The following is a 57,671-nucleotide window of genomic DNA, read 5'->3' as shown; positions in this document are numbered from 1 at the left end:
TTCAGTAACTAAAACCCTTACCGATTCGGTAACTAAAACGGTTACTGATTCGGTAAGGGGCATAAAACAGACCATAGAACAGACCATAGAACAGACCAATAAAGAATATGTCGATCAAGCGGGATTGGCACCGTCAGCGGAAGAAGGGAAACGAGCAGCGAAAAAAGAATACTCTGATGAATTCAACAGCGCCTTTTCGATTTACCCAAAGCGACAAGGCGACAACCCAAAGGAAAAAGCTTTCAGCGCGTGGAAGGCAAGATTACGAGACGGGTCTACGGTAGACGAAATGACTTCAGGGGTTAAGCGTTACTTAGCGTTTTGCCAGGCAGAGGGCAATATTGGAACCCAATACGTCAAGCAAGCGGCGACGTTCTTCGGTCCTGACAGGGCTTTCTTAGAGACGTGGGAGGTTATGCAAAAAAGCCCTAGCTCTACACCACATAGAAATTCAGGTTTTGGAAAGCAACCCGCGACACGCCCTGTCTACACCTATCCGGGCGGTGATGCCGACGCAATAGACTCAACAGCAACAGAGGTTTTCGATGCACAAGCAAGACTTTAATAAATTTTCAGATGCCTGGGCGGATGCGCATGAGGCCATGGCGGCCGGAAAGATATTATCACCAAGAGCAATGGTGTCGATATTCGATGACTTTGAGGATTATTCGATTGAGTCTGTTCTGGCTGCGTTAAAACATCACAGAAAGACCGCCAAGTTTGCGCCAACTGCGAATGACATCATCGAACTGCTTGAGTCCGGCAATAAGCGCTTAACCGCCGATGAGGCTTGGGCAATGATGCCGAATGACGAATTTGAAACCGTCGTATGGACTTTGGAAATGTCCGAGGCATACGGCATTGCCAGCGGCATTCTTGCAGAAGGCGACAAGATAGCGGCAAGAATGGCTTTCAAGAGCGCCTATGATCGACTTTGCGCTGAAGCCGTGCTGATGCAAAGGCCCGTTTCGTGGAGTGTTTGTGTCGGCTTCGATAAATCGCGCATTGAACCCGCATTGCAAAAAGCCGTTGCTGCCGGGCGTATTTCTCAGGATCGAGCAAATAAGTTTTTGCCGGAACCAATGGATGCCGGACCTATTGCCGGACTGCTGACGGGTAAAGTCAGCGAGCCACCGAATAACGACGCAAAGCTAAAAGCAAAATGGGGGGATATTAAGCAAACCATAGCCGACGGGCAACGCAAATTAGCGGAAAAAGAACACAAAAAAGCTTTGGATCGTGAACAAAAGCGGCTTGATTTTGAGGCGCGCCGGCAGGAAATGCTTGATCGAGTTACTCAGAAATTGCAGGAGAAAGCTCAACCGATGGCAACCAGCGAATCAGGTTAATTAATAAGCAGCATCAAATAATCAACAATCACATCAACCAAAAGGAAATACAAAAATGAAGAAAATAGAATCAATGCTGCAAATTAAAAACGGCATGGCCGTAATAGCGGCCGAAGATTTAGCAGTTTTACTTGGCAGAAACCATCTAAGCGTTATCCGCGCTATCGATGCCATCCCTACGGAATACTTGGATGGGGACATGTTCTTTATGGCTGCCGGTGAAGTGTTTTTAACCCAAGCCGGTATCTGCATGGTCGACATGTCCAAAAGGCATTTGCGTATGCGCCGGAGAATCATGATGGCGTTAAGCATATTCGACGCCGACTATCGGGAGTCCCGCTGGGTAGAGTTTCATGCCGCTATGCCACCCAGAGCAATTATTAGACTACTCGCTTGGTTGGACAATGTCGGGCTAAAACGGCCGGCGCTATTGCTGTTCACAATTATGAGCCAATTAAAAAAATACGATCCGTCCAAGGGGTTAAACGTTCCCAAAGCAGTTCGATAAAAACTACCAAACAGGCGCGATGCAATTGTCAGCGCCTGTTTGGCACTCGGAAAACCTAACAAATCAGCCCCAATTCGTAATCCATCATAACCACAGGTTATTCAATTTAAATCAAAAGGCCATTTCAAAATGAAAAGTGTTAATAAATCCGAATTACAGAGAGCCCATCATATCAAGCAGCGGCTTAGCCCGGCGATTGCTGCTTTGCAGCAAGTCGACACTCAAGCGCTTAATTCTGATCCATATGCGCGGGAAAAAGTCGCCGCCTTTGTTGTTTGGTTAGAAAAATTCACATCTAAAGCCGATAGCGTCATAGAACGCGCCAAAGAGCAGATCGAAAATAAGCCAGAAGTGCTAATAAAGGCAGCAGGCTTGCGCTTTTTTATGATTCCGGCAGATATTAATTCACATCACAAAACGATTGGGCAAAAAATCGAAGAGCACAAATCTAAAACCGAAGAACTCCGCAAAAAAGGATTCGCACCTGCTGAAATTGAGATGCTTATTTCTTACCCTCAGCCTGAACTTGATGCTCACAAAGCCGCTATTGTCGAACTCGAGGCTGAACAAAAAAAGATCGAGCAGTTTCTCGCTGATTCGCCAAGATTCGATGTTGGCTTGCTGGATGGCGCCAAATTAGAGCCGTTTTTGCCCGCGTTAAACAGCCGGCAGGTTGGCGAGTAATTCGCATGTCAATGGCAACTACGTCTGTACAGCCAGAAAACAAAACCGAGGTCGCAGTCTTGAAAACCATTGTGGCCCGACTCAGGGAGGCGCGGGGACTGGCAGGAATTTATGACTACCAAGTAGTCAACTGGCTCGGTGTTTCGGCTACCAAGATTACCGAATTGGAAGAAGGCATTCACACCGCCCCTTTGAGCACAATAAAAAAGGCGGCGGAAATATTCGATGTGTCGATTGATTACCTTTTTGGTGAGGCCGAGGACTGGGAAAAGTGCCTGGAAGTTAGGAAGGAGCGAGATTTTTCAGTTCATTTGCAGGGTTTGCTCATAGCAGAGCAAACCAAAATTGCGGCGGAGATGGTCAAACAAAACGGCCAGATAGCCGCCTTATCCGAGGCCGTCATCGTACTGGCGCCAGCGATTAGAGCCGTTTATGACGCGATGCTTAGGTTTTGGGAATTAAATCCTGGCTTTGATGAGATGGTGGCCGGTGCTCCGGTCATTCACTACCTTGATCTAGCTGACAAGGCCGGGCATGAGGCAACTTGCAAAATGGTCCGGTACGGTATTTTGCCATTTGAGGAACTGAACAGCTATTCAATTCAAGAACCAACAAATCAAATGGTCAACCATGTCTAAGCCCCCAGAACACGCAAAGGAACTGGTCAAGACGTTCGGCATGAGAATGCGCGCTGCTCGAGAATTATGCGGCCTCAGCCAGATAGAAGCTGCAAAGCGGCTTGGTTATGCAAATTCAACCAAGCTGACCAAGATCGAACTTGCCAGCGATACCAATTCGATTCCATTTTGGGTGATTTCTATGGCCGCAAAAACCTATCAAGTCTCAACCGATTATCTGCTTGGCCTTACCGACGAGTGGCAATGTAACCACTCCGAGGCGCTGCAAAGCAAAATCGAGAAGACAGTAAGGCAATCCCAGTCAATCCAATACAACCCCATCCGGCAGCTATACGAGCATATTTCAGCCATTGAAAGCGCGGTTTCGATCAACCTGCAAAAAACAGCCGAATTTAAAGACCTGGTAACCCGGTTTCGCTCACTAAACCCAAGCTTCGATACCGAGCTAAGGCTTGGGGCAAAGCTACTCAGAATAGCCAATGAAACCACCCAGGAAGCCCGCAATATCGCCCAGCAGTTGGCTAAATCACGCGACTCGCTCAAGTCAGTAATCAATATTTAAAAAACAAGAATATGGGATTTCGGACTCCATAAAAAAGGAATACATAAATGAAAGCAGAGAAAACAGAAACAAACGAAAAAAATGCGGGCGGACGGCCTACAGCGTTCAAACAAGAATACATCGATCTTGCCTATAAATTTTGCTTACTCGGTGCGACTGATGAGCAGCTGGCCGAATTTTTTAACGTAGCCAAAAGCACTATCAATCTCTGGAAACAAAAGCAACCTAAGTTTTTAGATGCTTTGAAGCGCGGTAAGGTTGTAGCCGATGCCAATGTCGCTCAAGCCCTTTACCGCAGAGCAACCGGATATAGCCACCCAGAGACCCACGTTTCGAATTACCAAGGCCAGATAACCTTAACCGAAATAACTAAACACTATCCACCAGATACCGGGGCCGCCTGCTTCTGGCTGAAGAACCGTCAGCCTGACAAGTGGAGAAATAAGGTAGACGTTAGTGCTTCAGTAAAGCTCGATAAAGAGACTCTTGAAATGATCGAAAATCAATTCATCACCAAGATGGCCGAAGCCCATGAGCGGCAAAAAGAAGTACTCAAAGAACGCGGCATTGCAACTGAAGAATAACCGTGGCTAAAGCAACTATCTTCCATGATCCAAGGTATTTGGATTTCGTTGAGCGCTACCATGCAAACCCCTTGGGTTTTGCTGTTAGCGTATGCGGAATGTCGCCGTCTTTTGATCAGGAAGAATTGCTTCATGGAATTAGCCCGCCTGATGCCAAAGTATCAGTGGTTTCCGGCACCAGTACGGGTAAAACTGCTGGCTTTGGGCGGATAGCTTTATGGCATTTGCTTTGCCACCCGGTTGCCGTTTATGAGGGTAAGCTCGAGATAGGTTCGAATACTTATATCGGGGCGCCGCGCATCAATCAAGTTTCCGATGGTGTTTGGAAGGAAATGAATGATGTTTATTTAGCCATTGCGAACGGTCCTTATGCTTGGCTCAATGAATATTATGAAATCACTAAAACCAGAGTTGCCGTCAAAGGGTTTGCCGAGCAGTGGTTTATTAGCCAAGTAGCCATGCAACAAGGCCAGTCAATCGGCGTAGCGGGTAAGCACCGATACTGGCAGCTGATAATCATTGATGAAGCGGCGGGCGTTTCCGATGAACATTTTGACGTAATTGAGGGCACCCAGACTCAGCCGGGTAACCGTACCTTATTAGCATCACAGGGCGTGAAGAATGCCGGTCGATTTTATGAAACACACCACAACCTTGCTAAAGAAAACGGCGGGTCGTGGGCGGCGCTTAAATTCAGTTCTGAGCGGTCACCATTTGTAACAGCGAAGTGGCTTAAAGATAGATTGGATGAAACCGGCGGCAGGGATTCAATCGAATACCAAATACGTATTCTTGGGCTATTCGCTGAGAACTCTGGCAGCAACTTGTTGACCAGGGTCGAACTTGAAAAGGCATTCTTGCCGCGCAAGATAATTCAAGATGACGAGCCCTATGGTTTATTTGTCCTGGCCGACGTTGGCTTGGGTGAATACCGGGATGAGTCGGTCGCCGTGGTGGCAAAAGTCATTGGCATGGGCGATTTAGGCGCTGATGCCCGACGCGTTGAGTATATCGAGATACCGTACTGCACCAACGCCAAGAATGAAATCATTTTCGCCGGGGATCTGGTTAATTTGGTGGGTAAGTTGTCAAACGCAACACTGTTGGTCGATAACGGCGGCGTCGGGGCCACGATAAACAAATTGATTGAGGCGTCCGGGGTACCGGTGGTAAAGGTTGACTGGGGCAAGCCTTGCTTCAAGAAAGAATACCGGGACCGTTTTTATAATCGCCGGGCGTGTGCCATGGTTAGGTTTAGGGATGCAATAAGGTCTGGCCGGGTGGTTCTTCCGCAAAACATAGACAAAAAGCTGAAGAACAAAATATTACTGCAAGGGGCGCGATTGCCTTATCACTTTGCCGAGGCGGGCGGCCTTCGCTACGTCATGGAAAAGAAGGAGGAAATGCGCAAGAAAGGCATTAAATCGCCGGATATATTCGACGCCATGTCATTTGTTTGGCTTGAGGATGCTAATACTTACATGGTGGCCGAGAACAGCGGCCTGGGCGAAACAGCAACCGCAGCCGATACAGCCAAGGCCGAGGCCGAGAATATGTTTGCTGATGTGGCTTAACAAAATAAATTTAATAATCTGGAGCGGATAATGCAAAGCGAAGCACTAAACATAAAGTCAAAAAGAGGGGGTGTACGGCCTAATGCCGGGCGTCCAGTCGGTTACCAAGGACCTAAAGCCATTAAAAAGATTGCGATAAAGACGCTTCAAAAAATTATGCAGGATGAAACGGCTTCGGCTGAAGCAAGGGCATTGTCTGCGAGTAAGTTACTTGATGTCATGGGAGGTGAACAACATGGAATCTAAATCAATAACATGCTCCGATGATGACCTAGAGAACAGCCCCACGTTCCAAAAATTGGTCGTGCTGTCGCGCCTTGATCCGATCAACAGCTGCAATCAGACTGAAGTCGATCAAGCATTGGCTCAGGATCTTATAACGTTGGTCCGCGCGCTCGATAATAAAACCATTAAATTTGAAAACAGAGCTGATGAAGGGGCTTTTTTTCAACTAATGCTGACTTGCCGCACAATTGTTAGTCAGATCCCCCCTCCATCAAATACAAAACATTAATTAGGCTTAACCATGCCATTACAATCCGACTCACAAGGTTTTTTAACGGGCGATACCGTTACCGATATTCGCCGTGTATCAGACCATTTAAGGCGCATTAGAAACGATGTGTATGATATTAAGCGCGCTATGCTGAGTTCATCAACAAACAGCCGAGAAAGCGGCAATTCTCGCGCCTCCAGTGGCGGCAGTAATGCGCGGATCAGTAGCATGGTGGCAACTCCAACCGGGGCGCGGAGTGGCAATCAAGGTCCGGCACTCAGGCTCTTGTCGTCGGTAAGTTCAAGTGAAGTGGCTACGCCAGGCGGAAGAATCCGTGATGCTTCTGGAAGATTTATTGCAAACAGAAATGCTGGGGCGGATTCATCTGGAGCGCCAGGTGATGATCCCGAGGATAAAAATAAAAATAAAAATAAAGAAAAAGAACAGAGTCGCCTTTTGAATGGCTTCGCAAACAGGATTGCCACAGCCATAACCGCAACAACTGCTGGCGCCGAAGAAGCCGATCCAACCATCAAAGCATTTAAAGAAGTCGCTGAACCGCTTGCGCGCGGCTATCAGATATTTTCTGGTGGTATTGGTGGTGGCAAAAAGAAAGGTGATGGCAAAAAAGACGATGGAGAAAAAAAAGAGCGATGGTATAGAAGAATACTTAATTCGCTCGATAAGTTTAGAAGGGAGGAGTCTGCATTCAATCGCGTAGAAAATAGGATTCTTCGTAATATTGAGGGCAATTCAGGCGCAGGAAGCGGTAACGGCGGCGGTGGCTCAGGCGGAGGAATGATGCTGTTAATCAGTGGCATGCTCGCCCGTCTTGGGCCGCTATTGTTAACCGGAATTACCGGCGTATTGGGCTTTATATTCTCGCCGATTGGCTTGGCTATCGGCGCAGCGGCGGCGGTTGCCTGGGGATTATTTACCGAAGAAGGCCAAAAATTCTTTGGCGAGGTCGGCGCTAAGGTTATCGACGGATGGAATACGGTGGTTACCGCCTTCGCTCCAGTATCGGAATCGATCAGCAAGGGCTGGGAAACCGTAAAAGGCGGCTTTGATAGCCTGATTAGCGGCATGGTGTCTTCTTGGGAATCATTTACCGGATTCCTGAAGGATAAGTTTGGAATCGACATTCCGGCCATTTTTAAACCGGTGGTGGATGTTAGCAAAAAAGCGGTGGAAGCGGCCACTAATACAGTCAGCAAAGGGGCTGATGTCGCCAAGAAAACAGCCGAAGCGGGAATTGAGGCTGTTAAGAAAAGCTCTCCAAAGACAGCTGAGGCAGTCGGTAATTTGTGGGAAAAGGCTAAAGAAGGCGCTAAGAATATTTCTGACCGGGCAACTAATAATGATCTAGGCCTTGGTTATATTAGTTCCCGTTATGAGGGTAACATTGGTTCGGCACATAAAGACAATATCGGCTCCGCCTACGGAAGGTATCAATTCAACACTGAAGGCGGCTTGCCGCAATTTCTAAAAGACAACCCGCAATACGCCGCCCAACTCGCAGAAGGTGGCGCGCCAGGTAGTGCCGGATTCAATAAAAAATGGGAGCAAATTGCAAAGGATGATCCAAGTGGATTTTTGGCTGCGCAGGAAGCATCAGGGAGAAAACAATATTATGATCCGGCTATAAAAAAAGCGGGCTCATTGGGATTTAATACCGAGGACCGTGGCATTCAAGAGGCTATGTTTAGTGGGGCTGTTCAACATGGTGGATGGAACTCTAAGGTATTACCTCGTATAGCCCAAAACTACGACCTTAAATCTATGTCGGCACCAGATCAGTTAAAAGCTATTTACGCTGAAAGGCGCAAGTATGCATCTGAAAACCTAAAGGGTGCTGACTTAAAGAATGTTTTATCTCGCTACGACAGCGAAGAAAACAACACGGTCGATTTATCAGTGGCATCCAAGGGTGAAGCGCCTAGTTCTGTTCCAGAATCGCCAGCACCTGAATCATCTACGCCTACCGCAACAGCATCCATATCCGACGATCCAACCCAGAGCGGCCGCTACAAATACGAACCCCTTGAAGGCGGAAATGCTCAAGTCACCGATAACCAAAGCGGAACAATGGAGCTTGCCAGCGACGAGCAAGCCAATGCCTATAGAAAGCAGCAGGGCAAGCAGTATTTAGATGCGTTTGCGGCGGCAAATAACCCGGATCCTTATAGGTCGCTTAATAGCTTTGTATCGGGCCCAGGAAAAGCAGCCCAAGTACAAGTCGCCTCAGCACCGCCCGTAAAGCCGCCGGTATTCGCGCCGCCTCCGCCAATCGCCGAAGCGCCGCCGATAATAGAGCCGCTGGCCAGTAACTCAAGCCGGAGTATGACGGTATCAATGCCCGCACAGGACGTTGGGCAGGATGTTAAGGATAGGGGGATTGCGCATATTGTGACTGGCGGGTATTCGAGCCGGGGTTAAATGTTAAATGTGGGAAAATCCCACATTCAAAAAGCGTAAAGGTAGACGCTGACCACCTTTACAAAAGGTGGCAGCGGACCATATTTAAAATCAGTGCCTGGAGTGGTTTAAAGCAATTTAACCAATGTCGCGATCAATCCCAACTCCCACTCGCGCCGCCGCCACCGAAATTACCACCTCCAGAATAACTACTACTCGAATCGATTGAGCCGCTTGAATCCGATTCAAATGATGGGGAAATAATCGCATCGCTGCCAAACGAAACTTTCCTTGCTTCCGGCGAGTCGCAACGACTACAGCTTGGACCGTCTCGGTAGATAGATGTTTTAGTACAACCGCTTCTTTTGCATTTGTATGGCATGGGCTGCCTCGATAGTAGAAATAGATTATCAAATCTTGCCGGTCAGCCTAAACAACAGTCCCGCAATAATCGTTATTTGCAGCAAGCCAACACCCACTACCCATCGGATTAGGTCGGCCTTGGATTCAGCAATGTCCTTTGCAACTTTTAGTTCCAATTCTTTCGTGTCCCGCCTTAATAATGCCTCCAGTTCTTTCAAGTCCCGCTTAGTGGCTAGATCATCAAGCTCATAATCATGCCGGGCTTGTTCCAGCGTATTTGAAACAGTAGCCTTTTGTAAGTCGGTCAGCACCTCGGCTTGTTCTTCACTAAAGCCGACACCTTTCAGCTTTTTAACGAAATCATGGGTATCGAAAGTAACGGTGGTCATTGGCATAGGTTCCTATCTTTAATTTCTTTCAAATTAGCCTTATGGCTTATCTTTGTCAAGCGGATCGCCGCCCTTGGTCTAGCGCAATCCTTAAATTGGGTACGCTGATTTGACGTACCCTGTATATTTCAACGATTTGGCCTTTTTGCATTGCGCTGTAATCGCCTGCCCAATGGGGGTGGTGAAACGCCACCCCTTTCCATTCGTTCCGACCTGTAAATGTCACCCGCGTTTACATTTAAAATTCTTCAATAAAATGGGGTAAATCCCCCGTTTTAAATGTCCCCTCAGAGGACATTTAAAAAATCCAATTGTGGGCGCAGCGCACGTTTATAAAGTGTAAAGGTGAACGCATCTCACCTTTACAAAAGCGGCCGCAGACCGTATTTAGATTGGGTAGGGTTCGTCGTAATGATGAGCGTTAACGACGACGTTGATACCTTCTTCATATTGGTTTATAGTCGGGGCAAGAACTCGCCTTGCTGGTTCTTGTGGGGCTAATTCGTCCTCGGCTCTTGACCGGGGCGGCGGGTTAGCCCTTTTCTATTTGCCACCGCTCACCTCAAGGGTGAACCCCTACAAATCCCCCTCTCTGGCCTTCATATTTTCTGCTATATTGAATCCGGAGCTTAACGTTCTGCTGTGGGGGATATTCCCGTAACCGGTTAATCCGGCTTCGATAACGGGGGTGTATTCCTCACAGGCTTTTTTTAAGCCTTCCTGGCCTTCGGCTCTTGACCGGGGATTATCTGGAAGGCTTTTTTATGAAAAGGCGGGTACGGGTGGCTCTTGACCACCCGCTAACAACCCCGCCTTTTTGCTTTTGTGAAACACCTCAAAGCGTTTTTTTTGTAGGGCTGTCTATAATCCCGGCTTAAGCTTGGTTTGTGGGTAAAGTTGTTGATTTGTATGGACGGTATGGTTTATACCGTCTATATCAATCAATGACTTAGCTTTTTTGCAATAAGTTGAAATAGCCCTCGCTTTATCTGCATAATCCAACCTCAGCCGCTACCACCAGGACGCTACACATGCTCTCACAGGAAGAAAAAGAACAGCTCCAGCGCATCATCGCCGAACAGAACAAAATCCTTGCAGGAGCGCCCACATTCGCGGAAAAACGGACCGCCCAGAAAGCTAAGCTGGAGGCTATGACCAAGTTGGGCATGATCCAAAAACCGGCTTCACCTCACACCGAAGAATAAGTTTTAGTTGCCAATTTTTTGAATGCGGGGTTATACTTTTGGCGCACTCACACATTTGAGTGTCGAGATTGGCGTCTCGGAAATACAACAGCGCACAAAGCCGCTTCTTGCGGTATTTTTTTGTGCAAAATTCAGCACGTCTTTATGTCGGGCTGGGTGGAGCAGTCGCAAGACTGGCCGGTTCTGTTGTTCCGGAACGCCAACTTCGTCCAGCCCGGCGCCCGCTCAAAATCATGGTGCCGGCTTATAATCTATAACCGAGATAATGCCATGACTAAACAACACCCTCAATCCATCCAAAATTCAGGACCGAACAATTCCGCTCAAAATTCAGAGCAAAAATCCGAAAACACAACATCACGCGATCCGCATGCCAACTCGCCGCGACTTTTTATCGATGTAGGAAATAAGAGATTCCTCATTACTGATGAACATTTAGCCTTGTTTAGCGAAAATCACCACAAAAAAACGCTAGAAGTGTTATTGGCAGTCATCGAGCACTGGAGGCATAGAGCCATCCATGAAACTAAAGGGGGTGAAGTACCTGCATTTCGTGAACTAACTGGCGCTCTAATTCGAGATTTAAGTGATTATGTGACTCAATCGTGTTCGGTTCTGGCGACATACCCTTCAAGGACACAGGTCGACAATACCGAAGAAGTTACCGGAGGTGCGGCATGAACAGCACCGTTGCTCAAGCTCAATCCGAGCAAAACCAAACCGCCGATAGCTCGGCTCAGCTCTTAGACCAACTGCAACAAAGAATCAATAGCGTCAAAGAGCAGCTATCACCTCAGTACCTTGAACGCTTCTCTAATGCCTTAAACCACGCCAAAAAGGTCCATGATTTCTTTCGCAACGGCAAATCCCCAGAAGCCGAAATGTCACATGCGGTTAAGATAATCGAAAGCCAGCTTGAGGATATGTTGGAGGTAGCAAGTGTCCAACAAAGCATTGATGATGCGAAATCGGACTTCGGCATAGAGCTAACCACGAATGAGTTTTCCCCGCGCGCCAAGATTGGTCAAAGGTTAGCAATGCGTAGAGGATGCTTGGCCGAGGACGGCGACCTTGTAGCTATAAAGCTGGATGATAAATGGCGCGTTGAATGGTACAGCCCAGGCAAAGAATATTACGCTGTTTGTGTTGCGATTATGGCCAAGCGGCCTACGCAGCAAGCCGAGCTTCAAACATAAAAAAATGGCCAGCAGCCTTAACGGGTTGTCGGCTTTTTTGTGCGCAACATGGTGAGAATTAACCAAGACTTTAACCCCCCAGGTTCCGGAGAACTTCCCGCGCTGAGATTTGCAAAAGTGGGCTGCTGCCATGTTTAGATTTCTTCAATAAAATCAATCGAAGGAGGAAAATCCCCCGTTTTAAATGGCGCGCCTAATTGGTTGGTTGATTTTGTCCAATAGGCGGAATCCCGCCTATATCACTCCCGGTAATTAATTCAATGACTCGTTGAACTACCTGAATTGCGGTAGTTTGGCTTTTAATGTGCCAATTATCAAACCTGATTTTTGGCAAGCTGCTTAAAAGCGGGGCTGGTGCCCGTGCTAGTAACTCCACATTCGGTAGTAGCATAAGAGCACTTCAATGGATGCCCAGGCATTGTGCTTGGAGGCTGACCGTAAACAGTTACTGAACTTCGTGGTTCAAGACGTCGTGGCCAGCCTTTCCCATCAATTAGTATTGGTTGGACATATGCTCCACGCCGGTCGGTACCTTTGTAAAAAACACCAGTTTCATAAACTGTCACAGCGAACGCGCTTAAATTTGTGATTTCAATGCAGAATGTTAGATCTGGATCGGCAGCGCCAACAGGTATGGCTTGTTTCGGACGCACTCGGAGCTTTACGCGAGACTTATCAATTGCATGCCAAGTGTTGATAACACCAAGAACCGCACCAAGTAGGGCAATAGCTAGAGTCATAGCTTGAACGATAGTCATAGAGCGTTTGGATACTTATAAAAATTTCTTATCATCCACCAATTTCTAACGCTAGGCAATATAATCAGTATTTTTAAGATCAAAAAATCTCATGAATCCTCAGTTGGTCGTCAGGGAATGGTTTAAGACCTTATAGTAAGGATAGGCGCGAGAACCCGTTTTTAGAACAGGCGACAAGTCACCACTTTTGCCAGCGCCTGAATTCCAGGCAATAAAAAACCCACTCAGAGTGGGTTTAGTTAGAAGTTTACAGGATGATTTAAGAATAATGCCCTTTACAAGCGACAATTTGAATAATGTCATTGTCAACTGTATAAATTATTCTGTTTGAGTCATCAATACGCCTTGACCAAAATCCAGATAAATTCCCCTTTAATGGCTCTGGCTTTCCGATACCAGTGAAGTAATTTCGCAGAATATCTTGAATTAATAGATTAATCCGCTTTAATGTCTTTTTGTCTTCAGTTTGCCATTCAATATATTGTTCCCATGCGGTTTCCGTAAAAGAAACCTCACTCATAGTTCAATTTATGTGTAGAGAAATTCCCGCGCCTTAGCTGAGCTATAGACCGCCCCAGCATTTCTTTATTTTCTGGACTATTTAATTCGGCCATAAGCTCATCTATCGGGAGTTCTGTATCGGGGATTCCTAATACTTTTGCGTCATGTTCAATAATAACCTTAACCAATAACTCGCAATTATCTATTGTTTTTTTCAAGAAATACCGGCACATAAATAAGCTACCGTTCATTTTATGACGCAGCTCTTTAACGGTACTTCGTATTTTATCAAGCCTGGCTATAAGATTAAATTTCTCATCAACCAATTGATCGGACAATGATATTTCCAGTGTAATGTCTTTTAGCATTATTTTTGAATCAAGATAAGCCGCAGCACAATGAGCGCTTATTACCCAGCTATTATGAACCAAGCCTTTGAATATGCTATTGATATTATTCGCGTCATTGTCAACCAGATTTAAATAATCTTGCGCAGTTACGCTCATTTTTTACCCCGATGATTTACTGATATTGCTTATTTACTTAGGTGCCAGTATAGCCTATTCAATTTCTCTCTGCCAAAAACAACCGACATAAAATTCACCGCCATAGCCTCCACAACAGAACCGTTATGTTCTCGACCCGATATAGCAGAAAATGAAGGACAAAAAACTTTCTAGGACCACTTTTAATTCAGTCACTGGGCAACACAAAGACCGGGTGACGGCGGTTTTTGTGCACCTGGAATTCCGGCAAGTGTTGCGGTCGAAATTAAAATTAATCTTACTCTACATTACCAAAAAATACTCTAGCTTTACTTTAAAAGTTGACCAGAGGTTGACCAGAAAAACAACAGGCAATAAAAAAGGCCTTAGGTTTGCACCTAAAGCCTTGATATTCTTGGAGCTGGCGATGGGAATCGAACCCGCGACCGGCTGATTACAAATCAGCTGCTCTACCGACTGAGCTACACCAGCGAAGAAGCGGGTATTATACACAACATTTTTTTCTTGGCTAGTATTTTTATCGATTATTTCGGCCTTTTTCCTAACTTGTTTTTGTTGGTCGAGTGAGGCTTGGTTTTCCCGGAACGAGTGTTGTCCAGTCCGGTATATTTGGTTTTAAAACGTTGAATTTTGTCGGGCGTTTCGACCGTACCTTTGGGCTGAAAGCTGGGGATCAAATGTTGCTTACCATTGCCGATTAAATCGCTGCGACCCATGTCTTTTAGAGCTTCGCGCAACAACGGCCAGTTCTTGGGGTCGTGATAACGCAGGAAGGCTTTGTGTAGGCGACGCTGTTTGACGCTTTTTGGTATGGCGATGTCCTCTGCATTTCGACTGACTTTACGCAACGTGTCTTTGCCGGAGTGATACATCGCGGTGGCGATCGACATCGGCGAGGGCAAGAATGCCTGCACCTGGTCGGCCCTAAAACCGTTGCGCTTTAGCCATAACGCGAGGTTGAGCATGTCTTTGTCGGTCGTGCCGGGATGTGCGGCGATAAAGTACGGGATCAGGTATTGCTCTTTACCGGCTTCCTTTGAATATTTATCGAACATTTCCTTGAAGCGGTCGTATGTGCCCATGCCCGGTTTCATCATTTTGGATAACACGCCTTGCTCGGTATGTTCCGGGGCGATTTTAAGGTAGCCGCCGACATGGTGGGTGACTAGTTCCTTGACATATTCCGGCGATTCCACGGCCAGATCGTAACGCAAGCCCGATGCGATAAAGATTTTTTTGATACCGGGCAAGGCGCGAGCTCTGCGGTAGAGTTTAATCAACGGGGTATGATCGGTATCCAGATTAGGGCAAATGCCGGGATAAACGCAGGATGGCTTGCGGCAGGCGGCCTCGATTTTCGGATCTTTACAGGCCAGCCGGTACATATTGGCGGTCGGGCCGCCCAAGTCGGAAATATGGCCGGTAAACGCAGGCGAGGTGTCGCGGATCGCTTCAATTTCTTTAATAATGGAATCTTCCGAGCGGCTTTGGATGATTCGTCCTTCATGCTCGGTGATCGAGCAGAATGTGCAACCGCCGAAGCAGCCGCGCATGATGTTGACCGAATGCTGAATCATTTCAAAGGCGGGCACGTTGGCGTTGCCGTATTCCTTGTGCGGTATGCGGGAGTAGGGCAGGTCGAACACGCCGTCCATTTCTTTGGTGGTCAGCGGAATAGGCGGCGGATTAATCCAGACCTGCCGCGTACCGTGCAATTGAATCAACGGTCGCGCATTGCCGGGGTTGGTTTCGCCGTGCATGACTCGCGAAGCGTGGGCATACAAAATCGGGTCGTCTTTTACCGTCTCATAGGCAGGCAGGCGGATAACGGTTTTCGCTCTTTGATCTTTGATGAGTTGCCTGTCGAAGCGAACTACTTTTTCGCCGGTATTATCATCAGGTTTTTTATCGCAAGCGGGCTCTTCCTGATAAGGATTTTGCGGCGGCATGATCGCTCCCGGATGATCGATATCGGTTGAATCTTTAACCGCAAAACCTTCCGGTATTTGTTTAACAAAATGCACCGTGCCGCGTATGCCTTTTAATTCTGATATGGCTTCGCCGTTAGCCAGACGATGGGCGATTTCCACAACTTGGCGCTCGGCGTTACCGTAAACCAACAGGTCGGCTTTGGAATCCAACAGCACGGATTTTCTGACTTTATCCGACCAGTAATCGTAATGCGCGATGCGGCGTAAGCTGGCTTCGATACCGCCGATAATAATAGGCACGTCCTTGTAAGCTTCGCGGCAGCGGTGCGAGTAGACGTTGACGGCGCGGTCAGGGCGTTTGCCTGCTGCACCATTCGGGGTGTAGGCGTCGTTGGAGCGGATTTTTTTGTCCGAAGTATAACGGTTGACCATCGAATCCATATTGCCTCCGGTCACGCCGAAAAACAGCTTCGGACGGCCCAGCTTGCCGAAATCTTGTGCGCTGGTCCAGTCGGGTTGGGAGATGATGCCGACTCTGAATCCCTGCGCTTCAAGCAGTCTTCCAATCAGCGCCATGCCAAAACTCGGGTGGTCGATATAAGCATCGCCGGTCACCAGAATTACGTCGCAGGCATCCCAGCCGAGTTCGTCCATTTCGGCCTTGCTCATCGGTAAAACAGGGGCGGTGCCAAAGCGCTGCGCCCAGTATTTCCGGTAGCTAAAAAGGTTGGGTTCGGTTTGCAAGACTGTAGACATTATTTTTGTATCGAGTTGTTGATGACGCTGGAATTGTGTTTAACGATCTCTTTTAAATAAGTGATAAATTCGATCTGGTAAAGCTGTTCAAGAATAATGGCACGGGTTCTCAAATCCTTCATGGAATGCAGCGGAGCCTCTTTATTGAAAGCCAGGCCGATAATATTGCCCCGGTCCGGAACCGGCAGAAACAGGGTTCTCCAGTCAAAAGTGCTTCCCAGCCACAAGGCAACCTGCTGGAATAGAGGATTGCTGACGCCGCCCCAAAGATTGATGACCAGCATGCCGTCTTTTTTTAATAACATTTTGCAGGCATCGAAAAAAGCATGATTACTGATTGATGGAGCCATGCCTTCATGATCGAACGCATCAATAAACATCAGGCTGTATTGTTCGCTTTGGCTCTCGGTTCGTTGACGTACATATTTCGCACCGTCATCGATTATCACTTTCAGGCGCGGGTCCAGAGGCAGGCCGAAATGACTGCGCGCGATCTTGACTACGCTTTCCCTGTATTCTATGACTTTCAAGCGGCATTCCGGAAAATGATGCAACAGATGCTTGGTTAATGAACCGCCGCCCAAGCCGATAACCAAAGCCTGATCATCGAGCGTGGGTTTGAATAACATCCAGCTGGTCATGGCTCGCACATAGTTTAAATACAGTTTGTCCGGATCGGTCAGCAGCATGCTGCTTTGCCGGGGGAACGAGCCAAAGTGCAGAGATCTTACGCCGTCACGCTCGATAACTTCCAAAATGCCGTCATCATCGTGGCTTTCGTAGATAAGCCGGCCTTTATATTTATACATAAACGCGGTAAGTTCTTAAAAGATTGGCTAAACATTATACAGTAGAATGCGGCATGCGTTGAGAACGGTAAATTTTAGACGCTGTTTTACAACCAGTAGAGGAGGTTTTTGCATGAGTCATATTGACTCCATTTCCAGCTGTAAGATTATTACAGTTTCATTGTAGGCTTGTTCCAGCGCATCCACCGTTATCGCGTCAATGACTTGTAATTCATTTTGGGCGGCCTGTTCCAAAGTGCGGGCGAGTTCGGAAAGCTTTGTTGCCCCGACGTTGGCCGCGGCTGACTTAATGCTGTGGGCGGCATGGCGTATCGTCTCCCTATCGCCTGCCAGCATACCGGTTGCAATCTTTTCCAGCTTTGACGGTGTGTCTGCAAAAAACAGCTGCAATACTTCCTGCACTAGGCTTGCCCCTCCCATATTACGCAGCATCTCCAAAGGCTCAGGATTCACGCGTGTATCGTTTATAAAAAGTGTCTTCGATAGCGAAGACTGCTGGTTAATGCTGGATGTGTCTATGAACTGATTGAGCAATGCTCGTAGCGCTTCGAGCCGGAAAGGTTTGGACAGATACTCATCCATGCCCATCGCCAGGCAGTGTTCTTTGTCGCCTTTAAGTGCGTTAGCCGTCAATGCTATGATGGGGGTGCGTTTTTGATCGAAACCGGCCTCTTCATCTCGAATACGCCGAGTGCTTTCATAGCCATCCATATCCGGCATCATGCAGTCCATCAAAATCAGGTCCATATCTTTCTGCCGCCAGCGTTCAAGCGCCTCCAGTCCATTATTAACCACGACTACAGTGCAACCCAGTTTTTCCAGCATCGCACGGCCGACTATCTGATTGACCGGATTATCTTCAGCCATGAGAACACGCAGGCTCAATTTTGAGGTTCCAATAGTGTTATGAGCAGCTGAGAACAGGTTCAACAGGGCGTTATACAACGCTCTTTTGCGCAAGGGCTTAGATAGATACAGATCACAACAGGCCTGTTCGCTTTCAAACGCACTGGAAGCAAGAATGATCACTTTCATTGGATTAAAGCGTTTATCGGCTCGGATATGGTTAATCAGCGCTACACCGGACATATCGGGCATTTCTATGTCCACCAGGGCCAGATCAAACAATTGTTCACACTGCATACTTTGTTCAAGAAGCTCCAGCGCTTGTGCGCTGTCCTCGACTATCCGCGGAAGCATACCGAATTCGAGCATATGTTTTTTAATAGTGAGTGGGTTGTCATCAACGATCAGCACCCGCTTGCCGTGTAGCTCGGAATACAACTGGGGTGCCGGCATTGGGATCAGTGCAGGCTGCAAACAAACTTTGAGACGGAATTCCGAACCCTCGCCCAACACGCTGCTCACCTCGATATCTCCTCCCATCAATACAGCCAGATCCTTACTGATGATCAGTCCCAAGCCGGTTCCCCCGTATTTGCGTGTGGTCGAACTATCCGCCTGACTGAAAGGTTTGAACAATTGCGACAGCGATTCGGATGAGATACCAATGCCGGTATCGCGTACATTGACGCATAAAACAATGTCCTGTTGATTGATATTGTTGCTTAGATCAAGGCTGACAAGGAGCTGAACGCTACCTTGAGCGGTAAACTTAATCGCATTGGTGATTAGATTGATCAGGATCTGCTGCAAGCGGTATGGATCGCCTCTTACTTCCAGCGGAACATCGTCAGCTATGTCGTATTTCAGAATAATGCCTTTGGCGTGAACCTGCTCATGGAAGAGTTCCGTCACTTGTTCGATCATATCTTCCAGATGAAAATCCAACGTTTCCAGTTCTATCTTACCGGCCTCAATCTTAGAAAAATCAAGGATGTCATTGATGATGGAAAGCAACGAGTCTGCAGAGCGATAGACGGTTTCTGCATATTGTTGTTGCAACGGTTTGAGTTCCGTTTCCAGCAACAGTTCGGTCATGCCCAGAACACCGTTCATCGGGGTGCGGATTTCATGGCTCATGTTGGCCAGAAACTGCGATTTTGCGATGTTGGCGGCCTGCGCTTGCAAGACTACATTACGCAAATCCGCCGTTCTGACCTCAACCTCAAGTTCAAGTTGATCGCGGTGATTTTCCAGTTCGGAATCGCGTTGCTGAATTTGTTCTATCATCTGATTGAAGCTGTTAACCAGTTGGCCGATCTCATCTTCACCTTCGCCTCTTGCTCTTAAGGTGTAATCTTTTTCTCGCGATACTTGCTGAGCCAGCTGGGCTAAACGTATCAGCGGTGCTGAAATCAGCGCTGCCAAGCGCTGCCCATAAAGTACACTCAGCAAAAAAGCCACCAGCATCACCAGCGAAATTTGGCCAAGACTACTGAAAATGCTCCACCACATGGGCCGTAAATTGATCACCAGGTATAAATAGCCCTCTATATCGCCTTTCTGACTGATAGGTTGAATGACTGTATGAGTCAGTAATACTATACGGTTCTGTTGCAGTTGGTTTTGGGCTTCAGATAATGAATTCGGGAAGGCGGCAATTTGATTGTCCGAGATATAGTGAGCAAATGGCGCTCCTTCGGTGGTATATAGCTGGGCAGCAATAACGTCGGATTTACTGCGCAATGCAGACAGAATATCGGTCGCTGACCGGCTATCGCCAAACAGCAGGGCTGCCGCAGCATTAAAGCCGATCATATTACCTGTCGATCGGGCATCGGCCAGCATTTCACGGTGTTGATGCCAGAGTTGTGTGACGCTGCTAATCAATAAGGTAAATACGAGCGCCAGACCAACCGTGATAGCTTGTAAACGACGTAGTTTGCTGGTTATAGGTAGATTGGCGAATTTTTGTTGTTTCATAAGACGCCCCTAATCATAACCGGTCATTTGGTAACATGGACTCGTTTCGCCAGTTTAAGCAGTTGGGCGCTGATATGGATACCTTCATTGTTGATCGCATCAAGATTAATCTCAAAACTGAGTCGATTATCAGTTTGCACCAAGCCTATCATGCCGCCTTGATCGACGAAGTTCGGTTTGTCGCTGACGGTGACTACCGGCAAACCTTTTAGCTCCCGGATAATTGCAGCCGCATTTATGGATGAGTCGATAAAAACCATGTGACAGTTTTTCAAGTCATTACCGTTGATAGCGCGATGTATATCCATGGGTTTGCCGCCGATGGTTTTGCTTTCCAGCACCAACAGGCTTTCGCCTAACTGATCGTTATCTGTTGTGCATAAGCGGTAAGACTTCTGGTTGGTGGCGGCCTCTGGCCAATCAATAAACTTGAAGAAGTTGTACAAAAAAGCGGTTTTTACCGCAGCCTCACTGCCGTACTCAGCCTGTGCCTGATCGGTAATAGCTATTGTGAGCAGCAGGGCCAGCATCAATCGGCTAAAGAACGAGGAAATATTTAACATGGCGTTAAACATTCCAGTTTCTGATGACCAAGGTTACCAGCAAAAGCATGGCTTTCAATTTGACCGGTAAAACAGTCGCGTATTAGATTCATAATTGACGGCTCAAATTAAAAGGTGACTTGTAATTTGAGCCGAAACTCGCGCCCGTTCATCGGCAGGATGTTTTGAGTGATATCGGCGGGACCGGTGCCGCCCAGCATTTGATAGTGAGTATTGAGCAGGTTATAAGCTCCAATCGAAACATACAGTCCTTGCATGATACGGTCAGAGCCGAGAGTCAGGTTGAGGAGATCATAGGCATCCGCAACGCCGCCTTGCAGGGCCCGGCGTTCGCCGATATAAATATTTTCAATGCCCAGATTGGCAAAGTTATTGAACAAAGGTTCGGCGTAATGCAATTTGAAGAGGTTCTTTGGCGAGCCGAAAGCCCATATGCCGCCATTGGTTTCGTCAGTCAGGCGGCTGTATGTGTAGGAAGCCTTGAAGAAACGTCCGCTATCCCAGCGCTTTTCAGCTTCCAATTCCCCGCCAATGGCGTGATAGCGCCCGATGTTGATAAATTGCCCGTTGGCGCCATAACCAGGATCAATGATTTGTTCCAACATTTGAGTCATATCGTTGTAAAACAGGTCGCCGATTAATTTCAGGCCGGTTGTTGAGTGCCACTCGATGACGCTTTCATAGCTTTTGATCCGCTCTTCGTAGTTATTGGGATTGGCAGTCACTGCGCTGAGGTTGTAGTCCTGCTCCCAGACATTGGGTGCACGGAATGTAGATCCGTACAGTAGTTTGAACGTGGTGCGTTCCAAAGGACTCCAAATCAACCCCAGGCGCGGGTTGAGTTGCAGGCGTTTCAGCATGTGGGTATAGTCCAGCCGCACGCCGGCACTGAAGATTAAATCGTCAAGAATCTGTATGTCGTCCTGGCCGTATAGCTGGGCGCGATTGCCCTGGCGATTGCTGTCTAGATAGTTTACATAGGGAGCAATGTCGTAATTGAATATGTGCTGGCGCTGGTCGTATTGATATTCCAATCCCAGCATCAAGCGGTGGCCTTTAACAACCGTGCTGGTCAGTTGCGCCTCGCCCCCCCACCAGCGGCCGCTGGCTCCGTCGTAATTGATAACCTGGCCGTTATTGTCATAGGGTTCGCTGGCGGAATAGTCGTAACCTTGGTAAGAGCCTTTTAGCATGACTGAGGTTTTATCGGTCAGGGCTTTTTGGTATTTAAGATTGCCGAAAAACTGCTGGTCATTAGTATGAAAATCCGGATCGTTAAACAGCGCTTGATAAGATGCCGTCGGCACCTGTTTGAATCGACCGACAAAACCGCCCATCAGGGTAAATTCTTGGAACTGAACCCTTCCAAACAAACGGTCTGCATGCTCGGCGTCCATGTTGCTGGCGAAGCCATTGTTGGTGGCCGGGTTGTTGAATTCCGGGTAATACAGGTTTGCTGCACCGGCACTGCCGTAATGTGATGCCGAAAATAGAATATCGGCCCCGTTATCCAGTTTTTTGCCGTAACTGACTCGACCTTTGTAAGTATTGAAGCTGCCCACTTCGCCGGCCAGTTGGGCGCCATTGATGGCGTGGCCTGTTTTGGTGACGACGTTGATTAAGCCCGAAAAGGCATTGGCGCCGTAAATCGACGAACCCGAACCGGGGATAAATTCGATGCGATCGACCAGATCCATATCCAGCATGAACTCCTGGCCCAAGAAGCCGCTGTCGAAGATATTTTCGTTCATGCGCTGCCCGTCGATCATGAACAGTACGCGGGAGTTATAATCGTTGGGGTGCATAAATCCCCGCACGCCCAGATAGCTGTAGTTGCGGTCGTTACTCGTGTATAACCCGCGTATGGCGTTTAATGCTTCAGACAGGGTGCGCCAGCCAAAGGTGCGAATATCCTTGGCGGTCAGCACTGACACCGAAGAGGGGGCCTGGCTGGCTTTTTGGCCCAACCGTGACGCGCTGATCACCTCGACATTCAGCAGCTCTTCGATGGAAAGAGCCGTTAAATCCTCAGTACTGGCTGCAACTTGAGTGCTGAGGGCTGTCAGGATGATAGTTATTATTAGACAGCGCATTGTTTTGATAGATGTTTCGGCCCTGTCATTATCTCTTTAATCAATGATGATCGGCGTTATATAAATAAAATTTCATAGAATCATTGATATACAAAGATATCTTTCGATATTTTTTGCTATAAACGCTTCATTTTTGCGATAGCAGTCTACACTGCGTTAAAAATAGAAAAATGTCATCTATTGATATAACAACGCCGACATAGTGAGGCTGCCCTTTGAGTTCCGGTTTTCTACCGGGGCAGTATCTCCCGTTTAAAATCTACTACAGAAAGGGGATAACTCAGGTAAAAACCTTGCACATTCTCACAGCCGAGTTGTACAAGTTGATCGAATTGGTCCTCCGTTTCAACACCTTCGGCTAGCACTTGAATGTTTAAGGTCTGTCCCAGCTGGACAATCGCCTGAATAATGGCTTTATCTTCCTGTCGTCCTTGCGATAGATCGCTGACAAATGACTGATCGATCTTGAGCTTGTCTACCATAAAGCGTTTGATGTAATTAAGAGAGGAATATCCGGTGCCAAAGTCGTCAATGGCAAATGTTACCCCCAGTTTTTTGAGCTCTGCCATGACTTTCGCAACGGCCTCGATATCCACCATCAGGGTGGTTTCGGTTAATTCCAGTTCCAGGTAATAGGGGTCGAGGCCGGATGATGCGAGAGCCGACCGAACCGATTCCACCATGTTGCCCTGCTTGAACTGTACGGCCGATACATTGACGTTGATGGTCAATTTTAATCCGGCATCATGCCAGATACGGTTCTGACGGCAAGCCTCGTGCAGCACCCAATCGCCTATCGGCACGATCAGGCCGATGTCCTCTGCCACAGGGACAAATTTGGCTGGAGGCACCTGCTCACCTGTAGGTTTTGTCCAGCGCAGCAAAGCCTCAGCCCCTACCAGTTGACGATCTTTAGTGGAATATTGCGGCTGATAATGTAGGCTCAGCTCACCTTTTTCGAGAGCGTGGCGCAGGCCATTCTCCATGTTTTGGCGATCTATTGAGGCGATATTCATGTCGCTTGAAAAGAAACGAAAAATATTGGACCGCTGTTTTTTGGCCACATACATGGCCGTATCCGCTTTATTGAGCAGCCCGTCGAAATTCATGCCGTCCACCGAATAAATACTAATGCCGATGCTGAATGAAGTGTTGAGATGCACGCCATCGATATCGAAGGGTTCATTAATTCGTTGCAAAATTTTCTCAGCGATCTGCGCCACTGCATTTCTATCATGCAAATCAGTCAGCATAATAATAAACTCATCCCCGCCCTGACGGCAGATACTATCACCCTCACGCAAGCACCTTACCAAGCGAGTTGCCACGCCCTGCAACAGACGATCGCCGATATCGTGCCCCATGGTGTCGTTGATCTGCTTGAATCGGTCGAGATCGAGAAAAAGCAATGCCACTAAGGTGTTATTGCGAACTGCGTGCACAACAGCCTGCTCAAAACGATCTCGCAACAAGGTACGATTGGGAAGCTGGGTCAACGCATCGTGGTGCGCCAGATATTCGATTTTAGCCGCCGCTGCCTTGCGTTCGGCGACATTGGAGAAGATGGCGATATAATGGGTCAGTCTGTTATGTGCATCACGTACTGTTGAAATGCCGAGCCAGACTGGAAAAAAATCACCGTCTTTGCGCCGGCTCCACATTTCTCCCTGCCAATAACCTGTTTCATTGAGCGTCTTCCTGATGCCGTTATAAAAAGCTGTGCTGTGACGATCTGATGCAAGTAATTTTGGATCTTTGCCGATCACTTCGTCTGAAAGATATCCGGTGATACTGGTGAAAGACTGATTAACTTCAATGATCTTATTGGAAGCAGTACACACCAGGATGCCTTCACCGCTGTTCTCAAAGACATTCGCCAGCAGCTTTAGACGTTCTTCATTCTGTTTCAAATGGTCAATGTCTGTGTATGTTCCCAACATGCGCACGGGCCTACCCGACGAATCCCGTTCAATGATGCTGCCGGTGGACAAAATCCATTTCCATGACCCTTCCGCACAGGCTTGACGAAACTCCGTTCGATATTCAGGCAGTTCCCCGGCTATATAGGATTGATAGGTTTTTTCCACGGTGTTCCGATCCTCCGGATGCAGCCGATCCAGCCAGGCTGCATTGGTTTCCTCAAATGTTCGAGGATCGTAGCCCAGCATATGAGCGTACTCATCATTGACGATCATTCGCCCTGTCCTGATATCTAGGTCATAGAACCCCTGATGAGCGGCGCGCATCGACAATCGCAAGCGTTCTTCGCTAATCCGCAGTTCATTGTTCCGCGCATAGGAATTCATTACGAATTGCAATCGATGAGCCAGCAACGGCCAAGTGATGGGTTTATGAATAAAATCAGCCGCACCCATCGCAAATATTCGCTCAATCGAGTCGCTGTCTTCCACCCCGGTGAGCATGACTACCGGCACTGTAATACAGCACCCCGGCAGACGTTCCCGTAAAACATCAAGACAGGCGAAACCGTCCATATCAGGCATGACGATATCAAGTAGCACCAGATCCGGGGCATGCTCAATCGCCAGCGCGACACCCGTTACGCCATCTTCCGCCTCAATAAGCTCGTAACCATGGGGAGACAGCGTTCTCTGGATCAACAGTCGCGTCATCGCATCATCGTCGATCACTAATATCCGCATTACATGTTTCCTTTTAAAAACATCCGTATAAACTGGCTAAACTTCGGACGGTATCTATACAAAATGACCCTGTCTTTATGGAATTTATGTTGCATTCAAGTTGGAGCGTTTAAAGGTAAAACAAAATCAATCATTTTGCCTTTGTGGAAGCAAAATAGCGGGGACTCAACATTTTGAACCCCCTGATTTATTAAAATAACCCGGTGATTTTGCCGTTATCATCAATATCGATTCTTTCCGCGGCAGGAACTTTGGGCAAGCCGGGCATGGTCATCATATCGCCTGCAATCGCTACAATAAAGCCGGCGCCGTTTGCCAGCCGAACGTCCCTGATTTCAATGACATGCCCGGAAGGCGCGCCTTTGGAATTAGGATTGGTTGAAAATGACATCTGGGTTTTCGCCATGCAAATAGGGAACTTGCCGTAATCCGCTTCCCATGCAGCCAGTTGCGCTTTGACCTTGGCGTTTGCAGTGACACTGCCTGCACCGTACAGCTTGGTGGCAATGGTTTCGATTTTTTCCCAAAGGCTCAGGTTTTCATCATAGACGTAGTTAAATCCGGGTTCGCGGTTATCGGCGATAGCGATGATTTCTCTGGCCAGTTCTTCGGCACCCGCGCCGCCTTCGGCCCAATGTTTGGAAACTACGCATTTTGCGCCCAAGGCTTCGCATTTTTTCTTCAGCAAGGCGATTTCCGCATCGGTGTCGAACGTGAAATGATTAATGCATACGACGCAAGGCAAGCCGTAATGGTGGGTGATGTTGTGTAAATGACGTTCAAGGTTTTCAAAACCTTGTTCAAGGGCCGCCAGATTCTCCTGGTTTAATTCTTCTTTAATCACGCCGCCGTGGAATTTAAGCGCTCTTACCGTAGCGACTAATACTACTGCCGATGGCTTGAGTCCGGCCATGCGGCATTTAATGTCGAGGAATTTTTCAGCGCCCAAATCGGCTCCGAAACCGGCTTCGGTCACCACATAATCGGCCAGTTTCAGCGCGGTTTTGGTCGCGGTTACGGTGTTGCAGCCGTGGGCGATATTGGCAAACGGTCCGCCGTGAATAATCGCGATATTGTTTTCCAGCGTTTGCACCAGATTCGGTTTGATTGCGTCTTTTAGCAGCGCCGCCATAGAACCTTGTGCGTTCAGGTCACGCGCATAAACCGGCGTTACCCGGTCGGATTTATAGCCGATTACGATGCGGCCCAGACGTTCTTTAAGATCCGCACGACTGGTCGCCAGACATAAAATCGCCATGACTTCGGACGCGACCACGATGTCGTAGCCGTCTTCACGCAAATAGCCGTTGGCGGGGCCGCCCATGCCGACCACAATGTTACGCAAGGCGCGGTCGTTCATGTCGACAACGCGTTTCCATTGGATGCGCCGTGGATCAATGTCCAACTCGTTGCCGTGATTGATATGGTTATCGATCAACGCCGACAGCAGGTTATGCGCGACGCCGATCGCGTGAAAATCGCCGGTAAAATGCAGGTTGATGTCTTCCATCGGCACCACTTGCGAATAACCGCCGCCCGCCGCACCGCCTTTGACGCCAAAGCATGGGCCGAGTGAAGGTTCACGCAGGCACATCATGGTTTTTTTGCCGATGCGGTTCATCGCATCGCCGAGGCCCACCGTGGTGGTGGTTTTGCCTTCACCGGCCGGGGTGGGGCTGATCGCGGTGACCAGAATTAACTTGCCGTCCTGTTTATCGGACAGGCTGTTGACGTATTCCAGCGACATCTTGGCTTTATAATGGCCGTAAGGGTCAAGGTGTTCGGCATCAATGCCGTATTGTTCTTTAACCAAACCGATGATCGGTTTCATATTGGCTTGTTGGGCGATTTCTATGTCTGACATATGGTTGTTTTTCAAAAAAGGAGTTGGTTGAATTTTGGCTATTGACCATCTTTTAGGATTTGTAAGATGGCGCTTATTACTTTTTTATGTGAAGCATTTGTAAGTGCGGCTATGTTTTTATTGATCAGCGCTATATTGGCAGTGAATAGTTTGCCGGGGCGAACAAAACTGACCATGTTCAGGCCACCGTTTTTATAATCGACTTCATCAATGCGTATAGCCTTATCGTCGTTATATGATTTACTGGCGATTTGACACAATATCCAATCATCTCGTTGGGCATAGGCCAGCACTAACGCAGGTCTTAATTTCGCGTGGCTTAAATCCGAAAATGGAAATGAGACAAAAACAATATCGGCTACTGATAACTCGCCCATGCCTCATCCTCTTCAGGCCGGTTCCAGTCGATTGCTAGTGCTTGTTCGCTTAACAAGGCGGATTCATGTTTGGATAGCAATGCTTGGCGAGCGACTTTGGCTTGCATGAACTCAATAAAATCGAACACTTCTTGCTGCATAGGCTCAGGGAGTGCGCTGATTTTTGCGGTTATTTCTTGAATAGAATGTGTCATCAAATTTCCCCTGTTCAAGTCTTCGGGTATTTAAAGTTACGCAGGTGAGATATATCAATGGATTAAATAGTTATGACAGCTTGATCGGATTTGAATATTAATTCTGTTTTTTTCTTTTTGGACATTTCATCTATCAATTTCTGTCTTGCTGCTCTGGCTCTTGGCACACTTGATGCCGCAATGTAACATTCTTTTTTACAATCGCGATGGTCAACAATAATAGGTCAATAGCTGGGTCGGGCATGCTGTCTATGCCCGACATTCCAATGTTTCAATATAACGGTGAATATTTGTAATTTTCGGCTAGCCAAAATGCCGGGCAACGAAAAGCAGTTGCCCGACCTACCCATTAACTATAAACCGGAAAGCGCGCGCACAGATTGCTGACTTTCTCGCGTACCGCTGCAAGCACATTTTCGTCTTCCATATTTTCCATCACATCGCACATCATATTGGCGATTTCGATCATTTCTGCTTCCTTGAAGCCGCGTGTGGTTGGTGCAGGCGTGCCGACGCGAATGCCGCTGGTTACGAACGGCGATTGCGGATCGTTAGGCACGGCGTTTTTGTTGACAGTGATATGCGCTTTGCTCAGCGCCGCATCTGCCGCTTTACCGGTGATGCCTTTGGCAATCAGCGAAACCAGCATTAAATGGTCATCCGTGCCGCCGGACACTACGTCAAAGCCGCGTTTCATAAACACTGCCGCCATGGCTTGGGCGTTTTTAATCACCTGTTGCTGATAAACGCGAAACTCGGGCTGCATAGCTTCTTTAAAAGCAACGGCTTTCGCAGCAATAATGTGCATCGAAGGGCCGCCTTGTATGCCCGGAAAAATATTGGAATCGATTTTTTTCTCCAGTTCCGGGTTGCTTTTGCACAGAATGAGACCGCCGCGCGGGCCGCGTAAGGATTTGTGCGTGGTACTGGTAACAACGTCCGCAAAGGGTACCGGATTAGGATATAAACCGGCTGCGATTAAACCGGCGACGTGCGCCATATCAACCACAAAATAAGCGCCCACTTTATCGGCAATGTCGCGGAATCGTTGCCAATCCCAAATACGTGAATAAGCGGAAAAGCCCGCAATAATCACTTTGGGTTTATGTTCCAGGGCCAACGCTTCAACTTGCTGGTAATTAATTTCACCTGTTTCAGGGTTTAAACCGTATTGAACAGCATTGTAGATTTTGCCGGAGAAATTGGGTTTAGCCCCGTGTGTTAAGTGACCGCCGTCAGCCAGACTTAATCCCAATATAGTATCGCCCGGTTGAATCAGCGCCATGAATACCGCCATATTGGCCTGTGAACCTGAGTGTGCCTGTACATTAGCGTAATCGGCGCCAAACAATGCTTTGGCGCGGTCGATGGCTAATTGCTCGACTTTATCAACAAATTCGCAACCGCCATAATAACGTTTGCCGGGATAGCCTTCGGCATATTTGTTGGTCAGTTGCGAGCCTTGCGCTTCCATGACCCGTGGACTGGCGTAGTTTTCAGAAGCAATCAGTTCGATGTGATCTTCCTGGCGTTGACGCTCTTCTTCCATTGCCTGGAATAATTCGTCATCGAAGCCTTGGATGGACATTGATTTTTTAAACATGGTGTTCTCCTGGAGTAATGTTTTTTTGTTTAAGGTGCAGGCTGGATCAGCACTATTTGCAGATCGGCGACATTGGTGCCAGTCGCGCCGGTATTCAGTAAGTCGTCGGATGCTTTTAAAGCGGTGTATGAGTCGTTATTTTCAAGCAGCTCGGCCGGATTTACGCCTGCCTGGGTCATACGTTTGATCGTGTTCGGATCAACGATGCCTCCGGCCGCATCGGTCGGTCCGTCGCGGCCGTCGGTGCCGCCGCTCAGGAAGATCCAGTTGCCGGTTAAGTCGTATTTTTCAGCGGCAAGCGCAAAAGCCAACGCCATTTCCTGATTGCGGCCGCCGCGTCCATTACCTTTTAAGGTGACCGTGGTTTCGCCGCCAGCCAACAGGGCTATGGGTTGGTTTGGTCGCTTTTCGGCGCACAGGGCGACTAAAGCCGCTGCTACAGTCCTGGCTTCGCCGCATAAATGATCGCTGTATAATTCGGTTTCGTAACCCAGTTTTTGCGCCGTTTGCATCATTGCATTGAGGCTGATGGTGTTGCTGCCGATCAGCGTATATGCGCTATGTTTAAATGCATCATCGCTCGGCTTGGGTGTTTCTGCAATATTGCCCAGTTTACCTTGTTCCAGATACTGCCGTATATTTGGTGGCACCTGATCCCAAATGCCTTTGGTTTTAAAAATATCGATTGCATCGGCGTAAGTGGTGCTGTCGGCTACAGTAGGGCCGCTGGCAATGGAGCTAAGATCATCGCCCAGCACATCGGACAAAATAAGCGCATGCAAATGGGCGGGCGCAGCCATTCGGGCCAAGCCGCCGCCTTTTAATTGCGACAAATGTTTGCGCACGCAGTTGATCTGGTTGATGGTCGCACCGGAGGCCAGCAGCAGATCGGTAGTGGCAATCTTTTCCTGTAAGGTGATTTGATCGGCAGGGTAGGGGATCAGCGCAGAACCACCGCCGCTGACCAGTACCAGCACCAGCTCATTTTCTTGCGCATTACGAACCCGTTCGGCAATGAGTTTCGCGCCGTTAAGCCCGGCTGTATCGGGCAGCGGATGCGACGCGCCGATCACGTTAACATTATCGATGCTTGTTACATTCTCATAATTGGTAACGGCTATGCCTCTGCCCGCCATCTGTCCGGCAGGAATGATTTCTTGCGCCGCATTTGCCATCGCACAGGCGGCCTTGCCGAACGCGATAAGATGGATTTTCGAATAGCCTTTAAGAAGTTCGGGCGTCAAATAGTGTTTAACAGCCTGGTAAGGATCAGCCGCAGCTATGCCTGCCTGAAAAATGCCGACGGCATCCTGCCTTATTGATGCCAGGGCGGCTTGATCTGCTAAAGGGTTCATTTCAGGTTCTGGGGCGTGCTTAGGCCATTTCCTTGGCTAACGCAAAGATATTTTCGGCATCGAAAACCTGCTTGTTGTCTTCGAATAACTTTGCGATACAGGCGCGATGTAGGGATAGTTTTAACGCTCCAAAACCGATAGCGCCCCAGATGATTTTGCCGTTACGAAGGTTGCCTTTGTCCATTACATCGGTGCCGCCGATGCCCAGCGGTGGAGTAGCGTTGGCATCGGCGATCATTTCGATGTTGGTATTGTGCTGCCATTGATCGGCCGAGAGCAATTCCACGCCTGCGGCACCGGTTGCAAAAACAATGTTGGCATATTCGATGGCCTTGGCGCGGGCATCGTTATCGAATGCTTCAATAGGGGTCAGGTTTACGCCAAAACGTGCTTTCATATTATCGCAGGCTTGAACGACGCGCTCCATTTTACGACCGGTCAATGTGACCTCTGCGCCTTCTTTAGCCAGCATCGCCGCAGCACGCTGACCTACCGGGCCGGTACCGGCCAGCACTACCGCTTTTTTACCGGCCAAAGTTCCGCTTGACGCCAGTTTGGCGACAGCGGCCGCGGCTGTGGTATTGCTGCCGTTGCTGTCGAGCATGACCGAAACCTGGAAGCCGGGAAAGAAGTGTTTTTGTACTGCGGCAAATAATGCCTGGCCGGCAATCATGTCGCTGCCGCCGACAAAAATGGCGGTGTTTTTCTTATCTTTGGGTGCACGGGTAAAGATCGTGCCTTCTACCAGAGCCGAGATATTTTCAGGCGTCAGTCCTCCGTGTCCGATAACATGATCTGCACCGCCATCATAGGCTACAACAGTATCGAAAACTGAAGGGTGAGTGTCTGTATCGAATTGGAATAACAGTTTTTTCATTAACTTACTCGTGATGGGTTGTTCTGGTATATGTCAATACGGTTATTAAACCGGCCTATTATACTCAATAAACAAAACACTGCCTTATTTAGCCGACTTCCTGTTCAGGCACGGTTTGAATTGCTGGCGTGTTTTTTGGATATGCTTGCTTGTAGAGGCTTATCTTCGTTATTATCTGCAAAAATGGATTTATGCTGTGGTTGTTGTGCGTTGTCGGCAAATTGCTCCGCATTGCTCTACCTCCCCTATCCGTGGGGTTGTGCCTCCGGCATCCATGCAGTCGTCGGGAATGGGCTTAGTTGTAATATTTTCCAGGATCTTGGTGGCTTTACCGAAATAGGCTCAGGAAAAAATATAAAATTAAAGGAAAAACAGATGAAATCACCCATTCATATCGCTGTAACAGGTGCCGCAGGCCAAATCAGTTATTCTTTGCTGTTTCGATTGGCAGCCGGTGCATTGCTGGGCAAAGACCAGCCGATCGTATTGCATTTGCTTGAAATTACTCCTGCAATGAACGCCTTGCAAGGCGTGGTCATGGAGTTAAAAGACTGCGCTTTCCCTTTACTGCATCGCATCGAAGTTACCGATGATCCCAGAGTAGCCTTTAAGAATGTCGACTACGCATTTTTGGTTGGCGCGCGGCCAAGAGGGCCGGGTATGGAACGCAAGGATTTACTGGAAGTCAATGCAGAGATTTTTGCAGTTCAGGGTAAAGCCTTGAATGATGTCGCAAGTAGAAGAGTAAAGGTCTTGGTGACGGGTAATCCGGCCAACACCAATGCCCTGATTGCGTTGAGCAATGCGCCGGATTTGAAGCCGGAGAATTTTTCTGCAATGACACGCTTGGATCATAACCGGTCGCTAAGCCAATTGGCTGAAAAATGCGGCGTGTTGCCGGTTGATGTAAAAAATATGACGGTTTGGGGCAATCATTCAACGACACAGTACCCCGACATCCATCATGCCAAAGTCAAGGGGCAAGATGCGTTGTCTTTGGTCGACAATGATTGGTACGTCAATGAGTTTATTCCTATTGTTCAACAGCGGGGAGCAGAAATCATTAAAGCCAGGGGCCAATCCAGCGCCGCATCGGCTGCAAATGCGGCAATAGGCCAGATGAAAACCTGGGCTTTAGGCACCGAGCCGGGCGATTGGGTCAGCATGGCGGTGTTATCGGACGGCATTTACAGCATTGAACCCGGACTGGTTTACTCTTTTCCGGTAACAATAGTTAACGGTGAGGTTAATATTGTCAGGGGTTTGGATATTAATGATTTCAGTCGGCAAAGAATGCGTATTACTGAGGTTGAATTAAAAGAAGAAAGGGATGCGGTTAAGCATTTGCTGGGATAAAAGGGCGGTATCCTATCATTCACCTGAAAGTGCATAATGGCTTCGTTACATGAATACGAAGAAAAAACACAGGCTTCGCGTTCTCCGGTAGATAAAGAAGCCAAGCCGATATGAGGGCATGCTTCCGAATCGTTCATATAGCTGTTGTACAAATCAGGGGATACTTAGGAATCATCTGGAAACTCACAATTGCTTAGTGGCATTGCCGCAGCGAACTCAATTAAGGACAGTCAGTTAATGTCCCCTATCATTCGATTCGACTGCGTATCGGTCACCGCGCACGAAAAAACGATTTTATCCGGTATCAGCTTTGAGATATTCCCCGGAGAAAAGGCCGTGTTATCCGGCAAATCCGGTTCCGGTAAAAGTAGCGTACTGAAAACCTTGCTGGGACTCCATCCTATAAAGTCGGGTACGGTTTACTTTCAGGAACAACCGCTAACCTCATCATCCATTCAGGTTATTCGAACCTGCACTGCTTACATTGGGCAAGAACCGATGCTGGGTGCGGAAAATGTGCGAGACGCCCTACTCTTGCCTTTTCAGTTCAAAGCACATCGCGATCATCGCCCAACGGAAGCGCAACTGATTGAGGTGTTGCAACGGCTGCAATTACCCGCGGGCATTTTATGTCAGGAAAGCAGTCGGATTTCCGGCGGCGAGAAACAGCGGATTGCGCTGGCTCGAGGCTTGCTATTGGGTAAAAAACTGTATCTGCTTGACGAGGTGACTAGTGCTCTGGATACGGAAAGCAAACAAGTCGTGTTCGATGTTTTCTCCGATCCGCACCTGACCGTTCTTTCAGTGGCTCACGACCCTGACTGGCTGGAACGTTGCGACATTGCTATTGAACTGGAAGCGGGTCGATTGATTCAGGTAAAGCGTCATGGAAACACTTGATATTGAACTGCCGCGGATGGCGCTACTTTATGGCCTCTGTTTGTTGCCCTGGTTGCTGCTCTGGCTGATTGGCTTGCGTTTGAGCCGCGATATCGGCATCAGCATCCTGCGCATGAGCATTCAGCTGGCGCTGGTTGGGATTTATCTGAAAATGTTGTTCGATCTTAACCATCCCTGGCTCAACGGCTTATGGATATTGGTGATGTTGCTGGTCGCCGATTTAAGTATTTTGCGGCGAGCAGGGCTTAAAGTGCGTTATTTCGTCCTGGCTACTTTTATGGCGATTGCTTCCAGCATACTGTTCTCGACCGCTTATCTGGTGGTTCTGGTCATACAGCCGACTCATTTTTACGACGCCCGTTATATCGTGCCTTTGGCGGGTATGATTCTCGGCAACTGCCTGCAAGGAAACGTCATCGCGTTGGAGCGCTTCTATTCGGCGCTAAGCAAGAACGAAAACGAATACGCGACCTTCCTGATGCTGGGTGCGACGCGTTGGGAAGCCGTGAGGCCGTATTTTCGGGATGCCGTTAAAGCCGCGATAAACCCGACCATTGCCGGTATGGCGACAATGGGCCTGGTCTCTTTACCCGGCATGATGACCGGGCAAATTCTGGGCGGCAGTGAGCCTTGGGTAGCGGTGAAATATCAAATCGCTATCATGATCTGTATTTTTACCAGTACCACAATCGCCTGCATTATCAATTTGAAATTCAGCCTGAATATTGCGTTCAACGCATTTGATGTGTTGAGGGATGAAGTGATTGATAAACCTTGATGGGTAGAAATTCTACCTTAGCGCTGATCAAGTCAATGGATGATTTACCGTTGTTGGGATTGAAAAATCCAATGTTAAAATTACATGGGCTTTACTTACTGCGTTTCTGTTGAAAAGCCCATTATCCGGATTATGTTTTTCCCGTGTCCTGTTTCGATTCGGCTTTTTTAACGCGGATTTTGTGACCGGCTACATCCGTACCGTTGAGGATATTCATTGCCGCCTTGGCCTCACCCTGCTTGGGCATCTCAACAAAGCCAAAACCCTTGCTGGAACCGGTTTCGTTGTCTATTACCAGAGTGCAGGACTGCACTGTGCCGTGGGCCTCGAATATAGCCCGGAGCTCTATTTCTGTTGTGGTGCGAGCGAGATTGCGTATCAGTAGTTTCATGGGGTTACCGTGTTTATTTCTAAGTGTAGGAACTATACAGCTTCTTAATAGGCTTTATTGCGCTAATTTCTTTTGGGCGTCAAATAGAGTTGGAAATTTGCCTGTCATATGGATGCGCTAGCGCTGTTTGGAGGATTTAATCCGAGCTAATACCGATTAGCAGTGGTATTTATAGCCCTCGGAATCCAATGAATATGGAGATATGAAACAAGTGGCGGGGCGGCTGTATTTATTCTTTCATCATCGGATTAAAGTGCGGAGTTTATATGCTAGACTGAAAATATTGGCATCGATCATTAAATAATTATGGGAATAGCTGAGTTTTGCAGTCCCAACGGTTTGACTGTATGTTATCGGTATTCAAGTGCAGTGGAAGCCACCAACTGCAAGCACTGTTAGGTTTTTTCTGCCTACAAAAAAGCAAAGAGGATAAAAATGTCTGAGATTCGATCAAATAATAATATTTTTATCATTGAAACTGACATGAAGGTGAGCCAAATCATCTATGCTTTGTCTAAGAAACGGTATGCCTATATTGTGTTACGCCACCCAAAACAGGAAGCCGGTAGTAACCGGTTTTACGTGTGTCGCCCGGCACAACTTTTATTTTGGATTAAGAATCCCGGATTGTTCCCGAATATACCTGATGATATTGATAGGTCTCCTCTTTCACCTCTGATTGATGAACTACTGAAAAATAATGATTCAGCAAATTACAATTTACCTTTGCTGGAGCTAATCCCGTTTCATGAAACTGACTCGGCCCTTGTCGTAAATAAAAAGATCTCAAGTTGGGATGAACGCTTTTACCAAGGTGGGTGGAATTCCGCTAATTTTCCAGTCTTATTGCAAGGTAACAATCCTCAATGTGTCTTTGAACCCGTTCAGGTTCAAGATAACAAATTGAGTAGCCTAAAAAACAGATTGTTCGGTTATATGGGCATCCCGGAAACAAGATACTCCTATCGTGGGATACCAACCGCTGATACGCTAGATTCTAAATCGTTCGGTTATGATGAACAGGAGGGGCTGAATGTTGGAACTGCGTCTTCTGCCGATACCGATAGAAAATCAATCCATCAGGCCTATCCGGACATTAAGGCGTCCAATGAGCATCCGGTCGCCGGTGATTCCATTGACTTGGAAGTCACCCTTGGAGACGCTCCAAGTTCAACAACCAGCGGGGCAGTTATACTTCCAGATGAAGCCCCCGAGTTTGTATTTAAGATGCGCGTACATTTGCTTTGCGCCGATACATCTGAATGGCAAGACCTCGACTATAGTCAAGCTAATGGCACGATAAAATCAGCAGAGTTCACGATAACAGCCCCCGATTTGACCCTCGATGCTAACGGAGATTATCCGGAACGGGAAAAATTGTTGGTTCGAGCCAATTTTTATTATGAAAATCGCTGGTGCGGTGAAGGGCGGCGATTTCTGGACTTACGTCTGGATGATTCTATTTCGTCATTAAAGAAGATTGCCAAACCACCTGAAAGCGGATGGCAGAAGTGCATCAATATTGAGCAAGGCGCGCAACCTGCTGATCTGTTAGTGCGTATTCAACATCGTCGGGGTAACGAGTATTTCTGGAGCTTCCTCTCGCCCCACCTTGAATTCACCGGAAACGCCGGGGCAAGTATGGAAATACCGGACGGCGCGGAAGCCTGGGTTAAGACTCTGCTGGAACCCTATGCCGGTGTTAATCTTACTGATGTGAAGCAGGCGAATGTCGAAGGCATTGGCGAAATTATCTACGCCAGTACGCCCAAAGCTTTCAAAGAAGTCTACTGGAAGCTTTTTAATGAAGCCAAAAACTTAAGTTTCAGTTTCAATAGCATCTTGTTCATTTCGGATGAATCGTGTGTGCCTTGGGAGCTTATGCGTATAGCTAATAAAGGCGTTCTACCGGAATTTCTGGGCATCCGTCACTCGGTCGGGCGCTGGATTGCCGAAGCCTCATTCCGCCTTGTCCAAAATATCAGTGTACAGACGTTTGTAGTGACGGGTTCGGGCTATCCTAATTTCCCTCCAATTAATCCACTTCCCTGGGTCGAGAGTGAGCTTGACTGGCTCATACAGCACTATAAAACTCAGCGTATCGCGTTACAATCGAAGCACATACTGGATTTTTTAGAAACCGGCACGGCACAGGCGGTTCATTTTGCTTGTCACGGCCAGAACTCAAACAAAAACTCTTTGCTGAATGAGTTGATAATGGAAGATTATCCTGAAAATATTACGCCTCTGGCTATTAACAGGGCGGAAGTTCAGAGAGGACTCGGGGCGCAGCATCCTATAATTTTTTTAAATGCCTGCCAAGCGGCAACAGCGGGGAATCAGCTTGGGCTGATTGTTGGACTCCCTGCCGCGTTTTTGGCTGCGGGTGCAAGTGCGGTAATCTGCCCGCTTTGGAGAATTAGCGACGCGCATGCAAAAGAAATTACCGAGCAATTCTACCGGGCGGCTTTCGCTCAGCCCGGCAAAACGCTGGGGGAAATTCTACAAACTATTAGGGAGCAATGGGAAAGTGAACACCACCTGACCTTCTTGGCTTATGTTCTCTATGGTGATCCGCAGGCTCGAATTGATTTTAATCCTCAACTATAAAGAGAGACGGCTATGGAAGACTTTGAATTAGAAGCAAACGAAGATCCGATTGAACTTGAGCAAGGTATAACGTTGGTCGCTCCCGGCCTATCCGGTTCTTGTCGTTATGTTGGTGTTCGCGTTCAGGGTACAACCCGCGCGTTGACAGCCGAAAAAACCGGATTGGATGAGGCAATTCAGGAGGCAAACCTGGAAGATCGCCATACGCTGGTTATTGAAGCGCCAACACCCGAGCCGGAAAATGAACAAGGCGGACGCGGCGGCGTATTCCAGGATGCTGTGAGAAACAATGAGATTTTATTGCAAGTTCCGGGGTATCAGGATGAGCGCCAGTTCCTCATGTACACCGATGAAGCCGGTATTATTTCTTTCCACTACCCTGAACCCGTTAAACCGGACCTGGCTTTACCTAGCACCCGTTCAGTCGAGGCAGCCGTTCAGAATCAATACCGCATAACTTTGCGCAGTGGACAGGATCAAAACCCGGCCGAATCCGCATCCGATTCGCGTGGTTTGTTTGGTAAAGTCGGCAGCAAGATACTTAAGATACTGGTCACCAAAGTATTTAAAGATCAGGCCGGTAAGGCGGTACATTGGACAATTCAGGAATGGGAAAATCGTTATAGAGCTTTTCAAGGCTTGCACGGTGGGCAAAACTTTACCGAATTGATGTCCAAGTCTCCTGTGCCCTTTGATAAGTGGGATGACATTCGCGATAAGAAAGCCCTGTTGTTTATACATGGCACCAGTAGCAGCACGGCAGGAGCATTTGCAGGGCTGCTAACATCCGGTATTCCTGATAGCTTGTATGAGCAGTATCAGGGGCGAGTGCTGGCCTTTAACCACCATACCATGAGCATTGGCGTTGCCGATAACGTTAAGCAGGTCTACGATGCTTTTGCCGGTCATCCTGGCAATTACACTTTTGACATTATCTGCCATAGTCGTGGCGGGCTGGTGGCGCGGGCCTTGAATCATCTGCCTGATGACTTTATTGCTCAACGGCTTGATGGCTGGCAACGTCCTCAGGGCGTCAACATAAAGGTTGATCGTATTATTTTCGTGGCTACGCCTAACGCCGGAACCGATTTAGCCCGTCCAGAGAATCTTTCGGCAATGATCGAACGGCTTGCCAACTTTGTTAATCAGTTCCCGGACGGTTTGGCCTCAATTAGTGGCGGCATGTTGTTGACGCTGGCATCGTCGATAGTTGATACAGGTTTGCCGTATGTTCCAGGCCTGGAGGATCAAAGCCCGGTCAGTAAATTGATTGCGGTTTTGCAGGACGACTCGGAACATGCAAAGCGTTACTATGGATTTGGCGCTGATTATGAGGTCACAGGAAATTTGCGAACCGTAGTTAAAGCCGGAGTGGATTCCGTGGTGGATCGATTATTTAGTGATAAAGCCAATGATTTGGTGGTTCCTACATTGGGCGTTTCGAATAATATCCGCTTTTGCCTGGATGCCGGCCAAGTCCATGATTTCAACGGTAGTCAGGTTTACCACACTAATTTCTTTTTTCAGGCGGAAATAAAAAAAATACTGGAATTTTTGGCAGAATGATCGGCAACGGATATAACGTTTATCAAGCCCAAATAATGTCCTCGGATTTCTGCGGTGGTGGGGGCAGTATCAACCCGACACGCAGGCAGTTAAACAACCCGGTCAGGCAGATGATCCCCGGCAAAGAATGCGGCCAAGTTAGCCAAAACTTTTTCGCCCATAGCAGTGCGTGTCCCTAATGTGGCGCTGCCCAAATGCGGGAGTAACGATACATTATCCAGGGTCAGGAACCCTTCGTGTACATTAGGTTCGCCTTCATACACATCAAGGCCCGCGCCGGCAATCCGTTTGTTTTTAAGTGCATCAATCAGCGCGACGCTATCAACGACATCGCCTCGGGCGGTATTGATTAAATGCGCGGACGGTTTCATCAGGTTAAGCATGTCGGCATTGATTAAATGCCGGGTTGCTTCGCCGCCGGGACAGTGCAACGACACGTAATCGGACGCTTGCAACAGCTCTTCTATCGATCCGCAACGGGTAGCATTAAGGTCGTCGGTGACATATTCGTCGGCCGGGCTGGGTTTGAAATAGACGATTTTCATACCGAAGCCGTGATGGGCTTTTCTTGCCATGGCTTGCGCGATACGACCGAAGCCGATCAAGCCCAAAGTTGCGCCGGTGACATCGCTGCTCAGCATCTGAGTCGGGCACCAGCCTTGCCATTGTTTGTTGCGAACCAGACGATCGCCTTCTGCGCCGCGACGTGCGGACATTAGCAATAAGGTCATCGCAATATCGGCGGTGCTGTGTGTCAATACGCCAGGGGTATTACTGACTACCAAGCCTTGTGCCTTGGCGGCATTAATGTCGATATGGTTATAACCTACGCCGAAGTTGCCAAGGATCTTGCAACGCTTGTTTTCGACGTTGATAACGTCGGCAGGAAATGAATCGCAAACAGTGGGGCAAACGGCATCGTAATTTTGTAGCGCGGACCTGAATTCGTCTGCGCTTAAAGGCCGGTCATCTTCGTTTAGGGTAGCATCGTAAAGAGCTTTGAGTTTTGCTTCGACAGAGGCAGGCCATTTGCGGGTAATAAAGACTTTGGGTTTGCTCATGGGTTATCCTCTCAGTGATAGGTGTTGGGTTAAAACATATCACCACGAAGCCACGAAGAGCACGAAGAAAGCAGAACAAAAGCCAAAAATAAAAATTTCGTGGCTTCGTGGTGAATTTTTCTGTTTAAGTTGGTGTGTATGGGGCGCGTTGAGCGCGTCCCATACGGTATGATATTACTGCGCTGTTGAACGATAGTATTCAATCGCTGCTGCAACGCCGGAACCCGGTTTGATGTCAAAGCCGTTGTCCAGCAACGCCATTTCAACGCCTGCGATACAGCCCAGCATCGAAACGTCGTTCATATCGCCGACATGGCCGATGCGGAAAGCTTTACCGGCCAGTTCGGATAAACCGGCGCCTAGAGAAATATCGTATTTGCTAAAAGCGGTGCTGATCACATCTCTGGCATCTTTGTCGGCAGGAACGACAATCGCCGTCACTGTGTCCGACTCGAAACCCGGTTGGGCGCAAATAGTCAATCCCCAAGCAGCAACGGCTTTACGGACACCTTCGGCCAAGCGATGGTGGCGTGCGTAAACGTTTTCCAGGCCTTCTTCTTGCAATAAATCCAACGCCTTGCGCAAACCGTATAGAATAGGCAGTGCCGGTGTGTAGGGTGTGTAGCCGTCTTTATTGGTGTTCATCTGGTCTTTTAAGTCCAGGAAACAACGTGGATAGGTCGATGTTTCAACGGCTTTTAATGCTTTTTGACTGAATGCCAAAAATGCACCGCCGGCCGGCATCATAAAGCCTTTTTGCGAACCGCTGATTGCGCCGTCAACGCCCCATTCGTCCATGCGAAAATCTAGGCTTGCAATAGAGCTGACGCCGTCAACGAATAATAGCGCAGGGTGGTTCGCTGCGTTCAGTGCTTTGCGTACGCCGCCGATATCGCTGGTAACACCGGTAGCGGTTTCGTTATGCGTCGCTAAAACAGCTTTGATTTCGTGGTTGGTATCTTCTTTTAAACGAGCTTCGATTCTGTCCAAAGGAATACCTTTGCCCCAGACTTCCTGATGGATTTCGACTTCGAAGCCCAAGCGTTTGGCCATTTCAGCCCATAAATGACTGAATTGGCCAAAACGGTAGATTAAAACCTTGTCACCCGGATTTAAGGTGTTGGTCAGCGCAACTTCCCAACCTGCGGTGCCGGTCGCGGGAAAAATAAAGGCCTGTCCGGTTTCTGTTTTAAAGATTTTTTTCAGATCTTGTAAAAGAGGTGTCAGCAGTTTTGGGAACACAGGAGAGCGATGGTCTTCCATGTTCACATGCATGGCATTCAGAATTTCATTTGGAACATTGGTAGGGCCTGGAATATATAGGTGGTTACGACCAGCCATTGCATTGCCTCTTTAAATAAGTAGTTGAGTGATTAAAGCAGCTTGGATGTAGAAAAGTCAATATCCAAAAACGCGCAATAATGACATAGACGCTAAAAATCGGCAAGATTAGATTAGGGCTTGAGCCGGAAAATACACGGTAAAAATTGACTTTGATACCCCTGAAAGTAAAATGTGCGGTTAATTTAAGACCGGCTTAAGCCGCGCAGGTCGGGTTTATCCAGATAGAAGCAAGTGTGCTGGAGTACCCGGCGATGGTAACGATAGCCGTAAAATGTCGGGTTATGCTGATCCGAACTGAATTACAACAATGAAACTAGGAAAGAACAAATGAGCCACACCTTATATGCAGCGTCAGTTCAACGAGTTCAACGCTGTGAATTAGCCGTTCCGGGTTCTAGCCCTGAAATGTTTGAAAAAGCGATGAGAAGTGGCGCTGATTTTATTTTTCTGGATCTTGAGGACGCGGTTGCCCCGGATGATAAATTACAAGCCAGAAAGAACATTATTGAAGCGATTAATGACTTGGACTGGAAAGGACACGGCGTAACGATTTCAGTGCGCATCAATGGCCTCGACACCCAATATATGGTTCGTGACGTGGTCGATCTGGTCGAGCAGTGCGGCGCCAAGCTGGACACGGTTTTAATCCCTAAAGTGGGCGTTTATTCCGATGTTTATATGGTCGAAGCCATGCTGAACCAGTTAGAAATGCAGCAGGGTCTGAAAAACAAAATCGGTATTGAAGCCTTAATTGAAACCGCACTGGGCATGTCTAATGTGGAAGATATCGCACGCAATGGCGCATTAGGCCGTCTTGAGGCATTGCATTTTGGTGTGGCCGATTATGCCGCAAGCAACCGTGCCAGAACCACTAACATCGGTGGTTTAAATCCTGACTATCCCGGTGATCAATGGCATTTTGCGATCAGCCGGATGACGGTTGCTTGTCGCGCCTATGGTTTGCGTCCTATTGACGGTCCTTTCGGCGATATTAAAGATCCAGGAGGTTACAAAGCGGCAGCAAGACGCGCGGCGGCCTTAGGCTGTGAAGGTAAATGGGCGATACACCCATCGCAAGTCGAATTAGCCAATGAAATATTCACCCCGCCTGCGTCTGAAGTTGAAAAAGCAAAACGCATACTGGCTGCTTTGAAAGAAGCGGCAGCGCAAGGTAAAGGCGCAGCAGCATTAGACGGTCGTTTGATCGATGCAGCCTCGGAAAAAATGGCCAATAACGTGGTCAGGGCTGCCGAAGCTATCGCAGCAAAAAAATAATTTGTTTTGTAGCTCGGGTTCGCTCTAGGACACCAAGGGCGGCGTAACCCGATAACCGAAGCCGAAGCATGCCGGGTTAAACTACATTAACCTGGCTTATACAACACACAAACAGGAGATGCTGTGGATATTCATGAGTATCAGGCGAAAGAAATTTTAAGCGGTTATGGCGTAAAAATCGCCGAAGGCGGTATGGCCTACAGCCCGGAAGAAGCCGTGCAACGCGCCAGAGATATTGGCGGACATATTTGGGCGGTAAAAGCACAAATCCATTCCGGTGCGCGCGGTAAAGCGGGCGGTATTAAAATCTGCAAAACGCACGACGAAGTTGAAGCGGCGGCAGAAGCTTTATTAGGCAAAAGACTGATTACTCACCAAACCGGCCCGGCAGGCAAGGTATGCGGCCGATTGTATGTCGAAGCAGGGACCGATATTGCCAAGGAAATGTATTTTTGTTTCCTGGTTGATCGCAGTTCAGAGCGAATTGTGATGGTTGGTTCCGCTCAAGGCGGAATGGAAATTGAGGAGCTGGCTGAAAACAACCCCGAGGCCATTACCAAAATTTATATCGAACCCGCAGTGGGTCTGCAAGATTACCAGGCGCGCGAAATGGCTTTCGCATTGGGTCTGGATCCTGAATTATTGAGCCATGCGGTTAAAACCATCAGGGGATGTTATCGTGCCTTGCGTGAGCTTGATGCCAGCATGTTGGAAATCAATCCGTTGGTGGTTACTCGTAGCGACGAGTTGGTTGCATTGGATGCCAAAATGGGCTTTGACGACAACGCGTTGTTCCGTCAGCAAAAAATTTCGGAATTGCGCGATAAGACTCAGGAAGATCCACGCGAAATGGCGGCTGCCGACCGTGGTTTAAGCTATGTAGGTCTGGATGGCGACATCGGCTGCATGATTAACGGCGCCGGTTTGGCGATGGCGACTATGGACATGATTAAACTGGCTGGCGGCGAGCCTGCCAACTTTCTTGATGTCGGTGGCGGTGCATCGGCTGAGCGCACCGAAAAAGCCTTTCGCTTAGTATTGGCCGACAGCAATGTAAAAGCCATGCTGGTTAATATTTTTGCCGGTATCAACCGTTGCGACTGGATTGCCGAAGGCGTCGTTGAAGCGGTTAAGAAAATCGATATGAAAATACCGTTGATTGTCAGGTTGTCAGGCACTAATGTAGAAGAAGGCCGCCGTATTATCGCAGAAAGCGGCTTGCCTATCATTACCGCAGAAACGTTGGCCGAAGCGGCTGAAAAAGCGGTGCAGGCGCGTAATAAAGCGGTTGCAAAAGAAGCGGCTCAGGGAGCGTAAAATGGCTATTTTAATTAATGAAACAACCCGCATTATCGTTCAAGGCTTTACCGGAAAAATCGGCAGCTTTCACGCCCAAGACATGATTAACTATGGCTCCAACGTCGTTGGCGGCATTACGCCTGGCAAAGGTGGACAAACTCACTTGGGCTTGCCGGTTTTTAATACCGTAAAAGAAGCCGTAAACCAAGTTGGAGCTGAAGCCAGTATTATCTTTGTTCCTCCGGCGTTTGCCGCTGATTCGATTATGGAAGCTGCCGATGCAGGCATTAAATATTGCGTGGCGATTACTGACGGTATTCCTACTCAGGATATGATGACGGTTAAAAACTTTCTGCGTCGTTTCCCTGTTGAGCAACGGATGATATTGACCGGCCCCAATTGCGCGGGCACGATCAGTCCGGGCCGAGCGATGCTGGGCATTATGCCGGGACATATTTACATGCAGGGCAACGTCGGCATCGTCGGCCGTTCAGGTACCTTGGGCTATGAAGCCGCTGACCAGATGAAACGCCTGAATATAGGTATTTCAACCTCTGTCGGCATCGGCGGTGACCCCATCAACGGCAGTTCGCACCGGGATATTTTGGAAAAATTTGAAGCCGACCCGGAAACCAAAGTGGTGGTCATGATTGGCGAAATCGGCGGCCCGCAGGAAGTTGAGGCCGGAATTTTCGCCAAAGAAAATATGACTAAGCCGGTCATCGCCTATATCGCCGGTTTAACGGCGCCGGAAGGTCGGCGCATGGGTCATGCCGGCGCGATTATTTCATCGGCGGGCGAAAGTGCCGCAGAAAAAGTAGCTATACTGAAAGAGTTTGGCGTCACTATCTGTCCGACGCCGGCGGCCATGGGTGAGACGGTAGCTGCAGTGTTGGCTAGGTTGTAACTGAAAGGCTATGACAGTCGTGGTAATTGGTGAATCTTTTAATACCCACAGGGCGTAAATGAAAATACTTATTCTTGGAGCCGGTGTTACCGGCTCATCGGTTGCCGGGGCATTGGCAAGCGAGGAGAACGATATTGTCGTCGTTGATTTCAGGACGGAGTTGCTCGATGCATTAAAAGAGCGTTTTGATATTGCTACGGTTGCCGGTAACGCGGCGCATCCGAGAGTGCTTGAGCAGGCCGGAGCCCGGACTGCCGATATGATTATCGCGGTTACCGACAGCGACGAGACCAATATGCTGGCGTGTGTGATCATCAATGCGCTTTACAGCCGGCCGAAAACGATTGCCCGTGTGCGGGCTGTCGATTATCTGAAAAATCCGCAATTGTTCGGGCCGAACGGCATTCCGGTGGATATTGTTATCAGTCCGGAGCAAATCGTTATGGAAGCTATCCGTAATTTAATCGAATTTCCCGGCGTTCAGCATATTTCCGATTTTGCTGATGGGCTGGTACGCCTTTTTTCGGTCAAAGTGGTGGCGGACGGTTCTTTAACCGGAAAAAAAATCAAAACCCTGAAAGAGCGCCTGGTTGGCGGTAAGATTCGTGTTGTGGCTATTTTTCGGCGAGGTATTCCGCTGATAGTGAACGGCGAGGCTGTTATTGAAACAGGCGATGAAGTTTTTTTTGTCGCGCCTCGGGAAGAAGTGCGGCGAGTATTGAAGGAGTTGAATAAGCTGGAGGCGCCATTAAAGCGAATTATCATTGCCGGTGGCGGTCATGTCGGCAAGCGTTTGGCGCTGGCATTGGAAAAAGATCACCAAGTAAAAATCATTGAAAAAGATCCCAGGCGCGCTCACAAAATAGCCAATGATCTTGATCATGCTGTGGTGCTTTTGGGTGATTGTGCCGATGAAGCGATGCTGCTTGATGAGTCTGTCGGTAGTACCGATTTGTTTTGTGCAATTACTGAAAATGACGGGGTCAACATCGTTTCGGCTTCTTTGGCAAAAAGTTTGGGTGCGCGCAAAGCTATCTGCTTGCTCAACCATGTTTCGTACAGCAAACTTCTGCCTGGAACAGGAATTGATGTTGCTGTGTTACCCAATCAGGAAACGCTGGGCAGTATCTTAAAGCATGTACGCCGCGGTGACGTGGCGCAAGTCAGTTCTCTATGCGGAGGTACTGCTGAAGCTATCGAGGCTATTGCGCACCAAAGTAACGATCTGAATTCCGTCGTCGGGTTTCGGGTGGATTCTATTAACTTCCCGGAAGGCATTGTGATGGGTGCGCTTATTCGCAATCAGCAAGTCATTTCGATTCATCATGAGACGGTATTCGAAGAAGGCGATCATGTGGTGATGTTTGCGATGGATAAAAAATTGGTCGTAAACATCGAGAAAAAGTTTCAGCCTCTTTAATGTGCAAAGCGGAAAGCGGTTCAGCATCGGCACCTTTCCGTTGTACCTTGTTTAAACTTCAAATGCGCTCATGAATGTCATCTTTACTATCATCAATATTTTCGGGTTAGTCACTATAGGGTTCGGCGGCTTAATGGCCACTTGTTTGTTGACCTCCTTTATAGCTGATGACGGCGCAACCGGCGCTTTTTATCAAGGTTTTTTGATTACTGTGTTGCTGGGTGCGTTGATGTTTATCCCGACGTTACGTATACCAAAAAAGGTGACGCGGCAAACAGGCTTTTTGCTGGTAGCGATTACGTGGTCAATAATCCCTGTATTTTGCACGTTGCCGTTTATGATATATCTGCCTGGGCTCAGTTTTGTCGATGCTTATTTCGAGACTGTTTCCGGCTTGACTACCACAGGAGCGACCGTATTTAGCGGTCTTGACCAGTTGCCGATGTCGATTAATTTGTGGAGGCATGAATTATGTTGGATAGCGGGTATGGGCATCATTATTTTTGCGGTGGCCATTTTGCCTATTCTGGGTATCGGCGGTATGCAATTGTATATTGCGGAGTCACCGGGCGTAGTCAAGGAATCGGACTTGCCGCCGCGCATAGCGCAAACCGCGAAAGCTTTGTGGCTGGTTTATGCGGGCATTACCTTGGCTTGTATTATCGCCTTGCGCTTGGCAGGTATGGATTGGTTTGATGCTATTTGCCATGCTTTTTCTGCGATGAGTTTAGGCGGATTTTCCACTCATGACAGTAATGTCGGTTTTTTCAATTCGCTATCTATCGAGATGGTGTTAACTATCTTTCAATTGCTGGCGGCGATCAATTTCGCCACTCATTTTGTGGCTCTTAGGAAAGGTTCATTTAACCCTTATGTCGATGACAGGGAAGCAAGGGCTTTCCTCGCTTTGGTGTTGGGGAGTTGTCTGATAACGGCATCTGTGTTGTGGCATGCCGGCACTTATTCGGATTTTTCTTCCGCGTTACGCCATGCCACGTTTAATTTGGTCACCATCGCGACCGATTGCGGCTTTGCTACTCAGGACTTCAATCAGTGGCCTATTTTTGTGCCAATGTGGATGTTGTTTTTAAGTTGTGTTTCGGCTTCTTCCGGCTCCACCGGCGGCGGGATTCGGATGATTCGTACCATTATCCTGATGAAGCAGGCACGTTTGGAGTTGTTTAAGTTTATTCATCCTTTTGCGGTCAAATCCATGAAGATCGGCGACACCGTAGTGAGTAATAAAATTGTTGCCTCTGTGACCGGATTCATTTTTTTGTATTTCATCAGCATTGTCATTCTGGTATTCATGCTGCTGTTGAGCGGTATGGATTTTATTAGTGCATTCTCGGCTATTATCGCTTGTTTTAACAATGCCGGTCCTGGTCTAAACCAAGTAGGACCAGCGACTAACTACGCCAGTCTGAGCGATATTCAAACGGGTATTTGTATCTTTGCGATGCTCTTGGGGCGGGTACAGATATTTTCCATTGTTATTTTATTTGTACCGGAATTCTGGAGAAAATAAATTGAAGGGATGTGGCGGGTTTTTAAAGATTCTCCGAAGCCTTTTTAGTGAAAGTAAAAGACCTTATGGCTGGCTTTGAGAGTAGCGGCCGATATGGGAATTCAGGTAGAGATGGTTGGGTAAGTTTGTATTTTGTAACTAAAAGTAAAGCTTGTAAAAACAAAAAACCCAGCTTATAGCTGGGTTTTTTGGCACCGCCAGTAGTTCTATTTACAGTTGAATAGAGCTAGAAACTTTTTGTGCAGATTTATCTGGATCATCCAAGCAGCCAGTTAAACCAATAATCATTAATGTCATAGCTATAACAGATAAAATTTTATTCATACGAATATCCTCCAAAGGGGTTTCAATTATTTTTATTAATTTGCGCCATTAAATTAAAGCACATGCATTTTATATCATGACTGGAATGATGATGCAATAATAAAAGTTGATTAATTATCCGGTCAGTTAAAGCTGGTTAATGTTGTCCGGTAAATCAAAAGAAATCCGGTTGTCAATCCATTTTGCCGTTCCGATAGTGCTCCACGGAGAAGTAAAATTCTTGTGCAATTGATCATAAACCCAGTAAGACGGCGCATCGATTCTTTTAAGTTTTATGTTGAAAACGACATTATTAATATTTAAACCGATTTTCTGGCTCCAGAAAGCGGTGACTTTCATGATGAATTTATGCAAGCGTTTGTTATCAATGTTTGGCGTAACGGCAATATTGGCCCACATGGAATGAACGCGACCCCAGTTCGGAGCAAGAAGCCGGCCCTGCTCATTGACAAAGGGCAGCCAATGTTCAGTGCCGTTCTGGTCGGTATAGCTGATCGCTAAAATATGATCATAGCCCGCAAAATGGTCATGTAGATAAAGCGCATGTGGTGTAATGCCTAAAAAGGTCTGTGAGGCCATTAAAATCGCGTTACTGGCTTGTGAAATAGGACTCTGAGGAATGTCGGCATTAAGTCTGTAAATAAGCGCGTAATGGATCGAACTGTTTAATTGTAAAACGAGCAGAGCAAGTAATATTTTTGCCAGCTTTCTGGAAAACGCATTCGGTTTTTGCGTAGCCATATTTTCAAAAAAATGATGGTATAGGGTGGTGTCCGGCAGGGTTTGTGGCGTAAGGCAAATTGAAGTGCAAGGGATTCGGCTGCGTGAATCGGCAATAGACCGGTATTTTTTTAATGCAAATTGATGAATTCCCGGAAGTCTCAGCATGATGCCAATCGGGAATAGATAAGCCATTTTTATAAAGATTTGAGCATAGGTGTCAACGCCCGAATAAAGGCGGCCGCCGCTATCCAGCGCATATAAATCGGTTAATAAGGTTTCATTATTGATGTAAGCAAGCGCCGGGTAGTGTTCGGCATGTTCCTGAGCGTTTTTAAAGTCTATGCGGCTGAATATGTCGAAATGATTAAGGATCAGAACGGTACGATTACACAAAGGGCATAGCTGGTCATAAAATACGGTAAGAGATGGCTGCTTTGCGGTAAGCAGTCGGCCAATATAGCGCCACCATTTAAAAGGAACAAGTAATGTATAAAAGATGAGCATTCCCAAGCCAAAAGGGTAAATATTAAAAGACAAGGTAATGCCAAGATGAAGTCCGAGACCGATTAATAAATAAGCTATGCGTAACCGACGATTGGCGAAAAAGAATATGAATGTAAATTGAAAGATTAAAATTGTGTAACCAAGGGCATTTTGTAACAGCTTATTGTTCAGTAAATACGACATGTCGATGGCTGAAACATAATAAGGCTGCGTTGCGGGCAGCCAAGTTCCAAGGCCGTTGCGCCAGTGCTCGGCAAACATTTTGTGTATGGCTGAGTCAAAGTAGAGAAATCCGAGGCAAATGGCAACAGGCAGGATATAAGCAAGAGTTGAAACGGTTGGTTTCGGGTAGGTGCTGTAATGAGTAAAAGGTGTACTCAGTTTATGTCTAAGGGTATCTATTGAAAATGCTCGATCTCCAGGCATAAAAAGTAGAAAAAATCCTGCTCCGATCATGAATAAATCAAAGCCGCCGTCAAAATCACGTTGCATAGGAGTGAAATTAACAAAAATAATCCAAATAATATAATTGCAGGTTACAGCAAATTGATAGCGGTAACCGACAGTAACAAACGCGGCAATAACGGCCCAGAGGCACAGGAAAAAAGGAATCATCGGAAATTCGACGTCTATATACGGAATAGGGTCGAAAATTAAGTGATTAAAATACAGGAGGAAAATGATTTCCTGTAGAGTGATTAAACCGTAAAGAATCCGAAATAAGCCTATGCCTGTAGCAGGAGCTTGTTTGGAATGAAGTTCTAAAGTTTTAGTAGATATAAGTTTATACATTTCATGATTAGAAAAATCGGGAAGATGTATAAATTATATAAGAAATGTAGGGTTTATGTATTGAAACATGCAGACAAAACAAAGGCCGCAGTCAATTCATTAAAGAATTGAGATGTACGGCCTAAGTTAAGATTAAATCGGTTGGCGACTTATTTTTCGTCGTCTGGGTGCTCAGCGAATACCCACTTTACCAGGAAGTAGCCAGCGGCTATAACCACAACCGCGCCGACCATACCAGCTGGTTCTTTTAACATTTCGGTGATATCTAAGATCGCTCCCATGGGATGTCCTACCTATAGTTTTGTATTTTTAGAAATATTGCTAATTGCATAGCAAACGGAATGAGCATAATACTGTAGGGAAAGTTAAAGTCAAGGCTTATTGTTATGTGTTTTTTGTTGGTGAGATGTAACTATTGTTCCCGGTTGAAATTTATTGCTCGATAGCCGGTGTGGTATAGTTTAAAATCTATTTTTGAGTGCTGATACATTTTGAAATAAGGAATTAAGATGAATAGATGCGTTAAAATATTACCACTGGTCGCAATTTTCTTTACGTTATCGGCAAATGCTGACGTTCAACTAAAAGATAATTCTGAAATTTTAGGGAAATGGAATCTTCATGATGAAGCGGTTACGTTAACTGGCCAAAAAAAGGCCATAACACAGGAATGGGACTTTAGGCCGGATGGAACCCTTATGTCGACGGCATCTGATGTTGCTGGACGAATCAGTGAGTTGAAGATTGCCATTAAGTACTCCATCGAAAATGGGGAAATTAAAAAACAGGTGGCTCCTGGACGAGAAAAATATGAATCCTGCAAAGTGATTGAAAAAGAGGGTCCAAACATGATATTAAAGTGTGCATATTTCTTCTTTCTAACAAAAAAATAATTTAAAAAAAGGATATAGCTATGATAGGTGGCATTATAATGATTTTTGTAGCTCTCTGGATTTACCAGTCGGCTATGAGGGCAAAGACGAGTAATGTAATAATGTGGGTTGCGATTGGTGTAGTTGCTTTTTTTGTAGTACAGCTGGGATTTATCGATATCAATCTTTATATTTTGGAGTCAATACGAGGCGGTGAAGGTGGTAGCGACTACGAGCGTGATTTAACCACCATTGGCGATAGAAAAAATGAAGGCGGTTTTCAGGGATTTGGCGGCGTTCTGCTTTCAATATACTTGGAACTGATGCCATCGATCGTCGGTTTCTTAGCAGCGGCGTTGATTCGGGTAAAGTTTATTACCAAAGAACCAATTACAGTTGGCAACTTATTTGGCGGCCTCAAAGAAATGTTTCAAAGCATCAAACAAAGCTTTAAAACGACATCTGAGAAGTAACACAGGCAGTTGGTTATAAAAAAAAGCCCAAGTAACGCTTGGGCTTTTTTTATGGCTGCAGATTGCGTAGTCTATAGTTTCTAAATGTTAATTGCCTAAAATAGCAGAAACAAGAAATACCAGACCGATCACGAAAAGTACGGTAAAAATCACTCCTCCAATAAGATACGCTGAAAGATGTCCCTCTTTTAAATCGCTTTGCCTGTTTGCGTCGCTTTGTATTCCAATAGCGGCAGCTAGCACGCTTCTTATGACTTGAGTGATGGTTGGTTTTGACATGCTCATCTCCGGCAAAATAGTTAAAAATAATAGTGCTTGGCGGTATTTTAAGCAATGATTATATCCACCCATAACCCTTGACGGTTCCTATGAGAAAAACAGAATTATTAAAGCAGCAATTATCCCAGCGCATTCTATTTCTCGATGGCGCGATGGGTACGATGATCCAAAGTTATAAATTAGAAGAAAAAGATTATCGCGGCGAACGTTTTGCCCAATGGGAAGTCGATCTTAAGGGTAATAACGACCTTTTGTCGTTGACCCAGCCGGACATTATTAAAGCCATTCATAGCGCTTATTTTGAAGTTGGCTCCGACATTGTCGAGACCAATACCTTCAACGCGACCAGCATCGCCATGGCCGATTACAAAATGGAATCGCTGGCCTATGAGATTAATGTCGAAGCAGCCCGCATTGCAAAGCAAGCGGCTGATGAATTCACCCAAAAAACGCCGGAAAAACCGCGTTTTGTAGCAGGTGTATTGGGCCCTACCAACCGCACGGCGTCCATGTCGCCCGATGTTAACGATCCTGGTTTTCGTAATATCTTTTTCGACGACTTGGTCGTAGCTTACACCGAAGCAACCAAGGGCCTGATTGACGGTGGAGCGGATATTATTCTGATCGAAACCGTTTTCGATACCTTGAATGCCAAAGCCGCTATTTTTGCAGTCGAACAATATTTCGAACAGATCGGTTACAAACTGCCGGTGATGATTTCCGGAACGATCACCGATGCATCCGGCAGAACGCTTTCCGGGCAAACCGTTGCCGCTTTCTGGAATTCACTTAAACATGTCGAGCCGATCTCTTTCGGTTTTAACTGCGCGTTAGGCGCAACAGAATTACGTCAATATATCGATGAATTATCGAGCATTGCAGATACCCATATTTCCGCTCACCCCAACGCGGGTTTGCCTAATGAGTTTGGCGAATACGACGAAACGCCCGAAGCGATGGCCGAAGAACTGGCCGACTGGGCAAAAAACGGCTACCTGAATATTATCGGCGGTTGTTGCGGAACCTCGCCTGCGAATATCAAAGCGATAGTCGAGGCCGTACAACCCTACAGTCCCAGAATAGTTCCTGAAATACCCAAACAATGCCGGTTATCAGGACTAGAGCCCCTGAACATCGGCCCGGATTCGTTATTCGTCAATGTCGGCGAACGCACCAACGTGACCGGTTCGGCCGTATTCAAACGACTGGTTATCGACGGCGATTTTGAAACGGCACTCGACGTTGCCAAACAGCAAGTCGAAAATGGCGCACAAATTATCGACATCAACATGGATGAAGGTATGCTGGACTCCAAAGAAGCGATGGTGCGCTTTTTGATGCTGATCGCCTCCGAGCCTGATATTGCCAAAGTGCCGATCATGCTGGATTCGTCCAAATGGGAAATTTTGGAAGCCGGCCTTAAATGCATTCAGGGTAAAGGCGTGGTCAATTCGATCTCGCTGAAAGAAGGCGAAGCAGCGTTTATCCAACACGCCAAACTGGTACGCCGCTATGGCGCTGCGGTTATTGTGATGGCTTTTGATGAAGCAGGACAGGCTGATACCAAAGCCCGGAAAATCGAGATATGCCAACGCGCCTACAAGATTCTGACCGAACAAATCGGCTTCCCGCCCGAGGACATTATTTTCGACCCCAATATCTTCGCGGTCGCCACCGGCATCGACGAGCACAACAATTACGGCCTGGACTTTATTGAAGCCACGGCCGAGATCAAACGTACTTTGCCTTACGCATTGATTTCCGGCGGCGTTTCCAACGTATCGTTTTCTTTCCGGGGCAACAACCCGGTGCGGGAAGCGATCCATGCAGTATTTTTATACCATGCGATACAGGCAGGCATGGATATGGGCATCGTCAATGCCGGCCAATTGGCGATTTATGAAGATATTCCCAAAGACCTGCGCGATGCGGTTGAAGCTGTGATATTAAATACTCACGACGGCAGCGGTACCGATAAATTGCTGGAACTCGCCGAGAAATATCGCGGCGACGGCAGCAGCTCTTCAAAAGAGCAGGATCTGGAATGGCGCAGCTGGCCAGTTAGCAAGCGTTTGGAACATGCACTGGTAAAAGGCATCACCGATTACATCGATGAAGATACCGAACAGGCAAGACTGGAAGCCGAACGGCCGTTGCACGTTATCGAAGGCGCATTAATGGACGGTATGAACGTAGTCGGCGACTTGTTCGGCGCGGGCAAAATGTTCCTGCCGCAAGTGGTCAAGTCGGCACGTGTGATGAAAAAAGCCGTGGCTTATCTGATGCCGTATATGGAAGCTGACAAAGCCGCAGGCGACCGGCAAACCAACGGCAAAATCCTGATGGCGACCGTAAAAGGCGATGTACATGACATCGGCAAGAATATCGTTGCCGTGGTGCTGCAATGCAACAACTACGACGTGATTGACTTGGGCGTGATGGTGCCTGCCGAAAAAATTCTGCAAACCGCGCGCCTCGAAAACGTCGATATTATCGGTTTAAGCGGCCTGATTACCCCGTCGCTGGATGAAATGGTGCATGTCGCCAAAGAAATGCAGCGTCAGGGATTTACCATGCCGTTGATGATAGGCGGCGCTACAACTTCGCGCGCGCATACCGCAGTAAAAATCGCCCCGAATTACGACGGCCCGATTGTTTACGTGACCGATGCGTCGCGCGGCGTCGGCGTAGCCAGCAACTTGCTGAGCGCCGATTTAAAAGATGCGTTCGTAAAAAGCATCAGCGAAGAATATGAAGAAGTTAGGGAACGGCACAAAGGCCGCGAAGCCAAAACCAAGCAACACTCTATAGAAGAAGCCCGCCGCAATAAATTCAACTGGGGCAATTACGAGCCGGCTAAACCTTCATTTTTAGGGATAAAAGTTATCGATCATTTTCCATTGGATACGCTGGTTTGGTATATCGACTGGTCGCCGTTTTTCCAAACCTGGGAAATGGCCGGAAGCTATCCAAAAATACTTGACGATAAAGTCGTTGGCATTGAAGCCAGAAAGCTGTTTGACGATGCCCAGGACATGCTGAAAAAAATCATCAATGAAGAATGGGTGACCGCCCGCGCTGTGGTCGGCTTTTTCCCCGCCAACAGCGACGGCGATGATGTCGTTGTGTACACCGATGACACCCGCACCCAGAAAAAGGAAGTCCTGCATCATTTGCGTCAGCAGAACGTCAAGGCTCCGGGGAGACCCAATTATTGTCTGTCCGATTTTATCGCCCCGGTTGACAGCGGCAAAGCCGACTATATCGGCGCTTTTGCGGTAACGACAGGCATCGGCATAGAACAAAAACTGCATGAATTTGAACTGGATAATGACGATTACAGCTCAATCATGCTCAAAGCGCTGGCCGACCGGTTGGCCGAAGCGTTTGCAGAATACATGCATCAGGTGGTCAGGAAAGAGTATTGGGGCTATGCCAAAGATGAAACGCATGAGGCCAATCAATTAATCAACGAAGCCTATCAAGGCATACGGCCGGCGCCCGGTTATCCTGCGTGTCCCGATCACACCGAGAAGGGCAAGTTGTTTGAGCTGCTCAATGTGACCGAACATACCAGCATAGAACTAACCGAAAGTTATGCGATGTACCCGGCATCAGCAGTAAGCGGCTGGTATTTCTCGCATCCCGAGTCGCAGTATTTTAATGTCGGCAAGATAGACAGAGACCAACTGCAAGATTACGCCAGACGTAAAGGCATAGCAGAAGAAGTCGCCGAGCGCTGGCTGGCGGCGCATTTGCATCATTGATATGCGCTTGATACTGTTCGGCACCTCCGGCTGTCATCTTTGCGAGAAGGCGGAGGTTATTGTTAATGCCTGTGTGCCGGGTGGTGTTGAGACTGTGGATATTGCCGAACAGGAGCAATGGCTGGAGCGATATGCTGTGCGTATTCCGGTTTTGTATGACTCTGAGACAAAACAGGAGCTAGGATGGCCGTTTGATCAAGTTGAGGTTGAAGAGTTTATTGGTCGCGTAGCACGGTAGGCCGGAATAAGGCCATCCAAGCGCGTAGCGCGAGGTGGTGTTTCCGGCGAGTTTCGGTGGGATTTGCCGGAAACACCAGTTCTCGCTGTCGCTCGAACCGTCTTATTCCGGCCTTGTATATTAAATACATCTCTAAAACACAGGATTATGTGACACAAAAAAGTTTATAGTGATAAGCGATTTTCTGGGGAAGCCGATCCGGCCTTAAGCTCTGAGCTTGTTCGTAGATAGGCTCCCCACCCTCGTCATCCATGCCGTGAAGTATCTGAGACCTGTAAGCATAAGCTTCTGAGTCTGCATTCACAAGGACGGTAGGTGAAGTGCCAGGGTTGGGAAACCAGTCATCATCATAACAAAATATCTATAAAGAGATCAAAAACATGAATTATGCAGGCATTGATGTTAGCCATAAAGAACTTGTTATCGTGGTCAGTGTAAAAGGCAAAGCTCACAAAGCCAAAACCTTTGAAAATACCGCATTCGGTCACAAAGCTCTCATTCAACTGTTATCCAAATTAAAAGGAGGCTCCAGAGTGTGTATGGAAGCAACGGGGGTTTATCATTTTGATTTGGCAGTAGCACTGAGTCGTGCCGAAGGTATTGAAGTGATGGTTATCAATCCGAAAGCGTCACATAACTTTGCCAAGGTGCTGATGAAACGCAGTAAAACCGATGCGGTTGATGCAGAAATATTGGCGGTTTATTGCGAAAGGATGCCTTTTGAAGCGTGGCAACGCCCAGCCGATGAGCGTATTGCTTTAAGAGCACTTGCTCGAAGAATTGCCGCTTTGACCAAGCTAAAAACTCAAACTAAAAACCAGCTGCATGCGTTAAAAGCCACCGAAGAAACACCCTTGTTAGTGATTGAATACACGGAAGAATTGATTAAAGTCGTGGATAAACAAATTCAAGTCCACCGCGATAGTGCGCGTCAATTAATCCAGCAACACGATGAGCTGGCAGAAGCCTTTGCGTTGATGACAGGCATCAAAGGTATTGCCGTGGCGAGCGCCGTGCCACTGTTGGGAGAATTGATGATATTGCCTAAAGACATGAGTGCCAAGCAATGGGTCGCTTATGCGGGTTTAGATCCACGGCAATTTGAATCGGGTCGCAGTGTGACGAAAAAGCCCCGCATCAGCAAGGCGGGTAATAAATTCGTTCGCCGAGCACTGTATATGCCCGCATTGGTTGCAACGTGCCATGAGCCTCATATTAAAGGCTATTACACGCATATGATTCAAGACAACGGTTTAAAGAAGATACAGGCTGTATGCGCGGTCATGCGCAAACTTTTACACGCCCTCCATGGCATGCTGAAAGCTAAAAAAGAATTTGACGGGACTCGTTTTTACACGTTTCCTGTTGAAGCAAAATCATAAAATTTTATGATTTCTTGCAAAATTGGGCTTGTGGTTTAAGAGAGTATCTACAGGACTAAGTTGGAGTTAGGATGGCCGTTTGACGAAGTTGAGTGAGGATTTTATTAGTCGTGTAGCCCGTATGTAGCATAGTGGAATACGGGATAATCAGAGCTACCAAGCTCCAGATTCTGCAAGCCCTATCCAGGCTAGTGTGTCATGAAGAAAGGCGGAAGCCTTTTATGCTGTATTAAAGATGAG

Annotated in this window: 50 protein-coding genes and 1 tRNA gene (1 of these 51 running past the window's edge); 29 read left to right on the top strand and 22 right to left on the bottom strand. The window is 47.5% G+C overall.

All coding sequences use genetic code 11. From position 1 onward, the window contains the following. The 11 genes from V7051_RS15730 to V7051_RS15680 all read left to right on the top strand — a co-directional run. On the top strand, positions 1 to 565 hold the 3' portion of the coding sequence (locus V7051_RS15730) for a helix-turn-helix domain-containing protein (protein ID WP_333876389.1). Its footprint begins 335 nt before the window's first position; only the last 565 of its 900 coding nucleotides appear in the window; the start codon falls outside the window, past its left edge; it ends in the stop codon at positions 563 to 565. Further along, a complete protein-coding gene (locus V7051_RS15725) occupies positions 546 to 1,349 on the top strand; it encodes a hypothetical protein (RefSeq protein WP_333876391.1) in 804 nt (267 codons plus the stop codon). Before V7051_RS15730 ends, V7051_RS15725 begins: the two co-directional genes overlap by 20 nt. Positions 1,350 to 1,404: 55 nt before the next feature. Further along, positions 1,405 to 1,857, top strand: a complete 453-nt coding sequence (locus V7051_RS15720; RefSeq protein ID WP_333876392.1) for a hypothetical protein — start codon at positions 1,405 to 1,407, stop codon at positions 1,855 to 1,857. A gap of 129 nt (positions 1,858 to 1,986) precedes the next feature. Beyond that, positions 1,987 to 2,541: a hypothetical protein gene (locus V7051_RS15715; RefSeq protein ID WP_333876393.1), complete on the top strand. Its 555-nt coding sequence runs from the start codon at positions 1,987 to 1,989 to the stop codon at positions 2,539 to 2,541. A gap of 59 nt (positions 2,542 to 2,600) precedes the next feature. Beyond that, a complete protein-coding gene (locus V7051_RS15710; protein ID WP_333876395.1) occupies positions 2,601 to 3,179 on the top strand; it encodes a helix-turn-helix domain-containing protein in 579 nt (192 codons plus the stop codon). After that, complete coding sequence (locus V7051_RS15705; protein WP_333876397.1) at positions 3,172 to 3,741, top strand: helix-turn-helix domain-containing protein; 570 nt, start codon at positions 3,172 to 3,174, stop codon at positions 3,739 to 3,741. The genes V7051_RS15710 and V7051_RS15705 overlap by 8 nt, the downstream gene beginning before the upstream one ends. A 47-nt stretch (positions 3,742 to 3,788) precedes the next feature. Beyond that, positions 3,789 to 4,325, top strand: coding sequence for a helix-turn-helix domain-containing protein (locus V7051_RS15700; protein WP_333876399.1), 537 nt, complete (start codon positions 3,789 to 3,791; stop codon positions 4,323 to 4,325). Positions 4,326 to 4,327: 2 nt separating this feature from the next. Further along, a complete protein-coding gene (locus V7051_RS15695) occupies positions 4,328 to 5,899 on the top strand; it encodes a hypothetical protein (RefSeq protein WP_333876401.1) in 1,572 nt (523 codons plus the stop codon). Positions 5,900 to 5,929: 30 nt separating this feature from the next. Continuing rightward, entirely contained in the window at positions 5,930 to 6,145 is a 216-nt protein-coding gene (locus V7051_RS15690; protein WP_333876403.1) for a hypothetical protein, read from the top strand. Continuing rightward, positions 6,135 to 6,413 (top strand): hypothetical protein, encoded by a 279-nt coding sequence (locus tag V7051_RS15685; RefSeq protein WP_334168753.1) that lies wholly within the window; start codon positions 6,135 to 6,137, stop codon positions 6,411 to 6,413. Before V7051_RS15690 ends, V7051_RS15685 begins: the two co-directional genes overlap by 11 nt. 129 nt (positions 6,414 to 6,542) lie before the next feature. Then, entirely contained in the window at positions 6,543 to 8,834 is a 2,292-nt protein-coding gene (locus tag V7051_RS15680) for a hypothetical protein (protein ID WP_333876406.1), read from the top strand. Between the two features lie 389 nt (positions 8,835 to 9,223). Here V7051_RS15680 and V7051_RS15675 read toward each other — a convergent pair whose 3' ends face one another. After that, positions 9,224 to 9,565, bottom strand: a complete 342-nt coding sequence (locus V7051_RS15675; protein ID WP_334181156.1) for a DUF1640 domain-containing protein — start codon at positions 9,563 to 9,565, stop codon at positions 9,224 to 9,226. A 1,031-nt stretch (positions 9,566 to 10,596) separates the two neighbouring features. Between V7051_RS15675 and V7051_RS15670 the strand changes: the two genes are divergently transcribed. From V7051_RS15670 to V7051_RS15660, 3 genes are all read left to right on the top strand, one after another. Continuing rightward, positions 10,597 to 10,770, top strand: a complete 174-nt coding sequence (locus V7051_RS15670) for a hypothetical protein (RefSeq protein ID WP_333876411.1) — start codon at positions 10,597 to 10,599, stop codon at positions 10,768 to 10,770. 270 nt (positions 10,771 to 11,040) lie between these two features. Next, complete coding sequence (locus V7051_RS15665) at positions 11,041 to 11,451, top strand: hypothetical protein (RefSeq protein WP_333876412.1); 411 nt, start codon at positions 11,041 to 11,043, stop codon at positions 11,449 to 11,451. Then, complete coding sequence (locus tag V7051_RS15660; protein ID WP_333876414.1) at positions 11,448 to 11,966, top strand: hypothetical protein; 519 nt, start codon at positions 11,448 to 11,450, stop codon at positions 11,964 to 11,966. The genes V7051_RS15665 and V7051_RS15660 overlap by 4 nt, the downstream gene beginning before the upstream one ends. Before the next feature lie 1,017 nt (positions 11,967 to 12,983). On the opposite strand, the gene V7051_RS15655 is transcribed toward V7051_RS15660, so the two are convergent. The 15 genes from V7051_RS15655 to V7051_RS15585 all read right to left on the bottom strand — a co-directional run bounded on the left by V7051_RS15655 (position 12,984) and on the right by V7051_RS15585 (position 31,642). Next, positions 12,984 to 13,244 (bottom strand): Txe/YoeB family addiction module toxin, encoded by a 261-nt coding sequence (locus V7051_RS15655; protein ID WP_333876416.1) that lies wholly within the window; start codon positions 13,242 to 13,244, stop codon positions 12,984 to 12,986. Beyond that, entirely contained in the window at positions 13,237 to 13,731 is a 495-nt protein-coding gene (locus tag V7051_RS15650; protein WP_333876418.1) for a hypothetical protein, read from the bottom strand. The genes V7051_RS15655 and V7051_RS15650 overlap by 8 nt, the downstream gene beginning before the upstream one ends. Positions 13,732 to 14,126: 395 nt before the next feature. After that, positions 14,127 to 14,202: transfer RNA gene (locus V7051_RS15645), tRNA-Thr, on the bottom strand. Positions 14,203 to 14,255: 53 nt separating this feature from the next. Further along, on the bottom strand, positions 14,256 to 16,418 hold the full coding sequence (locus V7051_RS15640; protein ID WP_333876420.1) for a YgiQ family radical SAM protein: 2,163 nt from the start codon (positions 16,416 to 16,418) through the stop codon (positions 14,256 to 14,258). After that, positions 16,418 to 17,227 carry a spermine synthase gene (locus tag V7051_RS15635; RefSeq protein WP_333876421.1) on the bottom strand — a complete coding sequence of 270 codons (810 nt, stop codon included), beginning with the start codon at positions 17,225 to 17,227 and terminating at the stop codon, positions 16,418 to 16,420. The genes V7051_RS15640 and V7051_RS15635 overlap by 1 nt, the downstream gene beginning before the upstream one ends. Positions 17,228 to 17,344: 117 nt before the next feature. Continuing rightward, positions 17,345 to 20,053 carry a response regulator gene (locus V7051_RS15630; protein ID WP_333876422.1) on the bottom strand — a complete coding sequence of 903 codons (2,709 nt, stop codon included), beginning with the start codon at positions 20,051 to 20,053 and terminating at the stop codon, positions 17,345 to 17,347. Between the two features lie 23 nt (positions 20,054 to 20,076). Beyond that, complete coding sequence (locus tag V7051_RS15625; protein ID WP_334181155.1) at positions 20,077 to 20,616, bottom strand: YfiR family protein; 540 nt, start codon at positions 20,614 to 20,616, stop codon at positions 20,077 to 20,079. Positions 20,617 to 20,723: 107 nt separating this feature from the next. Beyond that, a complete protein-coding gene (locus tag V7051_RS15620; protein WP_333876426.1) occupies positions 20,724 to 22,709 on the bottom strand; it encodes a TonB-dependent receptor plug domain-containing protein in 1,986 nt (661 codons plus the stop codon). A gap of 230 nt (positions 22,710 to 22,939) precedes the next feature. Beyond that, a complete protein-coding gene (locus V7051_RS15615) occupies positions 22,940 to 25,372 on the bottom strand; it encodes a two-component system response regulator (RefSeq protein WP_333876428.1) in 2,433 nt (810 codons plus the stop codon). Positions 25,373 to 25,562: 190 nt separating this feature from the next. After that, on the bottom strand, positions 25,563 to 27,236 hold the full coding sequence (locus tag V7051_RS15610; RefSeq protein ID WP_333876429.1) for a formate--tetrahydrofolate ligase: 1,674 nt from the start codon (positions 27,234 to 27,236) through the stop codon (positions 25,563 to 25,565). A gap of 38 nt (positions 27,237 to 27,274) precedes the next feature. Next, the gene (locus V7051_RS15605) at positions 27,275 to 27,613 is read right to left on the bottom strand and encodes a type II toxin-antitoxin system PemK/MazF family toxin (protein WP_333876431.1); all 339 of its coding nucleotides are present in this window, start codon (positions 27,611 to 27,613) and stop codon (positions 27,275 to 27,277) included. After that, on the bottom strand, positions 27,595 to 27,807 hold the full coding sequence (locus tag V7051_RS15600; protein WP_333876432.1) for a DUF2281 domain-containing protein: 213 nt from the start codon (positions 27,805 to 27,807) through the stop codon (positions 27,595 to 27,597). Before V7051_RS15600 ends, V7051_RS15605 begins: the two co-directional genes overlap by 19 nt. A 349-nt stretch (positions 27,808 to 28,156) precedes the next feature. Next, positions 28,157 to 29,410 (bottom strand): serine hydroxymethyltransferase, encoded by a 1,254-nt coding sequence (gene glyA, locus V7051_RS15595; protein WP_333876434.1) that lies wholly within the window; start codon positions 29,408 to 29,410, stop codon positions 28,157 to 28,159. Between the two features lie 29 nt (positions 29,411 to 29,439). After that, on the bottom strand, positions 29,440 to 30,765 hold the full coding sequence (locus V7051_RS15590) for a glycerate kinase type-2 family protein (protein WP_333876436.1): 1,326 nt from the start codon (positions 30,763 to 30,765) through the stop codon (positions 29,440 to 29,442). Positions 30,766 to 30,784: 19 nt separating this feature from the next. Next, positions 30,785 to 31,642 carry an NADP-dependent methylenetetrahydromethanopterin/methylenetetrahydrofolate dehydrogenase gene (locus V7051_RS15585; protein WP_333876437.1) on the bottom strand — a complete coding sequence of 286 codons (858 nt, stop codon included), beginning with the start codon at positions 31,640 to 31,642 and terminating at the stop codon, positions 30,785 to 30,787. Between the two features lie 375 nt (positions 31,643 to 32,017). On the opposite strand from V7051_RS15585, the gene V7051_RS15580 reads away from it, so the two are divergent. From V7051_RS15580 to V7051_RS15570, 3 genes are all read left to right on the top strand, one after another. Beyond that, on the top strand, positions 32,018 to 32,998 hold the full coding sequence (locus V7051_RS15580; RefSeq protein ID WP_333876438.1) for a malate dehydrogenase: 981 nt from the start codon (positions 32,018 to 32,020) through the stop codon (positions 32,996 to 32,998). 237 nt (positions 32,999 to 33,235) lie between these two features. Continuing rightward, positions 33,236 to 33,898: an ABC transporter ATP-binding protein gene (locus tag V7051_RS15575; RefSeq protein ID WP_333876439.1), complete on the top strand. Its 663-nt coding sequence runs from the start codon at positions 33,236 to 33,238 to the stop codon at positions 33,896 to 33,898. Beyond that, complete coding sequence (locus V7051_RS15570; protein WP_333876441.1) at positions 33,885 to 34,676, top strand: ABC transporter permease; 792 nt, start codon at positions 33,885 to 33,887, stop codon at positions 34,674 to 34,676. The genes V7051_RS15575 and V7051_RS15570 overlap by 14 nt, the downstream gene beginning before the upstream one ends. Before the next feature lie 130 nt (positions 34,677 to 34,806). On the opposite strand, the gene V7051_RS15565 is transcribed toward V7051_RS15570, so the two are convergent. Then, positions 34,807 to 35,067 carry an RNA recognition motif domain-containing protein gene (locus V7051_RS15565; protein ID WP_333876443.1) on the bottom strand — a complete coding sequence of 87 codons (261 nt, stop codon included), beginning with the start codon at positions 35,065 to 35,067 and terminating at the stop codon, positions 34,807 to 34,809. 435 nt (positions 35,068 to 35,502) lie between these two features. Between V7051_RS15565 and V7051_RS15560 the strand changes: the two genes are divergently transcribed. Together V7051_RS15560 and V7051_RS15555 are read left to right on the top strand one after the other, a co-directional pair. Next, on the top strand, positions 35,503 to 37,677 hold the full coding sequence (locus V7051_RS15560; RefSeq protein WP_333876445.1) for a CHAT domain-containing protein: 2,175 nt from the start codon (positions 35,503 to 35,505) through the stop codon (positions 37,675 to 37,677). Between the two features lie 12 nt (positions 37,678 to 37,689). Next, positions 37,690 to 39,243 (top strand): esterase/lipase family protein, encoded by a 1,554-nt coding sequence (locus V7051_RS15555; RefSeq protein ID WP_333876447.1) that lies wholly within the window; start codon positions 37,690 to 37,692, stop codon positions 39,241 to 39,243. Between the two features lie 89 nt (positions 39,244 to 39,332). On the opposite strand, the gene V7051_RS15550 is transcribed toward V7051_RS15555, so the two are convergent. Both V7051_RS15550 and V7051_RS15545 read right to left on the bottom strand, forming a co-directional pair. After that, positions 39,333 to 40,304, bottom strand: coding sequence for a 2-hydroxyacid dehydrogenase (locus tag V7051_RS15550; protein ID WP_333876449.1), 972 nt, complete (start codon positions 40,302 to 40,304; stop codon positions 39,333 to 39,335). A gap of 174 nt (positions 40,305 to 40,478) precedes the next feature. Continuing rightward, positions 40,479 to 41,645: an aminotransferase class V-fold PLP-dependent enzyme gene (locus V7051_RS15545; RefSeq protein WP_333876451.1), complete on the bottom strand. Its 1,167-nt coding sequence runs from the start codon at positions 41,643 to 41,645 to the stop codon at positions 40,479 to 40,481. Positions 41,646 to 41,975: 330 nt separating this feature from the next. On the opposite strand from V7051_RS15545, the gene V7051_RS15540 reads away from it, so the two are divergent. The 5 genes from V7051_RS15540 (at position 41,976) to V7051_RS15520 (ending at position 48,077) form a co-directional block, all read left to right on the top strand. Beyond that, a complete protein-coding gene (locus V7051_RS15540; protein ID WP_333876453.1) occupies positions 41,976 to 42,923 on the top strand; it encodes an HpcH/HpaI aldolase/citrate lyase family protein in 948 nt (315 codons plus the stop codon). 123 nt (positions 42,924 to 43,046) lie between these two features. Next, complete coding sequence (locus tag V7051_RS15535) at positions 43,047 to 44,240, top strand: malate--CoA ligase subunit beta (RefSeq protein ID WP_333876455.1); 1,194 nt, start codon at positions 43,047 to 43,049, stop codon at positions 44,238 to 44,240. Position 44,241: 1 nt separating this feature from the next. Further along, positions 44,242 to 45,129 (top strand): succinate--CoA ligase subunit alpha, encoded by an 888-nt coding sequence (sucD, locus tag V7051_RS15530; protein ID WP_333876457.1) that lies wholly within the window; start codon positions 44,242 to 44,244, stop codon positions 45,127 to 45,129. Positions 45,130 to 45,187: 58 nt separating this feature from the next. Next, positions 45,188 to 46,549 (top strand): Trk system potassium transporter TrkA, encoded by a 1,362-nt coding sequence (gene trkA / locus V7051_RS15525; protein ID WP_333876458.1) that lies wholly within the window; start codon positions 45,188 to 45,190, stop codon positions 46,547 to 46,549. A 70-nt stretch (positions 46,550 to 46,619) separates the two neighbouring features. Then, on the top strand, positions 46,620 to 48,077 hold the full coding sequence (locus V7051_RS15520; protein WP_333876460.1) for a TrkH family potassium uptake protein: 1,458 nt from the start codon (positions 46,620 to 46,622) through the stop codon (positions 48,075 to 48,077). Positions 48,078 to 48,527: 450 nt separating this feature from the next. Here V7051_RS15520 and V7051_RS15515 read toward each other — a convergent pair whose 3' ends face one another. Together V7051_RS15515 and V7051_RS15510 are read right to left on the bottom strand one after the other, a co-directional pair. Beyond that, complete coding sequence (locus V7051_RS15515) at positions 48,528 to 50,420, bottom strand: DCC1-like thiol-disulfide oxidoreductase family protein (protein WP_333876462.1); 1,893 nt, start codon at positions 50,418 to 50,420, stop codon at positions 48,528 to 48,530. 149 nt (positions 50,421 to 50,569) lie between these two features. Continuing rightward, entirely contained in the window at positions 50,570 to 50,701 is a 132-nt protein-coding gene (locus V7051_RS15510) for a hypothetical protein (RefSeq protein WP_006890565.1), read from the bottom strand. A gap of 228 nt (positions 50,702 to 50,929) precedes the next feature. Here V7051_RS15510 and V7051_RS15505 point away from each other — a divergent pair, with 228 nt between their 5' ends. Together V7051_RS15505 and V7051_RS15500 are read left to right on the top strand one after the other, a co-directional pair. After that, positions 50,930 to 51,313: a hypothetical protein gene (locus tag V7051_RS15505; protein ID WP_333876469.1), complete on the top strand. Its 384-nt coding sequence runs from the start codon at positions 50,930 to 50,932 to the stop codon at positions 51,311 to 51,313. 20 nt (positions 51,314 to 51,333) lie between these two features. Continuing rightward, entirely contained in the window at positions 51,334 to 51,765 is a 432-nt protein-coding gene (locus V7051_RS15500) for a hypothetical protein (RefSeq protein ID WP_333876471.1), read from the top strand. 87 nt (positions 51,766 to 51,852) lie between these two features. Here the strand turns inward: V7051_RS15500 and V7051_RS15495 are convergent, their stop codons facing one another. After that, positions 51,853 to 52,044 (bottom strand): DUF2970 domain-containing protein, encoded by a 192-nt coding sequence (locus V7051_RS15495; RefSeq protein WP_333876473.1) that lies wholly within the window; start codon positions 52,042 to 52,044, stop codon positions 51,853 to 51,855. An 89-nt stretch (positions 52,045 to 52,133) separates the two neighbouring features. Between V7051_RS15495 and metH the strand changes: the two genes are divergently transcribed. From metH to V7051_RS15480, 3 genes are all read left to right on the top strand, one after another. Further along, positions 52,134 to 55,811, top strand: coding sequence for a methionine synthase (metH, locus tag V7051_RS15490; RefSeq protein ID WP_333876475.1), 3,678 nt, complete (start codon positions 52,134 to 52,136; stop codon positions 55,809 to 55,811). A 1-nt stretch (position 55,812) separates the two neighbouring features. Further along, entirely contained in the window at positions 55,813 to 56,049 is a 237-nt protein-coding gene (locus V7051_RS15485) for a glutaredoxin family protein (protein ID WP_333876477.1), read from the top strand. A 380-nt stretch (positions 56,050 to 56,429) separates the two neighbouring features. After that, positions 56,430 to 57,431 (top strand): IS110 family transposase, encoded by a 1,002-nt coding sequence (locus V7051_RS15480; protein WP_333876478.1) that lies wholly within the window; start codon positions 56,430 to 56,432, stop codon positions 57,429 to 57,431. The last annotated feature ends 240 nt before the right edge of the window (positions 57,432 to 57,671 follow it).

This window comes from Methylobacter sp., from assembly GCF_036845245.1.
Lineage (GTDB): Bacteria > Pseudomonadota > Gammaproteobacteria > Methylococcales > Methylomonadaceae > Methylobacter_A.
Note: the sequence above shows the minus strand (reverse complement) of the source record. Positions and strands in the feature narration are given on the sequence as shown.

Coding starts and splice junctions, on each gene's coding strand:
- metH (WP_333876475.1), top strand. CDS start 52,134: ATGAGAAAAACAGAATTATTAAAGCAGCAATTATCCCAGCGCATTCTA.
- V7051_RS15510 (WP_006890565.1), bottom strand. CDS start 50,701: ATGGGAGCGATCTTAGATATCACCGAAATGTTAAAAGAACCAGCTGGT.
- V7051_RS15715 (WP_333876393.1), top strand. CDS start 1,987: ATGAAAAGTGTTAATAAATCCGAATTACAGAGAGCCCATCATATCAAG.
- V7051_RS15675 (WP_334181156.1), bottom strand. CDS start 9,565: ATGACCACCGTTACTTTCGATACCCATGATTTCGTTAAAAAGCTGAAA.
- V7051_RS15615 (WP_333876428.1), bottom strand. CDS start 25,372: ATGCGGATATTAGTGATCGACGATGATGCGATGACGCGACTGTTGATC.
- V7051_RS15700 (WP_333876399.1), top strand. CDS start 3,789: ATGAAAGCAGAGAAAACAGAAACAAACGAAAAAAATGCGGGCGGACGG.
- V7051_RS15555 (WP_333876447.1), top strand. CDS start 37,690: ATGGAAGACTTTGAATTAGAAGCAAACGAAGATCCGATTGAACTTGAG.
- V7051_RS15565 (WP_333876443.1), bottom strand. CDS start 35,067: ATGAAACTACTGATACGCAATCTCGCTCGCACCACAACAGAAATAGAG.
- V7051_RS15720 (WP_333876392.1), top strand. CDS start 1,405: ATGAAGAAAATAGAATCAATGCTGCAAATTAAAAACGGCATGGCCGTA.
- V7051_RS15620 (WP_333876426.1), bottom strand. CDS start 22,709: ATGCGCTGTCTAATAATAACTATCATCCTGACAGCCCTCAGCACTCAA.
- trkA (WP_333876458.1), top strand. CDS start 45,188: ATGAAAATACTTATTCTTGGAGCCGGTGTTACCGGCTCATCGGTTGCC.
- V7051_RS15725 (WP_333876391.1), top strand. CDS start 546: ATGCACAAGCAAGACTTTAATAAATTTTCAGATGCCTGGGCGGATGCG.
- V7051_RS15670 (WP_333876411.1), top strand. CDS start 10,597: ATGCTCTCACAGGAAGAAAAAGAACAGCTCCAGCGCATCATCGCCGAA.
- V7051_RS15630 (WP_333876422.1), bottom strand. CDS start 20,053: ATGAAACAACAAAAATTCGCCAATCTACCTATAACCAGCAAACTACGT.
- V7051_RS15660 (WP_333876414.1), top strand. CDS start 11,448: ATGAACAGCACCGTTGCTCAAGCTCAATCCGAGCAAAACCAAACCGCC.
- V7051_RS15585 (WP_333876437.1), bottom strand. CDS start 31,642: ATGAAAAAACTGTTATTCCAATTCGATACAGACACTCACCCTTCAGTT.
- V7051_RS15480 (WP_333876478.1), top strand. CDS start 56,430: ATGAATTATGCAGGCATTGATGTTAGCCATAAAGAACTTGTTATCGTG.
- V7051_RS15550 (WP_333876449.1), bottom strand. CDS start 40,304: ATGAGCAAACCCAAAGTCTTTATTACCCGCAAATGGCCTGCCTCTGTC.
- V7051_RS15600 (WP_333876432.1), bottom strand. CDS start 27,807: ATGACACATTCTATTCAAGAAATAACCGCAAAAATCAGCGCACTCCCT.
- glyA (WP_333876434.1), bottom strand. CDS start 29,410: ATGTTTAAAAAATCAATGTCCATCCAAGGCTTCGATGACGAATTATTC.
- V7051_RS15605 (WP_333876431.1), bottom strand. CDS start 27,613: ATGGGCGAGTTATCAGTAGCCGATATTGTTTTTGTCTCATTTCCATTT.
- V7051_RS15635 (WP_333876421.1), bottom strand. CDS start 17,227: ATGTATAAATATAAAGGCCGGCTTATCTACGAAAGCCACGATGATGAC.
- V7051_RS15690 (WP_333876403.1), top strand. CDS start 5,930: ATGCAAAGCGAAGCACTAAACATAAAGTCAAAAAGAGGGGGTGTACGG.
- V7051_RS15515 (WP_333876462.1), bottom strand. CDS start 50,420: ATGTATAAACTTATATCTACTAAAACTTTAGAACTTCATTCCAAACAA.
- V7051_RS15590 (WP_333876436.1), bottom strand. CDS start 30,765: ATGAACCCTTTAGCAGATCAAGCCGCCCTGGCATCAATAAGGCAGGAT.
- V7051_RS15560 (WP_333876445.1), top strand. CDS start 35,503: ATGTCTGAGATTCGATCAAATAATAATATTTTTATCATTGAAACTGAC.
- V7051_RS15520 (WP_333876460.1), top strand. CDS start 46,620: ATGAATGTCATCTTTACTATCATCAATATTTTCGGGTTAGTCACTATA.
- V7051_RS15610 (WP_333876429.1), bottom strand. CDS start 27,236: ATGTCAGACATAGAAATCGCCCAACAAGCCAATATGAAACCGATCATC.
- V7051_RS15545 (WP_333876451.1), bottom strand. CDS start 41,645: ATGGCTGGTCGTAACCACCTATATATTCCAGGCCCTACCAATGTTCCA.
- V7051_RS15655 (WP_333876416.1), bottom strand. CDS start 13,244: ATGAGTGAGGTTTCTTTTACGGAAACCGCATGGGAACAATATATTGAA.
- V7051_RS15570 (WP_333876441.1), top strand. CDS start 33,885: ATGGAAACACTTGATATTGAACTGCCGCGGATGGCGCTACTTTATGGC.
- V7051_RS15625 (WP_334181155.1), bottom strand. CDS start 20,616: ATGTTAAATATTTCCTCGTTCTTTAGCCGATTGATGCTGGCCCTGCTG.
- V7051_RS15575 (WP_333876439.1), top strand. CDS start 33,236: ATGTCCCCTATCATTCGATTCGACTGCGTATCGGTCACCGCGCACGAA.
- V7051_RS15505 (WP_333876469.1), top strand. CDS start 50,930: ATGAATAGATGCGTTAAAATATTACCACTGGTCGCAATTTTCTTTACG.
- V7051_RS15495 (WP_333876473.1), bottom strand. CDS start 52,044: ATGTCAAAACCAACCATCACTCAAGTCATAAGAAGCGTGCTAGCTGCC.
- V7051_RS15580 (WP_333876438.1), top strand. CDS start 32,018: ATGAAATCACCCATTCATATCGCTGTAACAGGTGCCGCAGGCCAAATC.
- V7051_RS15685 (WP_334168753.1), top strand. CDS start 6,135: ATGGAATCTAAATCAATAACATGCTCCGATGATGACCTAGAGAACAGC.
- V7051_RS15485 (WP_333876477.1), top strand. CDS start 55,813: ATGCGCTTGATACTGTTCGGCACCTCCGGCTGTCATCTTTGCGAGAAG.
- V7051_RS15665 (WP_333876412.1), top strand. CDS start 11,041: ATGACTAAACAACACCCTCAATCCATCCAAAATTCAGGACCGAACAAT.
- V7051_RS15640 (WP_333876420.1), bottom strand. CDS start 16,418: ATGTCTACAGTCTTGCAAACCGAACCCAACCTTTTTAGCTACCGGAAA.
- V7051_RS15540 (WP_333876453.1), top strand. CDS start 41,976: ATGAGCCACACCTTATATGCAGCGTCAGTTCAACGAGTTCAACGCTGT.
- V7051_RS15500 (WP_333876471.1), top strand. CDS start 51,334: ATGATAGGTGGCATTATAATGATTTTTGTAGCTCTCTGGATTTACCAG.
- sucD (WP_333876457.1), top strand. CDS start 44,242: ATGGCTATTTTAATTAATGAAACAACCCGCATTATCGTTCAAGGCTTT.
- V7051_RS15650 (WP_333876418.1), bottom strand. CDS start 13,731: ATGAGCGTAACTGCGCAAGATTATTTAAATCTGGTTGACAATGACGCG.
- V7051_RS15705 (WP_333876397.1), top strand. CDS start 3,172: ATGTCTAAGCCCCCAGAACACGCAAAGGAACTGGTCAAGACGTTCGGC.
- V7051_RS15680 (WP_333876406.1), top strand. CDS start 6,543: ATGCTGAGTTCATCAACAAACAGCCGAGAAAGCGGCAATTCTCGCGCC.